The organism is Citrobacter sp. Cb028, assembly GCF_030336705.1.
GTDB lineage: Bacteria > Pseudomonadota > Gammaproteobacteria > Enterobacterales > Enterobacteriaceae > Citrobacter > Citrobacter braakii.
In genome coordinates this window covers 332,132-389,802 of sequence record NZ_JAOWCZ010000035.1, presented here as the reverse complement: position 1 = coordinate 389,802, position 57,671 = coordinate 332,132, and the positions used below count along the sequence as shown (strand labels likewise).

General features: G+C 53.7%; 51 protein-coding genes and 1 pseudogene (2 of these 52 running past the window's edge). 20 read left to right on the top strand and 32 right to left on the bottom strand.

Features of this window, described 5'->3' with window-relative positions:
- The 4 genes from ubiG to yfaE all read left to right on the top strand — a co-directional run.
- Positions 1 to 31, top strand: partial view of a bifunctional 2-polyprenyl-6-hydroxyphenol methylase/3-demethylubiquinol 3-O-methyltransferase UbiG gene (gene ubiG, locus OGV75_RS20705; protein WP_016157023.1) — the 3' end only. Its footprint begins 698 nt before the window's first position; 31 of the gene's 729 nt are visible here — the last part of the coding sequence; its start codon lies beyond the left edge, outside the window; its stop codon occupies positions 29 to 31.
- Positions 32 to 474: 443 nt separating this feature from the next.
- Positions 475 to 2,760, top strand: a complete 2,286-nt coding sequence (nrdA, locus tag OGV75_RS20700; protein ID WP_016153798.1) for a class 1a ribonucleoside-diphosphate reductase subunit alpha — start codon at positions 475 to 477, stop codon at positions 2,758 to 2,760.
- Positions 2,761 to 2,872: 112 nt separating this feature from the next.
- Positions 2,873 to 4,003, top strand: coding sequence for a class Ia ribonucleoside-diphosphate reductase subunit beta (gene nrdB / locus OGV75_RS20695; protein WP_016153799.1), 1,131 nt, complete (start codon positions 2,873 to 2,875; stop codon positions 4,001 to 4,003).
- On the top strand, positions 4,003 to 4,257 hold the full coding sequence (gene yfaE / locus OGV75_RS20690) for a ferredoxin-like diferric-tyrosyl radical cofactor maintenance protein YfaE (protein WP_016153800.1): 255 nt from the start codon (positions 4,003 to 4,005) through the stop codon (positions 4,255 to 4,257). Before nrdB ends, yfaE begins: the two co-directional genes overlap by 1 nt.
- Before the next feature lie 172 nt (positions 4,258 to 4,429).
- Here yfaE and glpQ read toward each other — a convergent pair whose 3' ends face one another.
- Together glpQ and glpT are read right to left on the bottom strand one after the other, a co-directional pair.
- A complete protein-coding gene (glpQ, locus tag OGV75_RS20685) occupies positions 4,430 to 5,497 on the bottom strand; it encodes a glycerophosphodiester phosphodiesterase (RefSeq protein ID WP_016157024.1) in 1,068 nt (355 codons plus the stop codon).
- Between the two features lie 3 nt (positions 5,498 to 5,500).
- The gene (glpT, locus tag OGV75_RS20680; protein ID WP_016153802.1) at positions 5,501 to 6,859 is read right to left on the bottom strand and encodes a glycerol-3-phosphate transporter; all 1,359 of its coding nucleotides are present in this window, start codon (positions 6,857 to 6,859) and stop codon (positions 5,501 to 5,503) included.
- Positions 6,860 to 7,129: 270 nt separating this feature from the next.
- On the opposite strand from glpT, the gene glpA reads away from it, so the two are divergent.
- From glpA to OGV75_RS20660, 4 genes and pseudogenes are all read left to right on the top strand, one after another.
- Positions 7,130 to 8,758 carry an anaerobic glycerol-3-phosphate dehydrogenase subunit A gene (glpA, locus tag OGV75_RS20675; protein WP_016157025.1) on the top strand — a complete coding sequence of 543 codons (1,629 nt, stop codon included), beginning with the start codon at positions 7,130 to 7,132 and terminating at the stop codon, positions 8,756 to 8,758.
- Positions 8,748 to 10,007: a glycerol-3-phosphate dehydrogenase subunit GlpB gene (gene glpB / locus OGV75_RS20670; RefSeq protein WP_286481123.1), complete on the top strand. Its 1,260-nt coding sequence runs from the start codon at positions 8,748 to 8,750 to the stop codon at positions 10,005 to 10,007. The genes glpA and glpB overlap by 11 nt, the downstream gene beginning before the upstream one ends.
- Positions 10,004 to 11,194 carry an anaerobic glycerol-3-phosphate dehydrogenase subunit GlpC gene (gene glpC / locus OGV75_RS20665; protein WP_016153805.1) on the top strand — a complete coding sequence of 397 codons (1,191 nt, stop codon included), beginning with the start codon at positions 10,004 to 10,006 and terminating at the stop codon, positions 11,192 to 11,194. The genes glpB and glpC overlap by 4 nt, the downstream gene beginning before the upstream one ends.
- 183 nt (positions 11,195 to 11,377) lie before the next feature.
- Positions 11,378 to 12,248, top strand: a pseudogene (locus tag OGV75_RS20660) (Rpn family recombination-promoting nuclease/putative transposase).
- Between the two features lie 43 nt (positions 12,249 to 12,291).
- Here the strand turns inward: OGV75_RS20660 and yfaU are convergent.
- From yfaU to OGV75_RS20630, 6 genes are all read right to left on the bottom strand, one after another.
- A complete protein-coding gene (yfaU, locus tag OGV75_RS20655; RefSeq protein WP_286481122.1) occupies positions 12,292 to 13,095 on the bottom strand; it encodes a 2-keto-3-deoxy-L-rhamnonate aldolase in 804 nt (267 codons plus the stop codon).
- Between the two features lie 25 nt (positions 13,096 to 13,120).
- Entirely contained in the window at positions 13,121 to 14,410 is a 1,290-nt protein-coding gene (locus OGV75_RS20650; RefSeq protein WP_019077274.1) for an MFS transporter, read from the bottom strand.
- Positions 14,411 to 14,466: 56 nt separating this feature from the next.
- Positions 14,467 to 15,672: an L-rhamnonate dehydratase gene (rhmD, locus tag OGV75_RS20645; protein WP_016153809.1), complete on the bottom strand. Its 1,206-nt coding sequence runs from the start codon at positions 15,670 to 15,672 to the stop codon at positions 14,467 to 14,469.
- A 13-nt stretch (positions 15,673 to 15,685) separates the two neighbouring features.
- Positions 15,686 to 16,468, bottom strand: a complete 783-nt coding sequence (locus tag OGV75_RS20640; RefSeq protein WP_016153810.1) for an IclR family transcriptional regulator — start codon at positions 16,466 to 16,468, stop codon at positions 15,686 to 15,688.
- A gap of 218 nt (positions 16,469 to 16,686) precedes the next feature.
- A complete protein-coding gene (locus OGV75_RS20635; RefSeq protein ID WP_094761629.1) occupies positions 16,687 to 17,889 on the bottom strand; it encodes a nicotinamide mononucleotide deamidase-related protein YfaY in 1,203 nt (400 codons plus the stop codon).
- Positions 17,890 to 17,968: 79 nt separating this feature from the next.
- Positions 17,969 to 18,511, bottom strand: coding sequence for a YfaZ family outer membrane protein (locus tag OGV75_RS20630; protein WP_286481121.1), 543 nt, complete (start codon positions 18,509 to 18,511; stop codon positions 17,969 to 17,971).
- A 318-nt stretch (positions 18,512 to 18,829) separates the two neighbouring features.
- Between OGV75_RS20630 and nudI the strand changes: the two genes are divergently transcribed.
- The 8 genes from nudI (at position 18,830) to arnF (ending at position 26,922) form a co-directional block, all read left to right on the top strand.
- Positions 18,830 to 19,255 (top strand): nucleoside triphosphatase NudI, encoded by a 426-nt coding sequence (gene nudI, locus OGV75_RS20625; RefSeq protein ID WP_200046878.1) that lies wholly within the window; start codon positions 18,830 to 18,832, stop codon positions 19,253 to 19,255.
- A gap of 290 nt (positions 19,256 to 19,545) precedes the next feature.
- Positions 19,546 to 20,685 (top strand): UDP-4-amino-4-deoxy-L-arabinose aminotransferase, encoded by a 1,140-nt coding sequence (arnB, locus tag OGV75_RS20620; protein WP_200011539.1) that lies wholly within the window; start codon positions 19,546 to 19,548, stop codon positions 20,683 to 20,685.
- Between the two features lie 2 nt (positions 20,686 to 20,687).
- Entirely contained in the window at positions 20,688 to 21,671 is a 984-nt protein-coding gene (arnC, locus tag OGV75_RS20615) for an undecaprenyl-phosphate 4-deoxy-4-formamido-L-arabinose transferase (RefSeq protein WP_286481120.1), read from the top strand.
- Positions 21,668 to 23,650 (top strand): bifunctional UDP-4-amino-4-deoxy-L-arabinose formyltransferase/UDP-glucuronic acid oxidase ArnA, encoded by a 1,983-nt coding sequence (gene arnA, locus OGV75_RS20610; protein ID WP_016157032.1) that lies wholly within the window; start codon positions 21,668 to 21,670, stop codon positions 23,648 to 23,650. The genes arnC and arnA overlap by 4 nt, the downstream gene beginning before the upstream one ends.
- Positions 23,647 to 24,549: a 4-deoxy-4-formamido-L-arabinose-phosphoundecaprenol deformylase gene (gene arnD, locus OGV75_RS20605; protein ID WP_286481119.1), complete on the top strand. Its 903-nt coding sequence runs from the start codon at positions 23,647 to 23,649 to the stop codon at positions 24,547 to 24,549. Before arnA ends, arnD begins: the two co-directional genes overlap by 4 nt.
- Positions 24,546 to 26,204, top strand: a complete 1,659-nt coding sequence (arnT, locus tag OGV75_RS20600; RefSeq protein ID WP_286481118.1) for a lipid IV(A) 4-amino-4-deoxy-L-arabinosyltransferase — start codon at positions 24,546 to 24,548, stop codon at positions 26,202 to 26,204. The genes arnD and arnT overlap by 4 nt, the downstream gene beginning before the upstream one ends.
- On the top strand, positions 26,201 to 26,536 hold the full coding sequence (gene arnE, locus OGV75_RS20595) for a 4-amino-4-deoxy-L-arabinose-phosphoundecaprenol flippase subunit ArnE (protein ID WP_016153819.1): 336 nt from the start codon (positions 26,201 to 26,203) through the stop codon (positions 26,534 to 26,536). The genes arnT and arnE overlap by 4 nt, the downstream gene beginning before the upstream one ends.
- Positions 26,536 to 26,922: a 4-amino-4-deoxy-L-arabinose-phosphoundecaprenol flippase subunit ArnF gene (gene arnF / locus OGV75_RS20590; RefSeq protein WP_109017487.1), complete on the top strand. Its 387-nt coding sequence runs from the start codon at positions 26,536 to 26,538 to the stop codon at positions 26,920 to 26,922. The genes arnE and arnF overlap by 1 nt, the downstream gene beginning before the upstream one ends.
- A gap of 2 nt (positions 26,923 to 26,924) precedes the next feature.
- Here arnF and pmrD read toward each other — a convergent pair whose 3' ends face one another.
- The 9 genes from pmrD to OGV75_RS20545 form a co-directional block, all read right to left on the bottom strand.
- Positions 26,925 to 27,188, bottom strand: coding sequence for a signal transduction protein PmrD (gene pmrD, locus OGV75_RS20585; protein ID WP_131346463.1), 264 nt, complete (start codon positions 27,186 to 27,188; stop codon positions 26,925 to 26,927).
- 95 nt (positions 27,189 to 27,283) lie between these two features.
- Complete coding sequence (gene menE / locus OGV75_RS20580; RefSeq protein ID WP_286481117.1) at positions 27,284 to 28,708, bottom strand: o-succinylbenzoate--CoA ligase; 1,425 nt, start codon at positions 28,706 to 28,708, stop codon at positions 27,284 to 27,286.
- Positions 28,705 to 29,667, bottom strand: a complete 963-nt coding sequence (menC, locus tag OGV75_RS20575) for an o-succinylbenzoate synthase (RefSeq protein ID WP_046275931.1) — start codon at positions 29,665 to 29,667, stop codon at positions 28,705 to 28,707. Before menC ends, menE begins: the two co-directional genes overlap by 4 nt.
- Positions 29,667 to 30,524 carry a 1,4-dihydroxy-2-naphthoyl-CoA synthase gene (gene menB / locus OGV75_RS20570; RefSeq protein WP_053389241.1) on the bottom strand — a complete coding sequence of 286 codons (858 nt, stop codon included), beginning with the start codon at positions 30,522 to 30,524 and terminating at the stop codon, positions 29,667 to 29,669. Before menB ends, menC begins: the two co-directional genes overlap by 1 nt.
- A gap of 14 nt (positions 30,525 to 30,538) precedes the next feature.
- On the bottom strand, positions 30,539 to 31,297 hold the full coding sequence (gene menH / locus OGV75_RS20565; protein ID WP_286481116.1) for a 2-succinyl-6-hydroxy-2,4-cyclohexadiene-1-carboxylate synthase: 759 nt from the start codon (positions 31,295 to 31,297) through the stop codon (positions 30,539 to 30,541).
- Positions 31,294 to 32,964 (bottom strand): 2-succinyl-5-enolpyruvyl-6-hydroxy-3-cyclohexene-1-carboxylic-acid synthase, encoded by a 1,671-nt coding sequence (menD, locus tag OGV75_RS20560; protein WP_019077287.1) that lies wholly within the window; start codon positions 32,962 to 32,964, stop codon positions 31,294 to 31,296. The genes menH and menD overlap by 4 nt, the downstream gene beginning before the upstream one ends.
- A gap of 84 nt (positions 32,965 to 33,048) precedes the next feature.
- Positions 33,049 to 34,347, bottom strand: coding sequence for an isochorismate synthase MenF (gene menF / locus OGV75_RS20555; RefSeq protein WP_046275930.1), 1,299 nt, complete (start codon positions 34,345 to 34,347; stop codon positions 33,049 to 33,051).
- 104 nt (positions 34,348 to 34,451) lie between these two features.
- Positions 34,452 to 34,757, bottom strand: a complete 306-nt coding sequence (elaB, locus tag OGV75_RS20550; protein WP_003027683.1) for a stress response protein ElaB — start codon at positions 34,755 to 34,757, stop codon at positions 34,452 to 34,454.
- A gap of 63 nt (positions 34,758 to 34,820) precedes the next feature.
- Positions 34,821 to 35,282 carry a GNAT family N-acetyltransferase gene (locus OGV75_RS20545; RefSeq protein WP_016153827.1) on the bottom strand — a complete coding sequence of 154 codons (462 nt, stop codon included), beginning with the start codon at positions 35,280 to 35,282 and terminating at the stop codon, positions 34,821 to 34,823.
- Positions 35,283 to 35,349: 67 nt separating this feature from the next.
- Between OGV75_RS20545 and rbn the strand changes: the two genes are divergently transcribed.
- Positions 35,350 to 36,267 carry a ribonuclease BN gene (rbn, locus tag OGV75_RS20540; protein ID WP_046275929.1) on the top strand — a complete coding sequence of 306 codons (918 nt, stop codon included), beginning with the start codon at positions 35,350 to 35,352 and terminating at the stop codon, positions 36,265 to 36,267.
- Between the two features lie 64 nt (positions 36,268 to 36,331).
- Complete coding sequence (locus tag OGV75_RS20535) at positions 36,332 to 37,336, top strand: chemotaxis protein (protein ID WP_016157041.1); 1,005 nt, start codon at positions 36,332 to 36,334, stop codon at positions 37,334 to 37,336.
- Positions 37,337 to 37,428: 92 nt separating this feature from the next.
- On the opposite strand, the gene nuoN is transcribed toward OGV75_RS20535, so the two are convergent.
- The 14 genes from nuoN to lrhA form a co-directional block, all read right to left on the bottom strand.
- On the bottom strand, positions 37,429 to 38,886 hold the full coding sequence (nuoN, locus tag OGV75_RS20530) for an NADH-quinone oxidoreductase subunit NuoN (protein WP_016153830.1): 1,458 nt from the start codon (positions 38,884 to 38,886) through the stop codon (positions 37,429 to 37,431).
- Between the two features lie 6 nt (positions 38,887 to 38,892).
- On the bottom strand, positions 38,893 to 40,422 hold the full coding sequence (gene nuoM, locus OGV75_RS20525) for an NADH-quinone oxidoreductase subunit M (RefSeq protein ID WP_016153831.1): 1,530 nt from the start codon (positions 40,420 to 40,422) through the stop codon (positions 38,893 to 38,895).
- Between the two features lie 76 nt (positions 40,423 to 40,498).
- A complete protein-coding gene (gene nuoL / locus OGV75_RS20520; RefSeq protein ID WP_047359225.1) occupies positions 40,499 to 42,340 on the bottom strand; it encodes an NADH-quinone oxidoreductase subunit L in 1,842 nt (613 codons plus the stop codon).
- Complete coding sequence (nuoK, locus tag OGV75_RS20515) at positions 42,337 to 42,639, bottom strand: NADH-quinone oxidoreductase subunit NuoK (protein ID WP_006683663.1); 303 nt, start codon at positions 42,637 to 42,639, stop codon at positions 42,337 to 42,339. Before nuoK ends, nuoL begins: the two co-directional genes overlap by 4 nt.
- The gene (nuoJ, locus tag OGV75_RS20510) at positions 42,636 to 43,190 is read right to left on the bottom strand and encodes an NADH-quinone oxidoreductase subunit J (protein ID WP_016153833.1); all 555 of its coding nucleotides are present in this window, start codon (positions 43,188 to 43,190) and stop codon (positions 42,636 to 42,638) included. The genes nuoK and nuoJ overlap by 4 nt, the downstream gene beginning before the upstream one ends.
- Positions 43,191 to 43,201: 11 nt before the next feature.
- Positions 43,202 to 43,744: an NADH-quinone oxidoreductase subunit NuoI gene (gene nuoI / locus OGV75_RS20505; RefSeq protein ID WP_005129470.1), complete on the bottom strand. Its 543-nt coding sequence runs from the start codon at positions 43,742 to 43,744 to the stop codon at positions 43,202 to 43,204.
- A gap of 14 nt (positions 43,745 to 43,758) precedes the next feature.
- Entirely contained in the window at positions 43,759 to 44,736 is a 978-nt protein-coding gene (gene nuoH / locus OGV75_RS20500) for an NADH-quinone oxidoreductase subunit NuoH (protein ID WP_016153834.1), read from the bottom strand.
- Positions 44,733 to 47,459 (bottom strand): NADH-quinone oxidoreductase subunit NuoG, encoded by a 2,727-nt coding sequence (nuoG, locus tag OGV75_RS20495; protein ID WP_032931989.1) that lies wholly within the window; start codon positions 47,457 to 47,459, stop codon positions 44,733 to 44,735. The genes nuoH and nuoG overlap by 4 nt, the downstream gene beginning before the upstream one ends.
- Positions 47,460 to 47,539: 80 nt before the next feature.
- The gene (nuoF, locus tag OGV75_RS20490; RefSeq protein WP_016153836.1) at positions 47,540 to 48,877 is read right to left on the bottom strand and encodes an NADH-quinone oxidoreductase subunit NuoF; all 1,338 of its coding nucleotides are present in this window, start codon (positions 48,875 to 48,877) and stop codon (positions 47,540 to 47,542) included.
- Positions 48,874 to 49,374 (bottom strand): NADH-quinone oxidoreductase subunit NuoE, encoded by a 501-nt coding sequence (gene nuoE / locus OGV75_RS20485; RefSeq protein ID WP_003028069.1) that lies wholly within the window; start codon positions 49,372 to 49,374, stop codon positions 48,874 to 48,876. Before nuoE ends, nuoF begins: the two co-directional genes overlap by 4 nt.
- A 2-nt stretch (positions 49,375 to 49,376) precedes the next feature.
- Positions 49,377 to 51,179, bottom strand: a complete 1,803-nt coding sequence (gene nuoC, locus OGV75_RS20480; protein ID WP_016153837.1) for an NADH-quinone oxidoreductase subunit C/D — start codon at positions 51,177 to 51,179, stop codon at positions 49,377 to 49,379.
- 85 nt (positions 51,180 to 51,264) lie between these two features.
- Complete coding sequence (gene nuoB, locus OGV75_RS20475) at positions 51,265 to 51,927, bottom strand: NADH-quinone oxidoreductase subunit NuoB (protein WP_003028075.1); 663 nt, start codon at positions 51,925 to 51,927, stop codon at positions 51,265 to 51,267.
- Positions 51,928 to 51,942: 15 nt separating this feature from the next.
- The gene (gene nuoA / locus OGV75_RS20470) at positions 51,943 to 52,386 is read right to left on the bottom strand and encodes an NADH-quinone oxidoreductase subunit NuoA (protein WP_003028077.1); all 444 of its coding nucleotides are present in this window, start codon (positions 52,384 to 52,386) and stop codon (positions 51,943 to 51,945) included.
- A 627-nt stretch (positions 52,387 to 53,013) separates the two neighbouring features.
- Positions 53,014 to 53,952 (bottom strand): transcriptional regulator LrhA, encoded by a 939-nt coding sequence (gene lrhA, locus OGV75_RS20465; protein WP_016153838.1) that lies wholly within the window; start codon positions 53,950 to 53,952, stop codon positions 53,014 to 53,016.
- 928 nt (positions 53,953 to 54,880) lie between these two features.
- Between lrhA and alaA the strand changes: the two genes are divergently transcribed.
- Together alaA and yfbR are read left to right on the top strand one after the other, a co-directional pair.
- Positions 54,881 to 56,098: an alanine transaminase AlaA gene (alaA, locus tag OGV75_RS20460; RefSeq protein ID WP_005129483.1), complete on the top strand. Its 1,218-nt coding sequence runs from the start codon at positions 54,881 to 54,883 to the stop codon at positions 56,096 to 56,098.
- Positions 56,099 to 56,193: 95 nt separating this feature from the next.
- The gene (gene yfbR, locus OGV75_RS20455) at positions 56,194 to 56,793 is read left to right on the top strand and encodes a 5'-deoxynucleotidase (RefSeq protein WP_003028083.1); all 600 of its coding nucleotides are present in this window, start codon (positions 56,194 to 56,196) and stop codon (positions 56,791 to 56,793) included.
- A 52-nt stretch (positions 56,794 to 56,845) separates the two neighbouring features.
- On the opposite strand, the gene OGV75_RS20450 is transcribed toward yfbR, so the two are convergent.
- On the bottom strand, positions 56,846 to 57,671 hold the end of the coding sequence (locus OGV75_RS20450; protein ID WP_286481115.1) for an SLC13 family permease. The gene runs 1,007 nt beyond the window's last position; the window shows 826 of its 1,833 coding nt (coding positions 1,008–1,833); its start codon lies beyond the right edge, outside the window; the stop codon is at positions 56,846 to 56,848.

Genomic DNA, 57,671 nt, shown 5'->3' with positions numbered 1-57,671 from the left:
TATGCTACACACTACCGCGCAAGCAGATTAACCTCCTCCACCCGGCCGGATAAGGCGTGCAACGCCGCAATCCGGCACCGTACCTGATAGTGCGCAGCTTTCGGGCCTGCGCATCGCCTACCAATCCTGAGTAGGATCGTCAGGGCAATTTTTGCGCCAGGTCATAAGAACTTACCTTGCCTTAGATGAAGAAATCAGCACTCGATCAAATTTTCTATTTTTTTTCTCAATTATTGACATCCTCGCCAGGCCTTATAAGACGCGCACTTAGCGATTATTACCCTTTTGCAACCTCAATTTAACCTCAAAATCAACTCTTGTACTGAAAAGAATCCCTACTAGAATACTCACCATATAGCGTCTACTTTATCAAACAACCCCTACATATAGTATTTATCCACAGACTTAGTCACAACATGACTTTGTGGATAATATGGGGGATATTTTTTCTTTCACGGACAGGTAAAAAACCACATGAATCAGAGTCTGCTGGTGACAAAGCGTGATGGTAGTACAGAGCGCATCAATCTCGACAAAATCCACCGAGTTCTGGATTGGGCGGCAGAAGGACTGAATAACGTATCGATTTCTCAGGTCGAGTTGCGCTCCCACATTCAGTTTTATGACGGTATCAAGACATCCGATATCCATGAAACAATCATCAAAGCTGCCGCCGACCTGATCTCCCGCGAGGCACCGGATTATCAGTACCTGGCTGCTCGCCTGGCGATTTTCCATCTGCGCAAAAAAGCCTACGGCGAGTTTGAACCGCCGAAACTGTTCGACCATGTCGTGAAAATGGTTGAAATGGGCAAATACGACAATCATCTGCTGGAAGACTACACGGAAGAAGAGTTCAAGCAGATGGACTCGTTCATCGTACACGACCGCGATATGACCTTCTCCTACGCTGCGGTGAAGCAGTTAGAAGGTAAATACCTGGTACAAAACCGTGTTACCGGTGAGATTTATGAAAGCGCGCAGTTCCTCTACATTCTGGTAGCGGCCTGCCTGTTCTCTAACTATCCGCGTGAAACGCGTCTGCAATACGTAAAACGTTTCTACGACGCCGTTTCTACGTTTAAAATTTCGCTGCCGACGCCGATTATGTCCGGCGTGCGCACCCCTACCCGTCAGTTCAGCTCCTGCGTACTGATCGAGTGCGGCGACAGCCTGGACTCCATCAACGCCACCTCCAGCGCGATTGTGAAATACGTTTCCCAGCGCGCCGGCATCGGTATCAACGCCGGTCGCATCCGTGCGCTGGGTAGCCCGATCCGCGGCGGTGAAGCGTTCCACACCGGTTGTATTCCGTTCTACAAGCACTTCCAGACCGCGGTAAAATCCTGCTCCCAGGGCGGCGTACGCGGCGGTGCTGCAACGCTGTTCTACCCAATGTGGCACCTGGAAGTTGAAAGCCTGCTGGTCCTGAAAAACAACCGTGGCGTCGAAGGCAACCGCGTGCGTCACATGGACTACGGCGTACAGATCAACAAACTGATGTACACCCGTCTGCTGAAGGGCGGCGACATCACGCTGTTCAGCCCGTCCGACGTTCCAGGCCTGTATGATGCGTTCTTCGCTGACCAGGACGAATTCGAACGTCTGTACACCAAATATGAAAACGACGACAGTATCCGCAAGCAACGCGTGAAAGCCGTTGAGCTGTTCTCACTGATGATGCAGGAACGTGCCTCTACCGGGCGTATCTATATTCAGAACGTTGACCACTGCAACACCCATAGCCCGTTTGATCCAATTGTCGCTCCGGTGCGCCAGTCTAACCTGTGCCTGGAAATCGCCCTGCCGACCAAACCGCTGACCGACGTTAACGACGAAAACGGCGAAATTGCGCTGTGTACGCTGTCCGCATTTAACCTCGGTGCTATCAACAGCCTGGACGAGCTGGAAGAGCTGGCCGAATTGGCGGTGCGCGCGCTGGATGCGCTGCTCGATTATCAGGATTATCCGATTCCTGCCGCCAAACGCGGCGCGATGGGTCGCCGTACGCTGGGTATTGGCGTGATCAACTACGCCTACTGGCTGGCGAAAAACGGTAAGCGTTATTCTGACGGCAGCGCGAACAACCTGACTCACAAAACCTTTGAAGCCATTCAGTATTACCTGATGAAAGCCTCTAACGAGCTGGCGAAAGAGCAAGGCGCGTGCCCGTGGTTTAACGAAACGACCTACTCCAAAGGTATTCTGCCGATCGATACCTATAAAAAAGATCTCGATGCTATTGTCAACGAGCCGCTGCATCTGGACTGGGAACAACTGCGCGAATCCATCAAAACGCACGGTCTGCGTAACTCCACGCTGTCAGCCCTGATGCCATCGGAGACCTCTTCGCAGATCTCTAACGCCACCAACGGTATTGAACCACCGCGCGGCTATGTGAGCATCAAAGCGTCGAAAGACGGTATTCTGCGCCAGGTCGTGCCGGACTACGAACACCTGCACGACGCGTACGAACTGCTGTGGGAAATGCCGAACAACGATGGCTATCTGCAACTGGTAGGTATCATGCAGAAATTTATCGATCAGTCGATTTCCGCCAACACCAACTATGATCCGTCGCGCTTCCCATCCGGAAAAGTACCGATGCAGCAGTTACTGAAAGACCTGCTCACCGCCTACAAATTTGGTGTCAAAACGCTGTATTATCAAAACACCCGTGACGGTGCGGAAGATTCTCAGGACGATCTGGTGCCGTCCATTCAGGACGATGGCTGCGAAAGCGGCGCATGTAAGATCTGATGAACGATGCCGGGTGGCACCAGGCTCACCCGGCCTACAGTAGCTTGGTTTGTAGGCCGGAAAGGGTGCTTGTAACGCCATCCGGCACTCATCCCACAAAGGATTCACATCAATGGCATACACCACTTTTTCACAGACGAAAAATAACCAACTTCTGGAACCGATGTTCTTCGGCCAGCCGGTGAACGTCGCCCGCTACGATCAGCAAAAATATGACATCTTCGAAAAACTGATCGAAAAGCAGCTCTCTTTCTTCTGGCGTCCGGAAGAAGTTGATGTTTCTCGCGATCGCATCGACTTCCAGGCGCTGCCGGAACATGAAAAGCATATCTTCATCAGCAACCTGAAGTATCAAACGCTGTTGGACTCCATTCAGGGACGTAGCCCGAACGTGGCGCTGCTGCCGTTAATCTCGATCCCTGAGCTGGAAACCTGGGTGGAAACATGGGCGTTTTCAGAAACGATCCACTCCCGTTCCTACACCCACATCATTCGTAACATCGTGAACGATCCGGCGGTGGTGTTTGATGACATCGTCACCAACGAGCAGATCCAGAAACGCGCGGAAGGCATTTCCAGCTATTACGACGAATTGATTGAGATGACCAGCTACTGGCATTTGCTGGGTGAAGGCACGCATACCGTTAACGGTAAAACGGTTGTCGTAAGCCTGCGTGAACTGAAGAAGAAGCTGTATCTGTGCCTGATGAGCGTGAACGCGCTGGAAGCGATCCGCTTCTACGTCAGCTTCGCCTGCTCCTTCGCCTTCGCCGAACGCGAACTGATGGAAGGCAACGCGAAAATTATTCGCCTGATCGCCCGCGATGAAGCCCTGCATTTGACCGGGACCCAGCATATGCTGAATCTGCTGCGCAGCGGCGTGGACGATCCGGAAATGGCGGAAATCGCCGAAGAGTGTAAACAAGAATGCTACGACCTGTTCGTACAGGCCGCGCTGCAGGAAAAAGAGTGGGCGGATTATCTGTTCCGTGACGGCTCAATGATTGGCCTGAACAAAGACATTCTGTGCCAGTACGTTGAGTACATCACCAACATCCGTATGCAGGCTGTCGGACTCGACTTGCCGTTCCAGACCCGCTCTAACCCAATCCCATGGATCAACACCTGGCTGGTGTCTGATAACGTGCAGGTTGCGCCGCAGGAAGTGGAAGTCAGCTCTTACCTGGTCGGCCAGATCGATTCGGAAGTCGATACCGACGACCTGAGTAACTTCCAGCTCTGATGGGCCGCGTTACTCTGCGCATCTCTGGCACACAACTGCTGTGCCAGGATGAACACCCTTCCCTGCTTGCCGCGCTCGAATCGCACAATGTTGAAGTTGAATACCAGTGCCGCGCAGGTTATTGCGGCTCCTGCCGTACCCGTCTGGTAGCGGGACAGGTCGACTGGATTGCCGAACCTCTGGCCTTCATTCAGCCAGGTGAAATTTTGCCCTGCTGCTGTCGGGCAAAAGGCGATATTGAAATAGAGCTGTAACGCGTGGCGGGATAAAAATTACGACTAAAAAAGAGCCGCCGATGGACGGCAGCTCTTTATTTCTCCTGGAGGCAGGTATGGCCACGTTGACGGCAGACGGCCTTATCTAGCCGTTAATAACATTTGATCCAACCAGGCCTGTGACCGGAGGTGCATCACAGACCTTGTGCCATTACTCTTTATTCAGGAATGTCACTGCTTTGTCGGGGAAGTCGGTGAACAGCCCGTCAACGCCCGCCTTGTTATACAGAATGTCATACAGCTGGTTTACGTCAGTGGTGTAATCCGGCAGCTGATCGGCACGAACGGTATAAGGATGCACCACCATCTTATTCTGATGCGCGTCCTGTACCATACCCGTTAACGAGATATTGCCTTTCTTCGACTTCTCATCAATCAGCATGTGATAGTCCGGCCCAATGCCGTCCGCATACTGCGCAACCTGCTTCATGGCACCCGGTTTAAACATCCAGTCGTAGTTGTAATTAACCCAACTACCGTCCGGCTTTTTCTCCTGAGTTTCATTCCAGTCAGTGTACGCAATCAACTGTACCAGATTGAGATCCATCCCCATCTTCGGTTCCAGTTCATTCTTAATGCGCTTTAACTCTGCGACATCAAAACACTGTAGATAAACCTTGTCGTTCTTGTCGGTGTACCCGTACTTTTTCAGCACTTCCAGCGTCTTAGCCGCAATGTCCTTCCCTTCCTGATGATGGAACCACGGCGCTTTCATTTCCGGGTAAATGCCAATGTTTTTACCGGTTGAATGATTTAATCCCTGAACGAACTCAATCTCTTCTTCGAAAGTGTGCACACGGAAATCAGATTTACCCATCGGGAAACGCCCTGGGTAGGTCTGGACCTTTTTGCCATTTTCGATATCAAAGCCTTCGGTAAATTTCAGCGATTTAATCTCATCCAGCGTAAAGTCGATAGCGTAGTAGCGCCCATCTTTACGCGCACGATCCGGGAAACGCTCGGCAACATCGGTGACGCGGTCAAGGTAGTGGTCATGCAGGACAACCAGATGGTCGTCCTTGGTCATCACCAAATCCTGTTCCAGGTAATCAGCCCCCTGAGCATAAGCCATCGCTTTTGCTGGCAGCGTATGCTCCGGTAGATAACCGCTGGCGCCACGGTGCGCAATCACGATTTTTTCTGCGGCAACCGCCGCGCTGCTCACCACAATACCTGTCAGCATTAGCGCCACGCTGAGACTTTTCAATGTGGTTTTCATCTATTAGCCCCCGTTACGCTTCAGTGCGATCTCTTCGTGATGGCGTTTTTCGCCAATCATGACGACCACCAGCAGAATAACCGCCAGCACGCTACCGCCAATCATCACCATAAAGCCGCCGTCCCAACCGAAGAAGTCAACGGTATAGCCAACAATGGCGCTCGCCGCTACGGAACCGCCGAGATAACCGAACAGACCGGTAAAGCCAGCCGCCGTACCCGCCGCTTTTTTCGGTGCCAGTTCCAGCGCATGCAGACCAATCAACATTACCGGACCGTAGATCAGGAAGCCGATGATGATCATACAAGCCATATCCACGTTCGGGTTGCCTGCCGGGTTCATCCAGTAGACGATAGTCGCGATAGTCACCAGCGTCATAAAGAACACGCCGGTCGCACCACGGTTGCCACGGAAGACTTTATCCGACATCCAGCCGCACAGCAGCGTGCCCGGAATACCCGCATATTCATACAGGAAGTAGGCCCAGGATGATTTATCCAGCGCGAAATGTTTCACTTCTTTCAGATAGGTCGGGGACCAGTCCAGGATGCCGTAGCGCAGCAGATAAACAAACACGTTGGCGATAGCGATGTACCACAACAGTTTGTTCGGCAGTACGTATTGCATGAAGATCTGCTTCGCAGTCAGCTCTTCTTCCGCTTTCTCGTTGTAATCGTCCGGATAGTCGTTCTTGTACTCTTCGATAGGCGGCAGGCCACAAGACTGCGGCGTATCACGCATCAGAGCAAAAGCAAACAGCGCGACGACGATCGCACCGAAAGCAGGCATGTACAGCGCCGCTTTCCAGTCATTGAACCAGGCCATACCCAGCAGGAACAACAGAGGAGGCAGACCACCGCCCACGTTGTGCGCACAGTTCCAGACGGAGACAATGCCCCCACGCTCTTTCTGCGACCACCAGTGCACCATGGTACGACCACACGGCGGCCACCCCATTCCCTGGAACCATCCGCAGAGGAACAGCAGCACAAACATAACCGCAATGCTCGAAGTCGCCCACGGCACAAAGCCCATGAACAACATGACTGCGGCGGCCAGAATCAGACCCGCTGGCAGGAAAACGCGCGGATTCGAGCGATCCGAAACGGACCCCATGATGAATTTCGAAAATCCGTAAGCAATGGAGATACCGGATAACGCAAAACCCAGATCGCCACGCGAGAAACCTTGCTCAACCAGATACGGCATCGCAAGGGCAAAGTTCTTACGTACCAGATAGTACGCGGCATAGCCAAAGAAAATCCCCAGAAAGATCTGCCAACGTAATCGACGATATGTCGGGTCGATCTCCGCTGCAGGCAAACGCGCCGTGTGTGACGCTGGTTTAAAAATGCTCAACATAGTGTAGCCTCCGTGGCCGTCTTTCATTCGAAGTAAACACTGCAGTTCGTCATTACTACCCTACCGCTCCCAGTGTGGCCGCGATGTTAAGGAAAGATACATAACAAAAATGTGAAACGCTGCACATATTGTTACAGATTTATGACAAATGTTCATAAAGGCGCACGAAATCACGTTTCATTTTCGAATAATGAGCGATTATGCGCGAAATCAAACAATCCATGTTTTTTATGTGGCTAAATGATAAAAAACGAACTGTGAGGAAAAACAATGAAAATTCGCGACTCGCAAACAAGTGACGTGATTATCATTGGTGGAGGAGCAACAGGTGCAGGGATCGCACGCGATTGTGCGCTGCGCGGGTTGCGCGTCATCTTAGTGGAACGCCACGATATCGCCACAGGGGCGACCGGACGTAACCACGGTCTGCTGCACAGCGGTGCACGCTACGCCGTCACCGACGCTGAATCTGCCCGGGAGTGCATCAGCGAAAACCAAATTCTCAAACGTATCGCCCGTCATTGCGTTGAGCCGACGGATGGTCTGTTTATTACCCTGCCGGAAGATGAACTCTCCTTCCAGGCAACCTTTATTCGCGCCTGTGAAGAGGCCGGTATTCGCGCAGAAGCCATTGACCCTAAGCAGGCGCGCATTATCGAACCTTCCGTCAACCCACAGCTGATTGGCGCGGTAAAAGTGCCGGACGGCACGGTTGATCCTTTCCGCTTAACCGCCGCCAACATGCTGGATGCGCGTGAGCATGGCGCAGTAATCTTAACGGCGCATGAAGTGACGGGACTGATTCGTGAAGGGGCAACGGTTTGCGGCGTGAACGTACGCAATCATCTGACGGGTGAGATGCAGTCTCTGCATGCACCGGTAGTCGTCAACGCCGCCGGGATCTGGGGCCAGCGCATTGCGGAATATGCCGATCTGAGCATCCGTATGTTCCCGGCCAAAGGTTCGCTGCTGATTATGGATCACCGCATTAACCAGCATGTCATCAACCGCTGTCGTAAGCCGTCTGACGCCGATATCCTGGTGCCCGGTGATACCATTTCGCTGATTGGCACCACCTCACAGCACATTGATTACGATGATATCGACAGCAACCGCGTCACCGCAGAAGAGGTCGATATATTGCTGCGTGAAGGCGAAAAACTGGCGCCGATTATGGCGAAAACGCGCATTTTACGCGCCTACTCCGGCGTGCGTCCTCTGGTAGCCAGCGACGACGATCCAAGTGGCCGTAACGTCAGTCGTGGGATTGTACTGTTCGATCACGCCCAGCGTGACGGACTGGACGGGTTTATCACCATTACTGGCGGCAAATTGATGACCTACCGCCTGATGGCAGAGTGGGCCACCGATGCCGTTTGCCGTAAGCTGGGCAATACCCAACCTTGCACAACGGCAGACACGGCGCTGCCTGGCTCACAAGAATCGACCGAGCATACGCTCAAACGCGTGATCTCGTTGCCCGCGCCACTGCGCGGCTCAGCGGTCTACCGTCACGGCGATCGCACCCCTGCGTGGCTTAGCGAAGGTCGTCAGCACCGCAGCCTGGTCTGTGAATGCGAAGCGGTCACTGCAGGTGAAGTGCAGTACGCCGTCGAGAATTTGACCGTCAACAGCCTGCTGGATTTGCGTCGCCGTACCCGTGTTGGAATGGGGACCTGCCAGGGCGAATTGTGTGCCTGCCGCGCCGCAGGTTTGCTGCAACGTTTTAATGTCACCACCGCCGCGCAATCTATCACCCAGCTTTCCGATTTCCTCAATGAACGCTGGAAAGGCGTGCAGCCTATCGCCTGGGGAGATGCGCTGCGCGAAAGCGAATTCACACGCTGGGTCTATCAGGGATTGTGCGGTCTGGAAAAGGAGCACCAGGATGAAATTTGATACCGTCATTATCGGCGGCGGCCTGGCCGGACTGCTGTGCGGCCTGCAACTGCAAAAAAGCGGTTTACGCTGCACGATTGTCACTCGCGGCCAAAGCGCCCTGCATTTCTCCTCCGGCTCACTGGATTTGCTCAGCAACTTACCCGATGGCCAACCGGTGACGGATATAGAAGCAGGCCTGAATGCGCTGCGCACTCAGGCACCCGCGCACCCGTACAGCACCATCGGAACGCACAACGTCCTGGAGCTGGCCCAGCAGGCGCAAAATCTGCTGGAAGAATGCGGAACGCATTTGCAAGGCAAGGTACATCAGTCACATCAACGCATCACCCCGCTGGGAACGCTGCGCTCAACCTGGTTAAGTTCCCCGGAAGTTCCGGTCTGGCCGCTGTCCGCGCAGCGTATCTGCGTTGTAGGTATTAGCGGTTTACTGGATTTTCAGGCACATCTCGCCGCGGCGTCGCTGCGTCAACGCAATCTCAGCGTCGAGACGGCAGAAATCGATCTGCCTGAGCTGGATGTCCTGCGTGATAACCCGACCGAGTTTCGCGCCGTCAATATTGCGCGCCTGCTGGATAACGAAGATAAATGGTCGCTGCTCTATGACGCTTTACTACCAGTAGCAAAAACCTGCGACATGATAATTATGCCGGCCTGCTTCGGTCTGGCGGATGAACAGCTCTGGCAATGGCTTAACGAGCGTCTCCCCTGCTCGCTGACGCTGTTACCGACCCTCCCGCCTTCGGTACTGGGTATGCGTTTGCATAACAAATTGCAGCGCCAGTTTGTGCGCCAGGGCGGCGTCTGGATGCCGGGTGATGAAGTGAAGAAAATCACCTGTCAGGACGGCGTAGTCAGCGAAATCTGGACCCGTAATCATGCCGATATTCCTTTGCGGCCACGTTTCGCCGTGCTCGCCAGCGGCAGCTTCTTCAGCAGCGGGCTGGTCGCCACGCGTGAGGCCATCTACGAACCTATCCTGGGGCTGGATGTACAACAAACCGCCACCCGCGCCGAGTGGTATGAGCGTGACGTCTTCGACACACAACCGTGGCAGCAGTTTGGCGTTACGACCGATGCCGGGCTGCGCCCATCGCTGGCGGGACAAACGATAGAGAACATGTATGCCATCGGTTCCGTTCTCGGCGGATTCGACCCTATCGCCCAGGGTTGCGGAGGCGGCGTGTGCGCTGTTAGCGCCTTACACGCCGCACATCATATTGCGAAACGTGCAGGAGGCCAGCAATGAGCGACACACGTTTTGAAAGTTGTATCAAATGCACGGTGTGCACCACGGCCTGCCCGGTAAGTCGCGTCAATCCGAACTACCCTGGTCCTAAACAGGCCGGACCGGACGGTGAGCGTCTGCGCCTGAAAGATGGCGCGTTATATGACGATGCGCTGAAATACTGCATCAACTGTAAGCGTTGCGAAGTAGCCTGTCCGTCAGATGTGAAGATTGGCGATATCATCCAACGCGCGCGCGCCAAATACGACACAACGCGTCCGTCGCTGCGTAACTTTGTCTTAAGCCATACCGATTTGATGGGTAGCGTGTCCACACCGTTCGCCCCGATAGTGAATACCGCCACCTCACTCAAGCCGGTGCGTCAGCTGCTGGATTACGCGCTAAAAATCGACCATCGCCGTACGCTGCCGAAGTACTCTTTCGGTACCTTCCGCCGCTGGTATCGCAGCGTTGCCGCACAGCAAGCGCAATATCAGGATCAGGTTGCCTTTTTCCACGGCTGTTTTGTGAATTATAACCATCCGCAGCTCGGCAAAGACCTGATCAAAGTGTTGAATGCGATGGGAACCGGGGTGCAACTGCTGAGCAAAGAGAAATGCTGCGGCGTACCGCTGATTGCCAACGGCTTTACCGATAAAGCGCGTAAGCAGGCGGTGAGCAACGTGGCCTCGCTCAGAGAAGCAATTGACGGCAAAGGCATTCCGGTGATCGCCACCTCATCAACCTGCACCTTTGCGCTGCGTGATGAATATCCGGAAGTGCTGGACGTCGACAACTCAGGTCTACGCGAACACATTGAACTGGCAACCCGCTGGCTGTGGCGCAAGCTGGATGAAGGCAAAACGCTGCCGCTGAAAACGCTGCCACTGAAAGTGGTCTACCACACGCCATGCCACATGGAGAAAATGGGCTGGACGCTCTACACGCTGGAACTGCTACGACAAATTCCAGGGCTGGAGCTAACGGTGCTGGACTCGCAATGTTGCGGGATTGCCGGGACATACGGCTTTAAAAAGGAAAACTACCCGACATCGCAATCCATTGGCGCACCGCTGTTCCGCCAGATTGAAGACAGCGGCGCTGATATCGTCGTCACCGACTGCGAAACCTGTAAATGGCAGATTGAGATGTCTACCAGTAAGCGCTGCGAACACCCCATCACCCTGCTTGCCAAAGCGTTAGGTTAATTCTGTTGCCCGGTGGCGTTGGCTACCGGGCATTTTTGCGAATGCCGTTGTACATAACTGAATACGTTGCAACCGGACGTATTTATCTCTGACTCCTCCACGCAAAAAATCAATTCCTCAAATGCAGCCCGCGTCATTCGTGGGTACCGTCACGCCATCTTCTTCCTCTGGTGACGGACTACCATGGTTAAATCAGCAACATCAACACCGCATGATGCGGTTTTTAAAAAGATAATTTCTTATCCTGAGATGGCTCGCGATTTTCTTGAAATTCACCTTCCCGTCGCATTACGCGAGATATGTGACCTGCAAACGCTGAAGCTGGAGCCTACCAGTTTTATCGAAAAGGATCTCCGTGCTTACTATTCCGACGTATTGTGGTCGTTAAAAACCCGCGAAGGTGAAGGCTACATCTACTGCGTTATCGAACATCAGAGTACAGCGGTACAACACATGGCATTTCGCCTGATGCGTTATGCCACTGCCGCCATGCAATATCACCTGGATGCCGGATACAGAACGCTACCTCTGGTTATCCCCATGCTTTTTTATCACGGGCAACAGAGCCCGTATCCGTGGTCGCTCAACTGGCTGGACGAATTTGATTACCCACAACTGGCGCGCAAGCTTTACTCAGAAGCATTTCCGCTAGTGGACATCACTGTGGTATCTGACGACGAGATTATGCAGCATCGGCGTATCGCTCTACTTGGTGGACAGGCTGGTCGCGCTTTTAGTTACTCGTACCGTTAATGACAGCCAGTTGCAAACGCTGTTTAATTATCTGCTACAGCGCGGTGAGGCTTCTCATGTCAGCGAATTTATCCGTGAAATTGCCGGGCGCTCACCCCATAACAAGGAGAAATTGATGACGATCGCAGAGAAACTACGCCAGGAAGGCCATCACAATGGATTGCAGGAAGGCTGGCTAAAAGGAACACGAGAAGAAGCATTACGTATTGCCCGCATGATGCTGGAGCGAGGCATCGATCATGAGACAGTCCTGACCCTTACCGGATTTTCTGCTGACGACGTGACAGAGCATCACCATTAGGAGCTATTTCAGGCCCGATGGCGCTACACCACCGGGCCCGATATTAATAACTGCTTTTCAACGTTTGCGTACTCTGGCCTGGCTTAAACATTGTCAGCCTGCGATCCAGCGCTTCGGTATAAAGCATGGTATCCACGCCTACCGCGACAAAATTTGCTCCCCATTGCAGACATTTCTGCGCCATTGCTGGGTCAACAGCGAGGAAACCGGCTGCTTTTCCGGCTGCGCGGATACGGCGAATGCTATGCTCAATGATCCGCTGCACCTCCGGGTGTCCGGCATTATCCGGATAGCCCAACGACGCAGAAAGATCCGCCGGGCCAATAAAGACACCGTCAATACCGTCAACGTCCAGAATGGCATCCAGATTATCCAGTGCCGCTTTGCTTTCGACCTGTACCAGCAGGCAGAGTGATTCATTAGCCTGGGCCATATAATTGTCGATACGTCCCCAGCGCGCCGCCCGTGCCACGCTGGCGCCGACACCACGCTCGCCGAGCGGTGGATAACGAGTCGCGGAAACCACCTGAAGCGCCTGCTCTGCGCTGTCGACCATCGGGACAAGCAGCGTCTGCGCGCCGATATCCAGCACTTGCTTGATCAACGCTTTACTGCCTTCCACCGGGCGAACCACAGGCTGGCTGGCATAAGGCGCAATCGCCTGCAACTGATGGTAAAGATCCTGCACCGTGTTCGGCGCGTGTTCTCCATCAATCAGCAGCCAGTCATAGCCCGACGTCGCGGCAATCTCCGCCATGTAAGAGGTGGTCGAACTGAGCCACAGGCCGACCTGGATTTCCCCTTTGCGTAATCCTTCTTTGAAGGGATTTGATAACAATGCGTTCATAACGATCCTTACAACGTAGATAAGATTAATGATGCGCAGCGCCTGCTTGTGAAACTGAACGGTTCACACTCAGCGTAAAGATGATTAGCGACCCAATAATCGCGACGCCCGCGAGGACCAGCAGGCCCGCCGCATCGCTGGCAAACACCGTTTCGGCTTTGACGCGCAGAATGGGAGCAATAAAGCCGCCGACGGCACCAAACAGGTTGACGAAGCCGATCCCCGCCGCCAGAGCAGTCCCGGAAAGAAGTTGCGTTGGCATCGTCCAGAACACCGGCTGTACCGCAATGAAACCGACCGCCGCGACGCAGAGCGCCACAATCGCCAGTACCGGTGAAACCAGCCCAGAAAGGCCAATGCCGATTCCTGCCGCCAGCAGCGTCAGCGCGGCAACATTACGCCGGTCGCCGGTGCGATCGGAGTAGCGAGGAATAAGCCAGGTACCAAACAGCGCCGCCACCCACGGTATTGCCGCCACGACCGAAGCCGTAAAGCCCACTTTTGTCCCTAACAACGCAGCAACCTGAGTTGGCAGGAAGAAGATCAGGCCATACACCGCCACCTGGATCGTCAGATAGATAATTGCCAGTTGCCAGACACGGCCATTACGCAGCGCATCCGACAGGCGTGAAGTGACCTTTTTCTCCTCTTCACTTGTCAGTTGGCTAATAAGTAACGACTTTTCCTCCGCGCTCAGGAAACGCGCCTGCTGCGGGGTATCATCCAGCCAGAAGAAGGTGAAAATGCCCGCGCCTACCGCCAGTAAACCTTCGATAACGAACATCCAGAACCACCCTGGATGCCCCATAAAGCCGTGCATCTCCAACAGCGCACCGGAAAGCGGCGATCCTAGGGTTAACGCCAGCGGCGCCCCCATGTAGAACAGCCCCATGATGCTGGCGCGGTTACGCTGGGGGAACCACTGGGACGTCAGGTAGATCATACCGGGGAAGAAGCCCGCCTCTGCCGCCCCCAGCAGAGTACGGATAATCAGAAATTTCGATTCAGTATCCGCCCATGCCATCGCCGCAGAGAGGAATCCCCACAGCAACGTGGTGGTACCAATCCAGGTTCTGGCACCAAATTTACGCATCAACAGGTTGGCAGGAACCCCCAGAAAGGCGTAAACCACAAAGAAAATCCCCGCGCCCAACGCATAAGCTTCGTTGCTCAGACCGGTATCAATCTGATAGGTCTCTTTGGCAAAACCGATGTTCGAGCGGTCAAGAAACGCCAGCACATACAGCGCCAGCATAAAGGGAATCAAACGGGCGCGGTTTTTCTTCACCACACCATCAAGTAACGTGGTACTCATAGCAAGATCCTCAAAGAAATGAGGGCGTTGCCGTGGCATTGGCAACGCACTGGTCATTAGTGGCTATAAGGGCGCTTCAGATTGCAGTCGCGGTTAAGCTCGACGCCAAATCCTGGTTTGTCGAGCACCGACTTATGAATGCGGCCATTGACGGGTACCGGTTCGTCCAGAAGGATCGGATCAAACTGTGGACGCATCGTTGAACAATCCGGGCTGGTCATCAAAAACTCGCTGAACGGGGTATTGGTGAACGTGATTACCGCGTGGTGCGAGTAAACCGAGGAACCATGTGGCACCACCAGTTGTCCGCGCGATTTAGCAATAGCGGCAATTTCCACCAGCGTGGTTAACCCACCGCACCAGCCCACATCAGGCTGCATGATATCGATGCCGGTTTCTGAGAGTGTGCGGAAGGACTGCAGCGTCCCGTGGTGTTCACCGCTGGTAACCATCATCCCCGCCGGGGCGTTACGTTTCAGCTCGCGATAACCTTCATACTGCTGTGGCGGCAGACACTCTTCGATCCACTTCAGATTGGACGGTGCGCAGGCATGGGCCAGTTTGGTGGCATAGTTCACGTCCTGACTCATCCAGCAATCGAGCATCAACCAGAAATCCGGACCGCATTTCTCACGCATGTCGGCTACCATTGCCGCATCTTTGCGGATCCCCGCATCCCCGTCGTGCGGCCCCCAGTGGGTCGGCATTTTGCCGCCAATAAAGCCCATTTCTTTCGCCAGATCAGGGCGCGCACCGGTCGCGTAGAATTGAATTTCGTCGCGTACCGCGCCACCCAATAGTTTGTAGACCGGTAAACCCACCACCTTGCCAAACAGATCCCACAGCGCCAGATCCACGCACGAGATAGTGTTCATCACCAGACCGCCGGAGCCGGAGTAGTACATCGTTGCGCCCAGCATCTGGTCGTGAATGAGTTTGATATCACTGACGCATTTCCCTTCAATAAAACGATTGAGATGCTTTTCCACAATAAAGCACCCCATCTCCCCTGCCGTGGAAACAGCAAAACCGGTCTGTCCGTTTTCAGCTTCCACTTCAACAATCAGTGTTCCTAATACGTTGATGCCAAAGGACTGGCGCGATTGCTCATATTCACGATATTTGCTCATTGGCGTGGCGATATGATCGTCAATCCAGTGGTTAGCGCCCTGATCGTGATAGTCGCCGCCGCCAGCGCCTTTATCCGCCGTAGCACCACCGGTAAACCAGGCACGAACGTGTTTAATTTTAGGTAGGGTCATGGTGTTCTCCTTTTTATGAAGCGAGTGAGTCGAAGGGACTTTTCCATCCCAACAGGCGTGAAATATCCCTGGCGCAGGCAATCGCTTTACCGGCCAGATAATCACGGTTCTCTTCGTTAATTTGCAGACGAGTGCCGACCACTGAAATCGCGGCGGTCAGTTCATTGTTAGCGTTAAAAACAGGCGCTGCGACGCAGCGAACATCGGGATAATCTTCGCCATTATCAAAGCTCCATCCACGCTGTCGAATACGCTCCAGCTCGTCATTCAACTGCTGTGGCCTGGTGATCGTGGTCGGCGTTGCCTGTTCCCATATCAGCTGTTCAATAATGGCTTTTCGTGCGGCTGCCGGTTGCCAGGCCAGCAGGCATTTGCCGATACCCGAGCGATAGAGCGAAAGACTTTTCCCTTCGTGGGAGCGCACGCTGATAGTGGATGACGATTCCACTTTCAGAATGTAATACGCGCTTTCGTGGTCGATGATCCCGAGATGGCAAAGTAACCCTGTCTCATCCATCAGCTGTGTCAGCCGTGGACGCGCCAGTTCACGTAAATCCATCTTGCTCAGCGCATGCCCGGACAACTCAACCAGCTTGGTCCACAGGCAGTAATTTTCCTGATGATCAATGCTAATAAAGCGCTGACGCTTCAGTTCGTTAAGTAACAGGTACGCGGTGCTTTTTGGAATACCCAGCGCCTCTATGATGGTGGCGGCGCTACATGGGCCGATACGCGCAATGAGATTGAGTATTTCGATCGCCCTGGTGAGCGCGGGAACTTTGCTTGATTCCAACATACTGGACTCCAGTCTGAGATACTGGAATCAGTGTGGTAGGTTAAGGGGGTTAAAATTGTGAAGCGCATCAAATCCTCTCGTTCTTCCAGCTGGCTGGAGAAAAAACGAGCATAATTGTGAACTAACGCACGGATTTTTTTACAGAGAGTACAACAGGTTGGACTGATAACGGGAAGGCCAGAATGCCTTCCCATAACAAGCGCGTGAGAGAGTGCAAGTCAGGAAGGCAGCGTCAGGGATTCAACCACTTCTATCCAACCGTGTTCGCTGGCAATATCCTGCCCGTTGAGCCAACGGCGCAGCATATTGAGCGCCATCATTGCGCACACTTCCTGACGCACCGACAAACTATAACGATTAGCGTTCAGCCGTACGCGTAAGGCATGCGTTCCATCAGGCGTTGCCAGCGCAAAGTTAATATGTTCGTTTTCGAAAGCCGATACCGCCAGCGCCAGCCCGGCATAATGGTTGCCGCGTCGTTCGGTTATCCAGTGTGCCGTTTGCGCCAGCGTTTCTTCCTGGGGCGGAACCACTTCGCTCGCCAATAGCGGAGCATTCGCGCGCGAAAGCTGCAGCGCCACCAGACCACCGGTGAATTGTTCGCTTAGCGTCAGGCTGTATTGCCGTTCCTGCAACGTACGGGCGATTTGCGCGGGTAAACCTTCCGTACCTTCGAAAATCATATTCTGCCCGGCAACCCGCTTAACTTCTGGCCACAGCGCCAGCATCGCTTCCCGTTGGGAATCCGGCCCGGTCAGCTTCAGTTCGATAATCGGCATTGACGAGCGGTAGCCCATTGTCACTCCCGGAGGCAATTGCAGCGGATCCAGGCTCTGCGCCAGCTCGCTTTCAGAACGACCAAAGGTGGTTAATCGCAGGCATAGCGGGGGTTGAGACAGCGAAAAACGCTCACGCAAACGCGGCAGGATCTCATGCTCAACCATGACTTTAAATTCTGATGGCACTCCCGGGGTAAAGAACATCAGGCAGCGGTTAAGCTTCAGGGCAAACCCACACGCGGTTCCTACCGGATTATTGATGAATTCCGCACTGGCAGGTAGCTCAGCCTGTTTGCGGTTACTCGGTGCCATCACGCGTCCACGATCGCGGAAATAACGCGTCATCTCGTCGAGCCATGCTTCATGCAGCACCAGCCCTTCACCTTTTGCCGTTGCCGCCGCCAGCGCGCTCAAGTCATCGCTGGTTGGTCCCAGACCGCCGTTAACGATCAGTACATCGGCATGTTCGCTACGCTCACGCAAAACGGCGACCAAATCATCAAGATTGTCGCCTACCGTGTTGCGACGGGTTAGTGGTAACCCCTGATTAAAGAAAAAATCGGCCAGCCAGGCGGCATTCGTGTCGACGATTTGTCCGTGCAACACTTCATCCCCGGTGGATAGCATCTCCACGTTTAACATCGTGTTCTCCTGCTTTTATGATGAAAACACTATAACGCATGGAGGGGGGAAGGCGCGACTGAACGCCGCGCCGGAAAAATCAGAAACTCGCGTTAACCCCAACGTACGGGCCGTCAGCAATCGCGTTATCGCGGTTACCGTCTTTGCCTGCCAGGTTCAGGTAGCGATAACCGGCTTCAATGCTCAGCGGACGCATAATGGTCAGACGCGCACCTGCATTCGCTTCTTCATAGCTGTCGATACCGCTGGAAAGAGAATCGGGAGAGTAATAATACTCGCCAAACAGGCGGAGGCTGTCGCCAATCGGCCACTGCAAACCGCCACCGACCGCCGCCGCGTAACCCTCGTCACCATAATTCGGGTTAGTATAAATGCCTTTCCCACCGACCGTTGCCAGCAGCGGACCGAGAGGAATATTCAGACCCAGTCCCAGACCGGCCGCATCGCCGTCGTCATCGTTATGCATCCAGTTACCGCTGACGGCCAAACCGGTGGTCTCAGTACCCATACCGAACCCCAGGTTGGTGTAGTCTTCGCCAGCCTGGCCGCTGATGCTAATCGCGCTCGCCGATGCGGAAACAAACAGCATTCCGGCAAAACCCAACATTAAACTTTTTTTCATTTTCTATCCTTTCCAGCAAGAATCAAAACATAGCCCCAAAACCGGTGAATTGTACTGTTAGATCACGAGGAATCAATGCACTAAAAAAGCGATGCAATAACATATTGTAAGCAAATACTACTCACAAGATTTAGATAAGGTTAAATTCTTGTAGCAATTACGCCACTGAGGGCAGCAGAACGCCATTTTCAACAAACATCCTGTTTTCCCTGGCAAAGCGGCGTTATTCGTCGATGAAGCGTTTTTTCTACCGTCAGCAAAAGGTAAGATGCGTGCACGATGGAATTTTCTATACCTCCCCCTACAAGGATTCGACTTATGCGCCAAAGAACAATTGTTTGCCCATTAATTCAAAACGATGGCTGTTATTTACTGTGCAAAATGGCTGACGACCGCGGTGTGTTCCCCGGTCAGTGGGCGCTTTCTGGCGGCGGCGTTGAACCGGGTGAACGTATTGAAGAAGCTTTGCGCCGTGAAGTAAGAGAAGAGCTGGGCGAACAACTGGTGTTATCAGATATTACGCCATGGACCTTCAGTGACGATGTTCGCACCAAAACGTACGCCGATGGCAGTCAGGAAGAGATTTATATGATTTATCTCATCTTCGATTGTGTGGCGGCTAATCGTGAAGTGAAGATTAACGAAGAATTCCAGGCATTCACCTGGGTTAAAGCGGAAGATCTCGGCTCCTACGATTTAAATATCGCCACGCGTAAAACGTTAACCTTGAAAGGGTTACTGTAAATCATCATTTTAATAACGGCATATAATTAGCATTCTTAATAGCGACATTGCGCTCATCAGTCTGCAGATAACAGCAATGTCGCCCAAACTACTCAAGAAACTACATGATCTTTTTTCATTAAGATAAATAAAAAATACGCTATTCCTCTCTCTTTCCCAAACCTTAAACTCTTAAGGATAAATTAACCTTCCGTCATTACCCTTTGAAGCCTGATGAAATAATTAACGACGCCCCTGTTTATCACTAAAAATAAAACGTCGGTGGCGTTAAATGGCTTGAAGGAATAATGATGTCTGACTTTTTGCCTTTCTCTCGCCCGGCAATGGGGGCTGAAGAACTTGCTGCTGTGAAGACGGTTCTGGACTCTGGATGGATAACCACCGGCCCGAAAAATCAACAGCTGGAAGAAGCCTTCTGCCAGCTCACGGGAAATCAACACGCCGTCGCCGTCTGCTCCGCTACGGCAGGAATGCACATCACGCTGATGGCGCTGGACATCGGTGCAGGCGATGAGATCATTACACCGTCAATGACGTGGGTTTCTACTCTCAACATGATTGTCCTGCTGGGTGCGGCGCCAGTCATGATCGACGTCGACCGCGATACGCTCATGGTCACACCGGAGCAAATTGAGGCCGCCATCACCCCGCGAACCAAAGCCATTATTCCGGTACATTACGCAGGCGCCCCCGCCGACCTGGACGCGATTTATGCCATTGGCGAACGCTATGGCATTCCGATTATAGAAGATGCGGCCCACGCCGTAGGGACGTTGTATAAAGGTCGTCATGTCGGCGCGCGCGGCACGGCAATATTCTCGTTTCACGCCATCAAAAATATTACCTGCGCCGAAGGCGGGTTGATCGTTACCGACGACAGCCAGCTTGCCCAACGGCTTCGCAGCCTGAAGTTTCACGGTCTGGGCGTTGATGCCTTTGATCGACAAACCTATGGCCGGGCGCCGCAGGCCGAAGTGCTTGCGCCAGGGTACAAGTACAACCTCACGGATATCAACGCCGCCATTGCGTTGGTACAGCTAAATAAACTGGAACACCTGAACTCACGCCGGGCACAAATTGCCCGCGAGTATCAACAGGCGCTGGCCGATACGCCATTTCAACCACTGAGTCTGCCCCAGTGGGCGCACGTTCACGCCTGGCACCTGTTCATCATTCGCGTTGACGAAGCCCGCTGCGGTCTGAGCAGAGATGCCTTAATGGAAGCGTTAAAGGCCAAAAATATCGGCACCGGTCTGCATTTTCGTGCGGCCCATACGCAAAAATATTACCGCGAACGCTTCACTACCCTTTCGCTCCCCAATACAGAATGGAATAGCGCGCGCATTTGCTCACTGCCGTTATTCCCCGATATGACCGCCGATGACACCCAGCGGGTAATTACGGCACTTCGCGAGATTGCAGGACAATAACCATGTTTGAAGCAGCACCGATCAAAAAAGTCTCGGTGGTCATTCCCGTTTTTAATGAACAGGAAAGCTTGCCAGAGTTAATCAGACGTACCAGCGCTGCCTGCGAAAAATTGGGCAAAGACTATGAAATTCTGCTAATTGATGACGGCAGCAACGACCATTCCGCACAGCTGATGATGGATGCTTCCCAGGCACCGAACAGCCATATTGTTTCTATTTTATTGAATCGCAATTACGGGCAACACTCGGCGATTATGGCCGGTTTCAGTCATGTCACCGGCGACGTGATCATCACACTGGATGCCGATTTGCAAAACCCGCCGGAGGAGATCCCACGGCTGGTCGCCACCGCAGATGAAGGCTTCGATGTGATCGGCACGGTACGTCAGAACCGTCAGGACAGCGTATTTCGTAAGACCGCATCGCGAATGATTAACCATCTGATTCAGCGCACCACCGGTAAAGCGATGGGCGACTACGGTTGCATGTTACGCGCTTATCGCCGCCACATCGTCGATGCCATGCTGCATTGCCAGGAGCGCAGTACCTTTATCCCGATTCTGGCCAACATTTTTGCCCGGCGCGCTACGGAAATCCCGGTACACCATGCAGAGCGAGAATTTGGTGACTCCAAATACAGCTTTATGCGTCTGATCAACCTGATGTATGACCTGATGACCTGTCTGACCACAACGCCACTTCGTATGTTGAGCCTGTTGGGCAGCGTAATCGCCGCCACTGGCTTTACCTTGTCTATCCTGCTTGTGGTTCTGCGTCTGACGCTCGGTCCACAGTGGGCCGCGGAAGGGGTATTCATGCTGTTTGCCGTCCTGTTTACCTTTATCGGCGCACAGTTTATTGGCATGGGTTTACTCGGCGAATATATCGGTCGCATCTATAACGATGTCCGCGCCCGCCCCCGCTATTTTGTTCAACACGTTATCCGCCCACAAACCACGCAGCCAACCGAGGAAAACCGCGCATGAAAGCCATCGTATTTGCCTATCACGATATGGGATGTCAGGGTGTCCAGGCTTTGTTGGATGCCGGTTATGAAATCGCTGCCATTTTTACGCACACTGATAATCCGGGCGAAAAAGCATTTTTTGGATCGGTTTCCCGCCTTGCCGCCAGCGCCGGAATTCCGGTTTACGCCCCGGACGAGGTCAATCATCCCTTGTGGATTGAACGCATTAGCCAACTGGCGCCGGATGTTATCTTCTCGTTCTACTATCGTCATTTACTGAGTGATGAGATCCTCAGTCTTGCGCCTGCGGGGGCTTTTAATCTGCACGGTTCGTTGCTGCCGAAATACCGTGGTCGCGCGCCGCTGAACTGGGTATTGGTCAATGGCGAAACCGAAACCGGCGTCACGCTTCACCGCATGGTCAAACGCGCGGATGCTGGCGCCATTATTGCCCAGCAGCGAGTCGCTATTTCGCCAGATGACGTGGCGTTAACGCTGCACCATAAATTGTGTCAGGCTGCGCGTCACCTGCTGGAACAGGCACTGCCCGCGATTAAAACCGGGGATTATGCAGAACGCCCCCAACAGGAAGCAGATGCTACCTGTTTTGGTCGCCGTACACCGGAAGATAGCTTCCTCGACTGGAACACACCTGCCGCGGAGTTGCATAACCAGGTCCGCGCCGTCAGCGATCCGTGGCCGGGCGCATATAGCTATGTCGGCACACAAAAGTTCACCGTCTGGTCATCGCGCGTTTGCGTAAATAACTCAGCGGCCCAACCGGGTACCGTCATCTCCGTTTCTCCTTTGCTGATCGCCTGTGGCGATGGCGCCCTGGAAATTATTACCGGACAAGCTGGCGATGGTATTGCAATGCAAGGCTCGCAACTGGCTCAGGTTTTGGGCCTGGTACCAGGTTCTCGCCTGAACAGCCAGTCGGTTGCCACCAGCAAATGCCGCACCCGTGTGCTGATCCTCGGCGTTAATGGCTTCATTGGTAACCATCTGACCGAACGCCTGCTGCAAGAAGATCATTACGAAGTGTATGGGCTCGATATTGGCAGTGACGCCATTGGACGTTTTCTGCAGCATCCGCGATTCCACTTCGTCGAAGGCGACATCAGCATTCACTCCGAATGGATTGAATACCATGTTAAAAAATGCGACGTCGTGCTGCCGCTGGTGGCGATCGCAACGCCAATCGAATATACCCGCAACCCGTTGCGCGTATTTGAGCTCGATTTTGAAGAGAACCTGAAAATCATTCGCTACTGCGTGAAATACCGTAAGCGCATCATTTTCCCGTCAACGTCCGAAGTCTACGGCATGTGTACCGACAAAGTCTTCGATGAGGACAGCTCGAATCTGATCGTCGGTCCGGTGAATAAACCACGCTGGATCTACTCCGTTTCCAAGCAGTTGTTGGACCGCGTAATCTGGGCGTACGGCGAAAAAGAGGGATTGCGCTTCACCCTGTTCCGCCCGTTTAACTGGATGGGGCCGCGTCTGGACAGCCTTAACGCCGCGCGTATCGGCAGCTCACGCGCCATTACCCAACTGATCCTCAATCTGGTGGAGGGTTCACCGATTAAGCTGATTGAAGGCGGCAAGCAAAAACGCTGCTTTACCGACATTCGGGATGGTATCGAAGCCCTGTACCGCATCATTGAAAACGAAGGCGGACGCTGCGACGGTGAGATTATCAACATCGGTAATCCGCAGAACGAAGCGAGTATTCAGGAACTGGCAGAAATGCTGCTTACCTGCTTTGAAAAACATCCATTGCGTAACCACTTCCCGCCGTTTGCCGGTTTCCGTGACGTCGAAAGCAGCAGCTACTATGGTAAAGGTTATCAAGACGTTGAACATCGTAAGCCCAACATCCGCAATGCGAAACGCTGCCTGAACTGGGAGCCCACCATTGAGATGCAGGAAACGGTAGAAGAGACGCTGGACTTCTTCTTACGCAGTGTGAATATCACGGAACACACATCATGACCCAAGTCGGCTTGCGCATAGATGTCGATACTTTCAGGGGGACGCGCGAAGGCGTACCCCGCCTGCTGGAGACATTGAACCGACATAACGTGCGGGCAAGTTTTTTCTTTAGCGTTGGACCGGACAACATGGGACGCCACCTCTGGCGTCTTGTGAAACCACAATTTCTGTGGAAGATGCTGCGCTCAAACGCCGCATCACTTTACGGATGGGATATATTGCTGGCGGGAACCGCCTGGCCGGGAAAAGAGATCGGCCAGGCCAACGCGGCGATCATTGCGCAAACCGCCCTGCTTCATGAAACCGGTCTGCATGCCTGGGATCACCATGCCTGGCAGGCGCGAAGCGGAAACTGGAATGATAAACAGCTGATTGATGATATTTCACGAGGCATCACGGCCCTTGAAACTCTTATCGGACAACCCGTCACTTGTTCTGCCGTTGCCGGATGGCGTGCCGACGATCGCGTCGTCCACGCCAAAGAAACGTTCCATCTGCGTTATAACAGCGACTGTCGGGGAACGTCGTTATTCCGTCCGGTGCTGACATCCGGGAAAACAGGTACGCCACAAATTCCCGTCACGCTACCCACCTGGGATGAAGTGGTTGGTCAGGAAGTCCAGGCGGTGGACTTCAACGCTTACATTCTCTCCCACATCCAGATGAGCAGAGGAACACCGGTGTATACCATTCATGCGGAAGTTGAAGGCATCGCCTTTCAACAGAATTTTGACGAGCTGCTTACTCACGCCGCAGACATGGGGATAACATTTTGCCCGCTCGGCGACCTGTTACCGGACGATGTTAGTTCGCTGCCAACAGGGCAGATCGTGCGTGGCAAAATACCCGGCAGAGAGGGATGGGTCGGCCGCCAACAACCAGTGAGTGTGACAAGATGAAACTTACTGTCCGCTACACCCTGGCATTTATCGCTTTTATTGCGCTGTATTTTATTCTCCCTATCAACAGTCGCCTGCTGTGGCAACCTGATGAAACGCGCTATGCCGAAATCAGTCGGGAAATGCTGACCTCTGGCGACGGGATAGTTCCGCACTTTTTAGGGCTGCGGTATTTTGAAAAACCGATTGCCGGATACTGGTTAAACAGCATCGGGCAATGGCTGTTTGGCGCCAATAATTTCGGCGTCAGAGCAGGAGCCATCTTTGCCACTTTGCTGACGGCGCTATTGGTAGCCTGGCTTGCCATGCGGTTGTGGCGGGATAAGCGCACCGCCGTACTCTCTTCGGTTATCTTTTTAACGTTTTTTTCGGTTTACAGCATCGGCACCTACGCGGTACTTGATCCCATCATTGCGCTCTGGCTAATGGCGGGCATGTGCTGCTTTTGGGAGGGGATGCAAGCCACCAGCAGAACGCGCAAAATTACCGCCTTTCTGCTGTTAGGGTTAACCTGCGGCATGGGCGTGATGACCAAGGGTTTCCTGGCACTCGCCATTCCTGTGCACAGCGTACTGCCGTGGGTTTTCGTACAAAAGCGCTGGAAAGATCTCATTATCTACGGTCTGCTGGCAGTAGTCGGTTGCATCGTGACTGTGCTGCCTTGGGGAATAGCGATTGCCCGGCGTGAGCCGGATTTCTGGCATTACTTCTTCTGGGTTGAACATATTCAACGCTTCGCGCAGGAGGATGCCCAACATAAGGCCCCCGTCTGGTACTACATTCCGGTATTGGTGGCTGGCGCATTACCGTGGCTCGGGCTGCTCCCCGGCGCGCTGCGTACGGGCTGGCGTGAACGGGATGTTCCGCGCAGCGCACTGTACCTGCTAAGCTGGATTATCATGCCAATCCTGTTTTTCAGCATCGCGAAAGGAAAACTGCCGACCTATATTCTTTCCTGCTTCGCGCCGCTGGCAATATTGACGGCGCGTTTCGGCCTGCAGGCCGCGCAAAAAGGTGCAACCGCGCTGCGCGTGAATGGCTGGATCAACGTTCTGTTCGGTGTAACCGGCATTGTCGCCACGTTTATTGTTTCTACACTGGGTCCATTAAAGACGCCGGTCTGGTCGCATATCGAAACGTATAAGGTGTTTTGTGCGTGGGGCATTTTTATCATCTGGACACTCTTTGGCTGGTATACGCTAAATAACCGCGAGAAGAACTGGACGTTCGCTGCGCTGTGTCCATTAGGCCTGGCACTGTTGTTTGGCTTCTCCATTCCTGACCGGGTGATGGAATCTAAACAGCCACAATTTTTTGTCGAGATGACCAAAGAGTCGCTGGAGTCGAGCCGTTATATTCTTACCGACAGCGTTGGCGTCGCCGCGGGGCTGGCCTGGAGCCTGAAGCGTGACGACATCATAATGTACGGACAAACGGGCGAGTTAAAATATGGCCTTAACTACCCGGATGCCCAGGGGCGTTTTGTCGGTCGGGGGAACTTTGCCGAGTGGTTAGCGCAACATCGTCAGCAAGGAAACATTACGCTCGTGCTCACAATTGATAAGGATGAAGATATTAATCGACTTGCTATCCCTCCCGCTGACTATATCGATAATCAGGGGCGTCTGGTCCTGATTCAGTATCGGCCGAAATGATCTGGATAGCCTTAGTTCTCGCCAGCCTGCTCAGCGTCTGCGGTCAGTTATGCCAGAAGCAGGCGTCGCGACCCGTTCCCGTTCGAGCGCGAAAACGCCACATTACGCTATGGATTGGGCTTGCTCTGGCAAGCCTCGGTCTGGCCATGCTGCTATGGCTGGCGGTGCTGCAGAACATTCCGGTCGGCATCGCCTACCCCATGCTGAGTCTTAATTTTGTATGGGTGACTCTGGCTGCCTGGAAAATCTGGCGCGAACCCGTCACCCCGCGCCACTGGCTGGGAGTGGGGTTAATCATCACCGGCATCTTTATTCTTGGGAGTGCGGTGTAATGGGCATCTTTTGGGGATTATGCAGCGTTATTATCACTTCAGCCGCCCAGTTGAGTCTCGGCTTTGCGATGGATAATCTGCCGCCAATGCTGCAGCCGCAGCAATTCATTTCCGCCATATTCTCTCTTAGCGTCGGCGCATTTGCTCTGTATGCCGGACTGGCAGGGTATTTACTGTCGGTGATTTGCTGGCATAAAGCGCTGCACCAGCTCGCACTGAGCAAAGCGTATGCCCTGCTCAGCCTGAGCTATGTACTGGTGTGGGTTGCATCAATGATCCTGCCCGGCTGGCAGGGAATATTTTCAGCGAAAGCGCTCGCCGGAGTGCTGTGCATCATGGCAGGGCTACTGACGATTTTTTTACCTTCACACCAGCGCCAACCCTGAGATTATTTATCTTCAGACAGTCGTAACAGACGTTCCCATTCGTCGCACGTGTACTGTCTGGCATCAATTATTTTGATTAACCGTGAGGTATCGCGATTAATGCAATACAGTGCATCTTTCAGCGGTGAAAGGAGGTCTCCGGGCTTAACCCACTCGGAAGATTGCGCCTCAGCCAGCATCTTTAGCGAACCGCCGCCATCACAAAGTACGATATAGAGCCTGCCTGCTTTTTTGTGACAGCAAGACTTCTTCACATGCCATTCCATAGCGCACCTTTTGTTAAAAGATTTCACAACAGGTTACACTTAAGCAGATAAACAAAATGACAATAGCGACGCAATGGCGAAAGTGAGAAATGTAATTACTGTTTGCTTAATTTTAACAATGAAGCACTTACCCAATCTGACAGCGCACGACGAGAGATTTTAATCCCTCCGGATTTTAGTTCGGGTGGCAATGTCAGCCAGCATACCGGTTGCTGAAAGCGGGCCAGCTTATCTTTCACCCACTCAGCCAGATTGGTGTCACCCGCATTGGTGTCATACTCAACGACCGCCACCGGGCGATGACCAAACTCTTTGTCGTCTATCGGCACAATGAAAGCTTGCAGAACATGCGGATGCGCAGCAATCACGCGTTCCACCTCTTCCGGCTGTATGCCTTCCCCGCCGCTAAAGAACAGATTGTCCATCCGACCGACAATAGTTAACTTGCCGTCCTTCAACACCCCGCGATCGCGGGTGGCAAACCAGCCTTCCGCATTTACTAAAGGAATCAGCTGCCCGTTACGCCAGTAACCTTGCGCCATGCTGGCGGCACGCAGCCAGACTTCACCACCAACGATTCTGACTTCTCTGCCTGCCAGGGGTGACCCCACATCCGCCAGGCCATCCGCTTCTTTCGCACAGACCGTAGAAGCAAACTCCGTTAAACCGTAACCGCACCAGCAGCGAATCCTTTGCTCGCGCGCCTGTTCCGTCAATTCAACAGGAATTGCCGCGCCACCCAGGAGCACTGCTTTGAGCGTTACCGCCGTTTTGTTGACCAGCAGGCGCCACAGCTGCGTGGGCACCAGCGAAGCATGAGTGCATCCAGCCAGCATTTGCTCCAATGGTTGCTTGTCGCGCACGGTCATTCGTGCCCCGGCAAACAACCAACGCCACAAAATACCCTGGCCGGAAACATGAAACAGCGGCAGCGAGAGCAGCCAGTCATCTTCAGCGTCAAACGGCATTAGTGACAACACGCCCTGCGCGCTTGCCAGATGAGCCTGACAGGTATGCACCGCCGCCTTTGGCAATCCGGTAGAACCTGAGGTTAACGTCATCGTACTCAAACGCTGGGGTAACCACGCGGCGGCATGCTTGCCTGGCACTGCCTGCATCTGCAACGGATGGAGTCCCGTGAGAACATTAGCTGCCTCAAGATCCAGCGCAAAACGCAGCGTTAAGTCCGGGACCAGCGCGTCAAGCAGCGATTGAGGCAGCTGTGGGTTCACAGGTAAAACCCGCGCCCCACATTGCAGCAATGCCAGCCAGGCCAGCAAAGCACGTGGATGATTCCAGGCGCGAAGCAGGACGCCATCGCCCTCTTCCACGCCCTGAGCGGCAAAACCGCTGGCCAGATGGTCAACGCGCGTGCAGAGCTCGCTCCAGCTTAATACTTCATCGTTGAGGCGTAGAGCAGGCACCTCTGCACGAACCTGTCGCCAGTGACGCCACGGCCAGTCATCGGGTTGTACCAGGCCCGATATGCTTACGCTATCGGGCATTTCCCGCTGGGTCATAGCAGGCGTTCCAGCGCATCAACATCGATACACGGCAATGCGCTACCCGGCCAGGTGCGTACCTGCTGGCACTGCATCAGGCTCAGGGTATCCAGCCCCGGAATGGTCTGCGGCGTCAGCCAGGCGGCAATTCGCGCCAGTTGGGTTAAGCCCAGGCTCGACTCGATCGACGAACTAATAACAGCGGTGAGACCAAGTGCATGCGCCGCTGCCACCTGTTCGCGCACTTTATCGAGACTGCCCGTCAGCGTAGGTTTGATAACCACTGCCTTGACGCCCTCTTCGGCTTCGAAGAGGAAATCCGCTTCACGCAGGCTTTCATCCCAGGCAATGGCAATGCCGGTTTCACGCGCAAAAGCACGAGAGTCATCGCGGGTTTTGCATGGCTCTTCGAGAAAAGCGATGCGCCCGCGGTACTCTGGATTAACGTACTTCGCGAACTGCTGGGCTTTCAACGGCGTCCAGGCTCGGTTGGCGTCAAGTCGTAAATGCAGCTCCGGGATAGCCTCAAGCAGCAGGTTGGCGACCATACCGTCGCGAACCGCTTCATACAGTCCGACCTTGATCTTCGCTACTTTTTCACCCGGCATGTCCGCCAGTTGCAGTACCAGATCATCAGGATCGCCCGTACACAGCGGCGCTGCACGGTAGTCTGCGTCCTCTGGCAATACGCCAGCCAGTTCGGCCAGCGCACAGCTTGCGCCAAAGGCGACCGAAGGCAGCTGCGGTAAGGAAGAATCCCCCTGTAGCCAGCCGTTGACCCAGGCCAGCAGCTCGGTTTGCGCCTCTTCCCAGCTCTCCTGACTGAAGCCCGGCAGCGGGGAGATCTCTCCCCACCCTTCGCGCTCGCCGTCACAAAGGCGAACGTACAGCCCGTCACGCGTTTTTAACCGCCTGTCGCGCAGAATCACCCCCGCGTCCATGGGGATCTGCCAGCGGTATACCTGCGCGCTACGCATTACGGATTCCGTTTAAATTTGCTGAAATCCGGCTGACGTTTCTGGTTAAAGGCGTTACGGCCTTCCTGACCTTCTTCCGTCATGTAGAACAGCATGGTGGCGTTACCCGCCAGCTCTTGCAGACCAGCCTGACCATCGCAGTCGGCGTTCAGTGCAGCTTTCAGGCAGCGCAACGCCATCGGGCTGTTTTGCAGCATTTCACGACACCAGCGTACGGTCTCTTTTTCCAGATCGACCAGCGGAACCACGGTGTTTACCAGGCCCATATCCAGCGCTTGCTTCGCATCGTACTGACGGCACAGGAACCAGATTTCACGCGCTTTTTTCTGACCGACAATACGCGCCATGTAAGAGGCACCCCAACCGCCATCGAAGGAACCGACTTTCGGACCGGTCTGGCCGAAGATGGCGTTTTCAGCCGCAATGGTCAGGTCACACATCATGTGCAGCACATGGCCGCCGCCGATAGAAAAGCCTGCAACCATCGCCACTACCGGCTTCGGACAGGTACGAATCTGGCGCTGGAAGTCCAGTACGTTCAGGTGATGCACACCGGAATCATCCTGGTATCCGCCGTAGTCACCGCGCACTTTCTGATCGCCACCTGCGCAGAACGCTTTGTCGCCAGCACCGGTCAGAATAATCACGCCAATGTTGTCATCATAGCGAGCATCCGCCAGCGCCTGGATCATCTCTTTCACGGTGACCGGACGGAAGGCATTGCGTACCTGCGGACGATTAATGGTGATTTTTGCGATACCGTCGGTGGATTTCTCGTAGAGAATGTCGGTGTAGCCTTCAGAGCAATCGTGCCATTCTACCGGTGCGTAAAGCATTGTTTCATCAGGATAGATCATAAAATGTCCTATAGTCAGCGATGCAGAATCTGAGCCAGACAGTCCACCACGCCAGCGGGATTGTCCCGATGCGCGTTGTGTCCGGCATTACGAATCACATGGCTTGGTACGGATATTTCCGCCGCCAGGGCGCGGAATTTATCGTCACGTTCACCACATAAATAATAAAACGGAAATGTGCGCGTAGTGAGTTGCGCGCGTAAATCAGGTTGTACGGCTAGCGAGGTGGCCTCCAGCATCGCTGCCAGCGTATGCCCGTTATTCTGGCTACGCAGTGCGACCAGCGCTTCTCTTTGCGCCGCATTCAGCGAGGAAAAAACCGGCTGTTGATACCAGTCAATAAACACCTCGCACAACGGCTCAGCGCGAAAACGCGCAGCCCAGCGACCATCAGAGAGGCGACGCTGAACGCGCGCCTCCTCACTTTGCAAGCCTGGATGTCCACCTTCAACCACCAGACCGCACAGTCCTGGCATCTCCTGACAAGCCGCCATCATCGCGACTCTGCCGCCAAGAGAGTAACCTACCAACCAGTATTTAAGTATGTTGTAACTAATCAGCGTGTTACGCAGCAAAGCGCTTACGTCGTCGAATCCGCTCACGCTGATGTCAGCGGAGCCACCGTGTCCCGGCAGGTCGATATACAGCCGCGAATAATTCTTAAACGCTTCGCCAACCGTCTGCCATTCCCGACAATCACCGGAAAAACCGTGCAGGAAAACCAGCCAGGGAAATCCCGTCTGGCCCACTTTCGCCTGCGCGTGCAGGATCATAGATGGCTTACCTGCGCCAGCAGTTGCTGCAGGGTTTGCGCCCCATCAGTTTCGTTTACCACCAGCTCAATCACCGTTGCCGCCGGAGTACGCCAGGCGTTAGTCAGCGCGCGCTCCAGTTGCTCCCAGTTTTCCGGGCGCTGGTATTTAAGGTTAAACATGGCGGCAGCATGCTCAAAATGCACGTTCTGCGGCATCAGGTAGAACCGTTCGCGTTCGCTTGCTGGCGTCGGCAACAGGGAAAAAATTTGCCCGCCGTTATTATTGACCACTATCAGGACAAACGGCGCGGAAACCTGGCGCAATAACGCCAGCGCATTGAGGTCATACAGCGCAGATAAATCGCCGACGATAGCCAGCGTCGATTTCGCGCTGGCGCGCTGTACGCCTGCTGCCGTTGACAGCAGGCCGTCAATGCCGCTCGCGCCACGGTTGCTATAGACCGGGTAACCCGCCGGAAGCTGCGACAGCGCATCAATCAGGCGCACCACCAGACTGTTGCCCACGAACAGTTGCCCCTGCTCCGGTAAGTATTCGCGGATACGGTGGGCTAATTGCGCTTCACCAAACGCGTCGCGACGGGCTTCTACCGCCTGCCAGGCCAGTTGCGCCAGGCGTGGGATCTCCACGCACCAGGGCTGACGTTTCTCCGCCGGATGCAACTCCAGCCAGTCGCCAACCGTCGCTACCAGTCTGCGCCCACGATGGTGAGCCGGATCGAGGCGGCCTTCGATATTATCGACAATCCAGTATTCCTGCGGATCACAGCTGGCCTGCCATTGCAGGAGCCGTTTTCCGGTCAGGCTACTGCCAAGCTGCACCACAATCTGCGCCTGCTGTAATTCAGTGACCGCTTTCGCATTTCCCAGCCACAGGTCGGCGCACGGCAAAGGTTGTCCAGTTTGCGACAGAACATCGCCAATCAGCGGCCAGCCTAGCATCTGCGCCCACTGCGCAACCTTTTTGCCCTCTTCCGCGCTCATGCGGCCTGCAACAACAACGCCGCGTTTTTGTCGCCAGAAAAACCAGTCACGCTGTTTGTCGCTTTCCAGTCGACGCGACTCACGCAGCCAGGGTTTATCATCCTGCCACCAGTCGCCAAGGCGCTGCTGCCAGTCAATCCCCGTTTCGTCCATGTCGCCATACAGCGGTTCCGCAAATGGGCAATTGATATGAACCGCCCCGCTATGCAGCGCAGCTAAGGCGTTATCAATGGTGGATACCAGCCAACTAGCCGGAATGTTCTGGGTCGGGCGCGGTAAAGAGAGCGTTTGCGATGGATGCGAGGCAAACATTCCGGCCTGACGAATCGCCTGGTTAGCGCCGCAGTCGATAAGCTCAGGAGGTCTGTCAGCCGTGAGTAGAATCAGCTTTTCACCGGTCAGGCCCGCTTCAATCAACGCGGGATACAAATTTGCCACCGCCGTACCGGACGTCACAATCACAGCGACAGGCTGCCGGCTGACTTTTGCCAGACCTAAGGCCAGATGCCCAAGGCCACGCTCATCAAAATGAGTATGGTGAATAAAAGCGGGGTTTTCCGCAGCCGCCAGAGTCAACGGTGTAGAACGAGAGCCAGGGGCAATGCAGACATGCCTGACGCCGTGGCGAGTGAGTGCTTCCAGAATGACCGCCGCCCAGCGTCGGTTAAATGCGCTTACTGACATGAGATTGTCCGGTATCAATATTGCGACACAGTATAAAGAATCGAATAAATGGATTTTTGATATGAGTCGGTAATATACAACTCATTACCCTTCCATCTGTAATAAAGTGCGCAGTCCTGCCGCTTTATTGTCTATTTCTTGCCATTCCTGTTCAGGATCTGAACCACGCACGATCCCTGCCCCGGCATACAGGCGTATCACATTTTCACTAATTTTCGCCGACCGTAATGACACGCAAAACTCGCTTTGGCGCAGAGAAAGGTAACCCGCAGAACCGGCATACCACTCGCGTTCAAACGGTTCATTTTGTTGGATAAATTCACGCGCCAGCTCACGCGGAATACCTGCGACTGCCGCCGTGGGCTGGAGTTGCATCAGACAAAGCGTATCATCAGCCTGATTCAGTTCCGTCCAGATACAGCGGCGCAGGTGCTGCACTTTGCGCAGTCTGAGCACCTGCGGCGGCAGCACATCAAGAGTTTGCGTACAGCCTTGCAGACGCTGGCAAATATCTTCGACCACCAGCATATTCTCGCGCTGGTTTTTATCATCTTTCATTAGCCATTCCCCCAACTGCCAGGCCCGATGATCCTCAGGGTGGTTGGCAACGGTTCCCGCCAGCGCCTCGGTGCGCAGCGCCGTGTCACGCCGCCGATACAGACGTTCAGGGGAAGAACCAAGAAACGCACACTTTGCGGAGAACGCCATAAAGAAATGGTAGCAGTTCAGGTTTAGACGACGACTGGAAGCCATCACGGCCGCGGCGTTAACCGACTGGGAAAACTGTAAATCGGTCGCCCGCGCCAGCACGACCTTATCGAGTTGTTCCCCATTGATTGTTTGCGTGGCAAGTTTTATCAGGTCTGTCCAGCCAGTTTTATCCGGCCAGTTCTGTTCTCCCGTCAAATGCAGACGCAATGCGGGCAGCGGCTTTACGTTGGCGAGCGATGAGATAAACGCCACCGCCTGCGCGGCGTCTTCACGCAGCGACACGTCGCTAAAGAGATGTAAGCGTAAGCTTGCCACTCCGGCGCAACGTCGCCACTCCAACCGTGGCAATAACAAATGGCCGCGCTGAGGCTCAAAGGCATTCAGGCCCCAGATACGCAGGTCAGGATTATCATTCTGCTGATGTAAAAAATGCTGGGCTAATTCGAGCGAGGAAAATGTAGCAACAGCGCCCAGTACGGCGGCTTCTTCATCGCCATTACGCTGTTGCCAGTAAAACTGGGGCCAGACAGGTTGACTGGCCAGCCATCCTAAAGCGTCAAACGCATCATTCAGTGGGAAAGGGATATCGTAAATACGAATTCCAGGTGCTGCTGGTATCTCTTGCGACAAATGACGCATCAGACTTTCCAGCGCAGTAGTGATTGAATGCACGCGGACCTCTCCCTGTTAAAAACCTCACATTATACGGGGTACTGAGCAGAAAAAGCAGTACCCCCAGTTAGGGAGTACGTACAAATGCGCTGACGGAATGGAATTTATCGCCGTGCTAACAATAATCCCATCACTAAACCAACCGTGGCACCAACGCCGATTCCGCGCCAGGGTTTTTCATGCACATAATCATCCGCCCGGCAAACGGCTTTCTTTGCGCGGTAATAGTAGCTGTCAGAGGCGTGGCTGACGCGATTTCTCACCTCTTCTAACGCCCGCTCTGCCCGCGCTTTTAACTCAAGGTATTTTTGATCGGCTGGATCGCCGGAAGAACGCAGCACCTCCTCCAGCGTTTCACTCAATAATTCCAGATCGTCATCGATGCGTGATTCATAAGAATGAAAAGACATTTTATTCTCCCTTTCTATTGACGTACCCGCTAACTATAGACAATCAGGCGTGTTTGCGCCTGTTTACGCCTGATGTGCTTCCCGCGCCATTCCGACGTGTGGAATACCGTCTTCGTCATAGATATCCGTGACCGGCACAAAGCCAAAGCGCGCATAGAATGATTGCAAATGTGCCTGCGCCCCCAGATACAGCGCCTTGTGCGGCCAATGCTGCGTACAGGAGGCCAGCGTCTGAGTCATTAGCTGTTGCCCCAATTTTTCACCCCGCAGCGCTTCGCTTACGATCACCCGCCCAATGACGACCGGCTCAAGCTCATCATCGCTTTTCAGAATCCTCGCATACGCCACCAGTTCATCGTTATGCCAACCCAGAATGTGCCGATTTTCACCACTCAGGTCATCACCATCCACATCCTGATACGGACACCGTTGCTCAACAACAAATACCGCACAGCGAAGCTCAAGAATGGCGTACAGCTGCTGTGTATTGAGCTTTGCATGGTGGAGATCTTGCCAGTGAATCATAGTCTGCCCCTTTGTTGTGATAACCTGAACACCCTGCCTTATTGATGGCGAAAAGTGTAACGCGAAGATGGAATTACTATTTTTAGGCACGTCTGCGGGAGTCCCCACGCGCTCACGCAATGTAACGGCAATTTTACTTAATCTGCAACACCCGACTCAGGCGGGGCTGTGGCTTTTCGATTGTGGTGAAGGAACGCAGCATCAGATGCTGACCACGCCATTTAACCCAGGAAAACTCGAACGTATTTTTATCAGCCATCTACACGGCGATCACCTGTTTGGTTTACCGGGGCTGCTGTGCAGTCGCTCAATGGCCGGGAACGTCCAGCCACTGACGCTTTACGGACCAAAGGGATTGAGAGAGTTTACCGAAACGGCTTTGCGTTTGAGCGGCTCCTGGACCGATTATCCGCTGGATATTGTCGAAATCACCGCGGGTGAAATTGTTGATGACGGCCTGCGTAAAGTAACGGCATACCCGCTGGTGCATCCGCTGGAGTGCTACGGTTTTCGTGTTGAAGAGCACGACAAACCGGGGGCACTTGACGCCAGCGCCTTGAAGACGGCTGGTGTTAAAGCGGGCCCGTGGTTCCAGGATTTGAAAGCCGGGAAAACCATCGTGCTGGAGGATGGTCGAGCGATTAACGGTGCCGATTTTCTCGGCCCTGCCACCAGAGGAAAATCTGTGGCTATTTTCGGCGACACAGGACCTTGCGCGTCCGCCATTGAACTGGCACGCGGTGTGGATGTGATGGTACATGAAACCACACTGGACTCCTCAATGGAGGAAAAAGCCAACAGCCGCGGTCACAGCTCGACCCGACAAGCCGCCCAGCTGGCGCTTGAGGCCGGAGTGAGACGCCTGATCATGACCCACGTTAGCTCACGCTACGATGAAAAAGGCTGTCAGCGGTTACTCGAAGAGTGCAAAGCGATATTTCCAGACACTGAACTGGCTCACGATTTCGCCATTTTCACCGTTTAATGCTCCATTTTTCCGCCTCAGTGCCGATAACAGTGGAAAGGCTGGCTTTCACACTGAGGACAGGATGAACAATTTCCAGAAAGATATTGATGACAGGACAAACCTAACCCTGTCTAACCGTTTTGAACTGCTGCTGTTTCGCCTTGGCAAATCCGTCGAGGAGCAGAAATCAGAACTGTTTGGCATCAACGTATTCAAACTGCGTGAAATCGTACCGATGCCGACCTTTACGCGTCCCGCAGGTATGAAAGCCCCGTTGCTGGGTATGGTTAACATTCGCGATCAGGTGATCCCGGTGATTGATCTGCCTGCCGTCGCGGGCTGTAAGCCAGAGACCGGACTCAACATCCTGTTGATCACGGAATATGCCCGCAGCGTTCAGGCGTTTGCGGTGGAGTCGGTAGAAAACATTATGCGTCTGGACTGGCAACAGGTGCATACCGCCGAGAAAGCCGTCAATGGTCGCTACATTACCAGTATCGCCTGTCTGGACGACAACAAAGAGACTAACAATCTGGCGCTGGTGCTCGATGTCGAACAGATCCTGTACGATATTGTACCGTCGAACCACGACCTGCGCGCAACAGAGCTGAAAACCAATAAGTTCAACATTACGCCGGGTGCGGTGGCGATTGTGGCTGATGATTCCAAAGTGGCTCGCGCGATGCTGGAAAAAGGGCTTAACGCCATGGAGATTCCACACTTGATGCATGTGACGGGCCAGGATGCGTGGGAAAAGATACAACAGCTATCTGAAGAAGCAGAAGCGGAAGGTAAACCAATCAGCGAGAAGATTGCGCTGGTGCTCACCGATCTGGAAATGCCGGAGATGGACGGTTTTACGCTTACCCGTAAGATAAAAACCGACGAACGCCTGAAGAAGATCCCGGTCGTTATCCACTCCTCACTTTCCGGTAGCGCCAATGAAGATCACGTACGCCGAGTGAAAGCAGATGGTTACGTGGCCAAATTCGAAGTCAATGAGCTGTCTTCAGTCATTCAGGAAGTGATGGATCGCACAGCGAAAGGCATCAGCGGCCCGCTGGTGAGCCGTCAACTTTCGGCCTGACACCCCAGCAACTTGAAGTATGACGAGTATAGACAGGTAAAAAAAAGAGTCTGGACATTGTCCAGACTCTTTTTCGATCACAGCATGACGAATTACATCAGCGGAGCCGCTAACTGCACGATGCTGATCAACGGTTGCGGGTAGATACCCAGCACCAGTACCAGCAGGGCAGAAATCAGCACCACGATACCGCCCGCGCTGTACTGCCAGTTGGACGGCGCATCGCGATTCAGCTGCTGCGGTGCGCTCAGGTACAGGCTCACGGCAACGCGCAGGTAGTAGTACAAACCAATCGCGGAACCCACCACCACGGCGGCAACCAGCCACCACAGATTAGCCTGCACACCCACCGCCAGTACGTAGAACTTACCGATAAAGCCCAGCGTCATCGGAATACCCGCCAGAGACAGCATCATCACCGTCATCACCGCCGCGAGGATTGGACGATGCCAGAACAGACCACGGTAGGAGAACAGAGAGTCTGCATCCGGACCGCGGTACGGGCTGGACATCAGGCTGACCACACCGAAAGCACCGAGGCTGCTGAACAGATAACCGGCCAGGTAAACGCCAACCGCTTCCATCGACATCTCGCCGCTCTGCAGGGCAATCAGCGCCACCAGCAGGTAACCGAGGTGAGAGATAGAAGAGTAACCAAGCAGACGTTTGATGTTGGTCTGGCTCAGCGCCATCAGGTTACCGAAGATAATGGAAGCAAAGGCAATCACACCCAGCACGATCCGTACCGCTTCGCTATCACCTACCGGTGCGTACAAGAACAGACGCATCACCACGCCGAAGATAGCGATTTTGCTCGCCGTCGCCAGGAAGGTGGAAACCGGAGCCGGAGCGCCCTGGTATACGTCTGGCGTCCACAGGTGGAATGGAACCAGTGAGAGTTTAAAGCCGAGGCCAACAATCATCAGACCGAAGCCCGCCAGCAGCAGCGGTTCTTGCAGCATACCGTCGCCGAGGCTCTTACCGAGCGCGACAAACGACAGGTTGCCAGACTGCGCGTACACCAGCGCCATACCAAACAGCAGGAAGGAAGACGCTGCGGCAGACAGAATGGTGTATTTGATACTGGCTTCCAGCGAACGCTTCTGACGGAACGCATAGCCAACCAGACCAAACAGCGGCAGAGAGATAAGCTCAATACCAAGGAACAGCGCCGCCAGATGGTTAGCGTTAGCCAGCAGAATACCGCCGAGCGCGGCAATCAGCACCAGCAGATAGAACTCTTCCCGGTTGTCGTCGTAGCCTTCCAGCCACGGGTAAGCGAAGGTACAGGTGGCAAGACTCGCCAGCAGCACCAGCCCGGTGTAGAGCATGGCGAAACCGTCAACCCGCATCAGCGGGGTGACGTCCATAGCGCCCGCCTGGCCAACAAACCAGAGCGAAACCAGTGCGGCGTTAAGCCCAATGACCGACAGCGTGGCATTGAGGAAGTGATTGCGTCGCCACGCAATGGAGAGCATCACAACCACCACCGTCAAGCCGACGATCAGCAGCGGTAGCAGCGCAATCAGGTGTTGTGGAGTTATTGTCATGGCGATTTACGGCCTTGTAGTAGTAACGGAATTAACAAACCACTGCTGGATGTTGCTCATCGCAGAATGCGAGGTATCCAGAATCGGCTGCGGATAGAAGCCAAGCAGTACCAGAAGCACGACCAGCAACAGGATGATAAACAGCTCACGCAGCGACATCCCTGGCAGTTCAACACTGGCAATCTGGCTCTTCGCCTTACCAAAGTAAGCGCGATGCAGCATCGCCAGCGAGTAAACAGAAGCAAACACCAGACCAAATGTCGAGATCACGGTAATAACCGGAACCACCTGGTAGCTGCCGAACAGAATCATAAATTCGCCAACGAAGTTACCTGTACCCGGCATACCCAGCGTACACACTGCAAAGAACATTGACAGCGCAGGCAACCATTTCATTTTGCCCCACAGGCCGCCCATCATACGCATATCACGCGTGTGCAGACGTTCGTACAGCTGACCACACAGGATGAACAGACCGGCTGCGGACAGGCCGTGCGCGATCATCTGAATCACCGCACCCTGGTATGCCAGCTGGCTGCCGGTGTAGATAGCAATCAGAACGAAGCCCATGTGGGATACGGAGGTGTAAGCAATCAGACGTTTGATGTCGTACTGATTAAAGGCCATCCACGCGCCGTAGAAGATGCCGATGACGCCAAGCCACATTGCGATAGGTGCAAACTCCGCTGACGCATTCGGGAACAGCGGCAGGGAGAAGCGCAGCAGACCGTAGGCTGCGGTTTTCAGCAAGATACCTGCCAGGTCAACGGAACCTGCGGTCGGTGCCTGGGAGTGAGCATCCGGCAACCAGCCGTGCAGCGGAACCACCGGCATTTTCACCGCGAAAGCGATGAAGAAGCCCAACATCAGCAGGTATTCCACGCCGTGGGACATCGGAGTATTCAGTAATTCTTCATAGTTGAAAGTCCACACGCCGGTCGCTTTGTAGTGCACAAACACCAGCGCCAGGATGGCAATCAACATCACCAGACCACTCGCCTGGGTATAAATGAAGAACTTGGTTGCTGCCGTGATACGCGTTTTACCGTCAGAGGCTTTATGCCCCCATAGCGCGATCAGGAAGTACATCGGCACCAGCATCATTTCCCAGAAGAAGAAGAACAGGAACATGTCGATGGCAAGGAACACGCCGATTACGCCGCCTAAGATCCACATCAGGTTCAGGTGGAAAAAGCCCTGGTATTTTTCGATTTCATTCCAGGAGCAAAGTACCGCCAGAACACCGAGCAGGCCGGTCAGCACCACCATCAGCAGCGACAGACCGTCGATAGCAAGATGAATCGAGATGCCAAAGCGTGGGATCCACGGCAGGACAAACTCAGACTGCCACTGCGGAATGCCAGTGGATTGCGTCAGTGAATAGCCGCCCTGCAACCAAAGTTGCAGGCCAAGCGCCAGCGTCAGTCCCATGGTAATCAGCGCGATCCAACGCGGCACCTTCACGCCAAAGCGTTCGGTCTGCCAGCACAGGAAGCCACCGATAAAGGGAATCAATATTAGCCAGGGTAGTAACATGGCGATTTTTATTCCTTTTTAAGGCCCCTAATAGAGGCCTGATTTTCAACGAATTTGGATAAAATTCACTTTACGATCAACGCAGTACCATCAACAGAGCCAGCACAACGACGGCGCCGATGCTCATTGATGCTACATACCAACGCAGATAGCCGTTCTCGCTTAACAACAGGCCTTTACCTGCAAAGCGGGAAAGGATCGCCGGAATGTTCATCATTGCGTTCAGCGGATCGCGTTTCAGCAGCCATGCAACGCCCAGGAACGGCTTGACGAACACTTTGTCGTACAGCCAGTCGAAGCCCCAGGCGTTATACCACCAGGTACCCAGCAGACGGCCTGGCGCACTGTTGGCAATCGACGTCACCAGAGTACGTTTACCCAGCCACAGCCATGCAGCGATCAGAATGCCTGCAATCGCGACGATACCGGAGGTAATTTCCAGGGTCATCACGCGACCATGCTCAAGCTCGGTCGTCGCAGGCAGTACACCCTGCAGCGGTGGCACAATCAGTGCGCCAACGAAGGTGGACAGGATCATCAGCACAATCAGCGGCAGATGATGTGTAATCCCCTTCCCTGCGTGAGCGTGAATTTGCTCTTTACCGTGGAACACGATGAAAATCATACGGAAGGTGTACAGAGAGGTCATGAACGCACCGACCAGACCTGCAACCATCAGATTAATATGACCGTTCGCCATCGCACCGGCCAGAATCTCATCCTTACTGAAGAAGCCTGCGGTAATCAGCGGCAGAGCCGACAGCGCCGCGCCACCGATCAGGAAGCAGATATACACCAGCGGAATGGACTTACGCAGGCCGCCCATCTTGAAGATGTTCTGTTCGTGGTGACAGGCCAGGATAACCGAGCCGGATGCCAGGAACAGCAGCGCTTTAAAGAACGCGTGCGTCATCAGGTGGAAAATCGCCGCGTCCCACGCCTGAACCCCGAGAGCCAGGAACATATAACCAATCTGGCTCATGGTGGAGTATGCGAGAACGCGTTTAATGTCGGTCTGTACCAGCGCGGCAAAACCAGCCAGTACCAGAGTGATAGCCCCGATAATCCCCACCAGATGCAGGATTTCCGGCGTCATCAGGAACAGGCCGTGGGTACGTGCAATCAGATAGACACCGGCGGTAACCATCGTCGCGGCGTGGATCAACGCGGAGACAGGCGTCGGACCTGCCATCGCGTCAGCAAGCCATGTCTGCAACGGCAGCTGCGCGGATTTACCCACCGCACCGCCCAGCAGCATCAGGGTTGCCCACATCAGCATGTTGTTACCATCTGCAAAGTGAGCAGGTGCCAGTTCCACCATTTCGCGGAAGTTCAGCGTGCCCAGCTCGTTGTAAAGGATAAACAATGCGAAGGCGAGGAACACGTCACCCACACGGGTCACGACGAAGGCTTTCATTGCCGCAGCGCCATTCTTCGGATCGGTGTAATAGAAACCGATCAGCAGATAGGAGCACAGGCCCACGCCTTCCCAGCCGAGGTACATCAGCAGCAGGTTATCCGCCAGTACCAGAACCACCATGCTGGCGATAAACAGGTTGGTGTAGGCGAAGAAACGGGAGTATCCCTCTTCACCGCGCATATACCAGGAGGCGAACATGTGGATCAGGAAACCCACACCGGTCACCACACTGAGCATGGTCAGCGACAGGCCGTCCAGCACCAGATTAAAACCGATATTGAAGTCACCGACAGACATCCACGTCCACAGCGGCTGGCTGTAGGCCTGTTGACCATTAGCAAAGAAGTCAACGCCAACAAACGCGGTCACCAGCGCCGCCAGGCCAATCGACCCGACGCCCACGGTCGCGGACAGATTTTCTGACCAACGACCGCGAGAGAACGCCAGTAATACAAAGCCAATAAATGGCAGAATAATGGTTAAGGCAAGCATGTTCATCCACGCATCTCACTTACTGAATCGATGTTCAGGTTCTGGCGACGGCGATGAAGTTGCAGCAACAGCGCAAGTCCAATGCTCGCTTCCGCAGCCGCAAGGCTGATGGCGAGAATATACATCACCTGACCATCGGTCTGGCCCCAGTAGCTTCCGGCGACCACGAAGGCCAGCGCGGAGGCGTTAATCATGATTTCCAGCCCGATCAGCATAAACAGCAGATTGCGGCGGATAACCAGACCGGTTAAGCCCAGTACGAATAAGACAGCCGCGAGGATCAGTCCATGTTGTAAAGGGATCATGCGTGCTCCTCCGTTTTTCTTTTCGCGCGGTCATCGGTGCGATTGCTCAGCACTTCACCAGAACGCTCTTCGCGCCCTACGTGGAAGGCTACAACCAGACCTGCCAGCAGCAGCATCGAAGCCAGCTCGACCGCCAGTACATACGGTCCGAACAGGGAAATACCGACAGCTTTAGCGCTAATTGGCGTCCCGTCGATGCCCTGATCGTTAACACCCAGAATGGCATAAACAATAACCGCCAGCATGATGGCCGACAGAATCGCCGGTCCAATCCACACCTGCGGTTTCAGCCACTGGCGTTCCTGTTCAATTTCAGAACCACCGAGGTTGAGCATCATGACCACGAACACGAACAACACCATGATGGCGCCCGCGTAGACGATTATTTCCAGCGCCCCCGCGAAGTAAGCACCTAACGAGAAGAACACCCCGGAAATCGCCAGCAGCGAAATAATCAGGTACAGCAGTGCGTGTACCGGATTGGTGTGGGTGATCACCCGCAAGGTTGCGAGAATGGCTATCAGGCCACAGATATAAAAAGCGAACTCCATTGCCCCTCTCCTTACGGTAACAGGCTCTTGACGTCGATAGGCTTGGCTTCGTTCTCTGCTTCGCCCTTATCTTTGCCGTCGATTGCCATACCTGCCATCCGGTAGAAGTTATATTCCGGGTATTTACCCGGACCGGAGATCAGCAGATCCTCTTTCTCGTAAACCAGGTCCTGGCGCTTGTACTCACCCAGCTCGAAATCTGGAGTCAGCTGAATAGCCGTTGTCGGACAGGCTTCTTCGCACAGGCCGCAGAAAATGCAGCGTGAGAAGTTAATGCGGAAAAACTCCGGATACCAGCGGCCGTCTTTGGTCTCTGCTTTTTGCAAAGAGATACAGCCTACCGGACACGCTACCGCACACAGGTTACAGGCAACGCAGCGCTCTTCGCCGTCCGGGTCACGGGTCAGAACGATACGACCACGAAAACGGGGCGGTAGATAGACCGGCTCTTCCGGGTACATCTGCGTTTCGCGTTTCGCGAACGCATGCAGGCCGATCATCCAGATACTGCGTACCTGGGTGCCGAAACCTACTAACAATTCTTTTAAGGTCATGGTCTTTGTGTCCCTTATTGCGCCTGCCAGAGAATGACAGCCGCCGTTACCAGCAAGTTGACGAGCGTCAGCGGCAGACAGACTTTCCAGCCGAAGGACATTACCTGGTCATAACGAGGACGCGGTAACGACGCACGAATCAAAATGAACATCATCATGAAGAACGCGGTTTTCAGCGCGAACCAGACGAATGGCGGTAAGAACGGACCATGCCAGCCACCGAAGAACAGGGTAACCATCAGTGCAGAAATGGTGACGATGCCGATGTACTCACCCACGAAGAACAGACCGAATTTCATACCGGAGTATTCAATGTGGTAACCGTCGGCCAGTTCCTGCTCGGCTTCTGGCTGGTCAAACGGGTGACGGTGACACACCGCCACGCCCGCGATGGCAAAGGTGACAAAACCAAAGAACTGCGGAATAACGTTCCAGATATCAGCCTGGTTGTTGACGATGTCGGTCATGTTAAATGAACCGGCCTGCGCCACCACGCCCATCAGGGAAAGTCCGAGGAATACTTCGTAGCTCAGCGTCTGCGCAGACGCACGCATCGCACCGAGCAGCGAGTATTTGTTGTTACTGGACCAGCCTGCGAACAGCACCGCGTATACCGCGAGGCCAGCCATCATCAGGAAGAACAGGATCCCGATGTTCAGGTCAGCAACCACCCAGTTCGGACTCACCGGCACGATGGCGAAAGCCAGCAGCAGCGAGGTGAAGGCGATCATCGGTGCCAGGGTAAAGATGACGCGATCCGAGAATTTCGGGATCCAGTCTTCTTTAAAGAACATCTTGATCATGTCCGCAACCAGCTGGAGCGAACCGCCCCAGCCAACACGGTTCGGTCCGTAACGGTTCTGGAACAGACCGAGCAGACGACGTTCGCCAAAGCTCATGAATGCCCCGCAGGTGACCACCACCAGCAGAATCACGACCGCTTTGAGAACGCTCAGCAGGATCTCAATCAGATCGGGTGTAATCCAACTCATTGTTGTGCCTCCTGCAGATCCTCAAGACGTGCACCAGCCAGAACCGGCGCGATGCCAGGCATACCCATTGGCAAACCAACCTGCCCTGCCGTTAATCCTTCAGCGATTTCAACCGGCAGCGTAACCGTGTTGCCATCGTAGCTGAAAGAAACGCGCGTACCGGCATTAACACCCAACTTCGCGGCATCAGCCGGGTTGAGTTTGATGTACGGTTGCGGCATACGGGTCTGGAAGACAGGCGCACGCTGGGACATTTCGTCACTACCAAACAGATGATAGTAAGGCGCGACACGCCACTGACCATCCTGAGCCTGGAAGCTCGCCGGAACGGTTGTGAAGTAATCCAGACCATCTGCAGAAGCTTCGATCAGACGCACGCCCGGATCGCCATGACGCAGTTTACCGCCCACTTCATCCTGGAACTTGTTCCACGCCTGTGGGGAGTTCCAGCCCGGAGCCCAGGCAAACGGAATTTGTGAACGCGGCGCAGACGGCTGGTTGTTCCCTTCCATGGAGAAAGCGAACATGGTGTCTTTGTCCTGCGGCTGACGCGGTTCGTGGACGCTGATGTTGGCGCGCATTGCGGTACGACCACTGTAGCGGTGCGGTTCACGTGCCAGTTTCTGTCCACGGATACGGAAGCTTGCATCCGGCGCGGCATCTTTAATACCCGCCAACTGCGGTAACTTCTCAACGACCGCGTCGATAACATGGTCGAGCTGCGTCCAGTCCACTTCACGACTCTGCACGGTACTGTGCAGCGAGTGCAGCCAGCGCCAGCTTTCCAGCATTACGGTGTTGCTGTCGTAGTAGGATGGGTCATAGACCTGGAAGAAACGCTGGGCGCGCCCTTCGTTGTTAATTACCGTACCATCGCTTTCAGCGAAGCTAGCGGCGGAAAGCACCAGATGGGCGTTTTCCATAATAGCCGTGCGCTGATGGTCAACGACCAGTACCAGCGGCGCTTTCGCCAGCGCGGCGTTCACACGCGTTGCTGAAGCATGGCGATGCAGGTCATTTTCCAACACCACAACGGCGTCAGCACGACCTGTTTCCAGTTCGGTCAGCGCGTCGTCGAGGGAACCACCGCCAATCATACCCAGCCCCATACTGTTGACAGAGCGAGCAATCATGGTGATCCCGACGTCTGCGCCACGGCCTTTCAGCGCCTTCGCCACGTTGGCAGCAGCCTGAATCACGTCGGCGCTACCGGCGTTGGTACCGGAAATAATCAGTGGTTTCTTCGCCCCGGCCAGAGCCTGAACGATGACGTCAATTTTGTTCTGCAGGTCACGGTCGATACCGTCAACCGCCGGTGCGTTGTTATCCAGCGCATGGGCGATCGCGAAACCTAAACGCGCCTGATCTTCAACCGGCGCACGGTAGGTCCATGCCGCGATATCATCCAGACGGGTGTTATCGACGTTGGTAACGAACAGCGGGTGCTTGGCGCGCTGGCCGATGTTGAGGATTGCCGCAATCTGCCAGTCGGCCACTTTCTGCGCCGCCGCCATTTCACGCGCTTTACCTTTCACCGCCTGACGCACTGCCAGCGCAACGCGCGCGCCGGTTTGGGTGACATCTTCGCCCAGGACCAGAACCGCATCGTATGACTCGATTTCGCGCAGTGCCGGGGTATGAATACCGCCGTCACGCAGCACGCTCAGAGCCAGTTGCAGACGTTCCTGCTCGCCCTGGGCAATACCGGTATAGAAGTTATCCGCACCGACCAGTTCACGCAGCGCGAAGTTACTTTCAACGCTGGCACGCGGGGAGCCGATACCAATCACTTTCTTCGACTGACGCAGAATATCTGCCGCGCCCTGCATCGCCTGTTCGGCATTCAGCGTGATCAGGTCATCGCCACGACGCTGTACCGGCTGGCGTGGACGGTCTTTCAGGTTCACGTAACCATAGCCAAAACGACCACGGTCGCAGAGGAAGTAGTGGTTAACGGTACCGTTGTAGCGGTTTTCGATACGACGCAGTTCACCGTAGCGCTCGCCCGGGCTGATGTTACAACCAATAGAACACTGCTGGCAGATGCTCGGCGCAAACTGCATGTCCCATTTACGGTTATAACGCTCGGAGTGCGTTTTATCGGTGAAGACGCCGGTCGGGCAAATTTCCACCAGGTTACCGGAGAATTCGCTTTCGAGCGTACCGTCTTCCGGACGACCAAAGTAGACGTTGTCATGTGCGCCATAGACGCCCAGATCCGCGCCATCGGCGTAATCTTTGTAGTAACGTACGCAGCGATAGCAGGCGATGCAGCGGTTCATTTCGTGAGAGATGAACGGCCCCAGGTCCTGGTTGCGGTGAGTACGCTTCGTGAAGCGGTAGCGACGGAAGCTATGACCGGTCATGACGGTCATATCCTGAAGGTGGCAGTTACCGCCCTCTTCACAGACCGGACAGTCGTGCGGGTGGTTAGTCATCAACCACTCCACTACGCTTTCGCGAAACTGCTTCGCTTCTTCGTCATCAATTGAAATAAAGGTGCCTTCGGTGGCCGGTGTCATACAAGACATCACCAGGCGACCACGCGTGTCTTCCGCGTTTTGATATTGCTTCACCGCACACTGGCGGCAAGCACCGACGCTTCCCAGCGCCGGGTGCCAGCAAAAGTACGGAATATCAAGGCCGAGAGACAGACAAGCTTCCAGCAGGTTGTCCGCTCCGTTGACCTCATATTCTTTGCCGTCTACATGAATCGTAGCCATAGTCAGCATGCTTCCAGTTGGCTCGGTCTAAAACCGAGCGTTAATCGAATTTCTGATCGCGATTCAGGGTTACCCTGCTATTACCAGCGCTCTTTCAGCAGGTTCGGCTGAATACCACCAATCTGATGGGTATTGCTGAAGGACTGCTTGATGCCAGCTTCGAATTCTTCGCGGAAATATTTAATGGCGCTCTGCAGCGGCTCCACCGCACCCGGTGCGTGTGCACAGAAGGTTTTACCCGGGCCGAGGAAACGACACAGTTGCTCAAGCGTCTCGATATCCCCAGGCTGGCCTTCGCCACGCTCCAGCGCGCGCAGAATTTTCACACTCCACGGCAGACCGTCACGGCACGGCGTACACCAGCCGCAGGACTCGCGGGCAAAGAACTCTTCGAGGTTACGCACCAGAGGAACCATGCCAATCTCGTGATCGACGGCCATTGCCAGCGCGGTGCCCAAACGGCTACCGGCTTTACCAATGCTTTCGAATTCCATCGGCAGATCGAGGTGCGCTTCAGTCAGGAAGTCAGTACCCGCGCCGCCCGGCTGCCAGGCTTTGAATTTCAGGCCATCACGCATGCCGCCCGCGTAATCTTCGAGGATCTCGCGCGCGGTAGTACCGAAAGGCAGTTCCCACAGGCCAGGGTTCTTCACGCGACCGGAGAAGCCCATCAGCTTGGTGCCCGCGTCTTTGCTCTGCGAAATGTTCTGGTACCACTCCACGCCGTTCGCGAGGATAGCTGGTACGTTACACAGGGTTTCGACGTTGTTAACGCAGGTCGGCTTACCCCAAGCGCCAGAGCTTGCCGGGAACGGCGGCTTGGAACGTGGGTTAGCACGACGACCTTCAAGGGAGTTAATCAGCGCCGTCTCTTCACCGCAGATATAGCGCCCTGCCCCGGTGTGGACAAACAGTTCGAAGTCGAAACCGGTGCCCATGATGTTTTTGCCAAGCAAGCCGGCTTCGGTTGCTTCGGCAATCGCGCGACGCAGATGCACAGCCGCTTCGATATATTCACCACGCAGGAAGATGTAACCACGGTACGCTTTCAGCGCAAACGCGGAGATCAGCATGCCTTCTACCAGCAGGTGCGGCAGCTGTTCCATCAGCAGACGGTCTTTATAGGTACCCGGCTCCATTTCATCGGCGTTACACAGCAGGTAACGGATGTTCATGGATTCGTCTTTCGGCATCAGGCTCCACTTCAGACCGGTGGAAAAGCCCGCACCGCCGCGCCCTTTCAGGCCAGCGTCTTTTACCTGATTAACGATTTCGTCCGGTGACAGCCCGGTCAGGGCCTTACGTGCACCTTCGTAGCCGTTCTTGCTACGGTATTCGTCCAGCCAGACCGGCTGTTTGTCATCACGCAGACGCCAGGTCAGCGGATGCGTTTCGGGAGTACGGATAATGTCTTTCATTTATACCGCTCCAGCAGTTCGGGAATGCCTTCCGGGGTCAGGTGAGCATGAGTATCCTCATCGATCATCATGTTCGGCCCTTTATCGCAGTTCCCCAGGCAACAGGTCGGGAGCAGCGTAAAACGACCGTCAAAGGTCGTCTGCCCCGGCTTGATGTTGAGTTTTTTCTCAAGCGCAGCCTGGATCCCCTGATAGCCGTTGATATGGCACACCACGCTGTCGCAATAGCGGATCACGTGGCGACCTACCGGCTGGCGGAAGATCTGGCTATAGAACGTGGCAACACCTTCTACGTCGCTTGCCGGGATCCCCAGCACATCAGCGATCGCATAGATCGCCCCATCCGGCACCCAGCCACGCTGTTTCTGAACGATTTTCAGCGCTTCAATGGACGCCGCACGCGGGTCTTCGTAGTGGTGCTTCTCGTGCTCAATCGCTTCACGCTCAGCCGCACTCAGCTCAAAAGCCTCGGTTTGTGGTTGTTGATTCTCGTGCATAATTAGCGGTCCACATCTGACATAACAAAATCGATACTACCCAGGTGGACGATAAGGTCGGACACCAGGCTGCCACGTACCGCTACCGGGATCTGCTGCAGGTGCGCATAGCTCGGGGTACGGATACGGGTACGGTAACTCATGGTGCTGCCATCGCTGGTCAGGTAGTAACTGTTAATACCCTTGGTCGCTTCCACCATCTGGAAGGACTCGTTTGCCGGCATAACCGGTCCCCACGAAACTTGCAGGAAGTGGGTGATCAGGGTTTCGATATGTTGCAACGTGCGCTCTTTCGGCGGCGGCGTAGTCAGCGGGTGATCCGCTTTGAACGGGCCTTCCGGCATGTTGTTGAGGCACTGCTCAAGGATGCGCAGACTCTGGCGCAGCTCTTCAACTTTCAGCATCACGCGGGTATAGCAGTCGGACACGCCGCCGCCAACCGGGACTTCAAAGTCAAAGTTTTCGTAGCCAGAGTATGGACGCGCTTTACGCACGTCAAAATCAATACCGGTCGCACGCAGCGCAGCACCGGTACAACCCCAGTCCAGCGCTTCTTTCTTACCATAAGCGGCAACGCCCTGCGAACGGCCTTTCAGGATGGTGTTACGCAGTGCGGCTTTCTCGTAGGAATCCAGACGTTTTGGCATCCAGTCGAGGAAGTCACGCAGCAGTTTGTCCCAACCGCGCGGCAGATCGTGTGCCACACCGCCGATACGGAACCAGGCCGGGTGCATACGGAAACCGGTGATCGCTTCCACTACGTCATAGATTTTCTGACGGTCGGTAAAGGCGAAGAAGACCGGCGTCATCGCGCCGACGTCCTGGATGAACGTGGAGATGTACAGCAGATGGCTGTTGATACGGAACAGTTCAGACAACATAACGCGAATCACGTTGACGCGATCCGGCGTGGTGATGCCAGCCAGTTTCTCAACGGCCAGTACGTAAGGCATTTCGTTAACGCAGCCGCCGAGGTACTCGATACGGTCGGTGTACGGAATGTAGCTATGCCAGGACTGACGTTCACCCATCTTTTCAGCGCCACGGTGGTGGTAGCCGATGTCAGGCACGCAGTCGACGATTTCTTCGCCATCAAGCTGCAGCACAATACGGAACGCACCGTGAGAAGACGGGTGGTTAGGACCGAGGTTGAGGAACATGAAGTCCTCGTTTTCGGAACTACGCTTCATGCCCCATTCTTCTGGTTTGAAGGTCAGTGATTCCATTTCCAGATCCTGTTTGGCTTTAGTCAGCTCAAACGGATCGAATTCGGTCGCACGCGCCGGGTAGTCTTTACGCAGCGGATGACCTTCCCAGGTATGCGGCATCAGCAGACGCGTCAGGTGCGGGTGACCTTCAATGTCGATGCCAAACATTTCCCAGGTTTCACGCTCATACCAGTTGGCGTTCGGGAACAGTTTGGTGAACGTCGGTACGCGCAGGTCGTTTTCAGACAATGCCACCTTGAGCATGATATCGCGATTGCGTTCAATGGAGATCAGGTGATAGAAAACGGAAAAATCCGCGGCAGGTAACCCTTCGCGGTGCGTACGCAGACGTTCGTCCATGCCGTGTAAGTCAAACAGCATGACGTATGGTTTCGGCAGTCTCTTTAAGAAATCGCCAACTTCCAGTAATTGTTCACGCTTGACCCAAACAACAGGTACCCCGGTGCGAGTCGCCTGAACGGTAAAGGCATCCGGCCCAAAACGGTTGCGCAGTTCGCCAATGACCGGGTCATCAAGGTGATCCCGTGTTTGCCATACAGCGTCTTGCGCGGTTAAGTCGGTCATATTGTTCACCATTGCAAATGGTCCGTGGTGGTCGGCAGTGCTTCGCGCTATTTATGTAGTGATAAGCGAAGGAAGTGCTGCTGCCGACAGGCGCAAATTAAATCTCGTCTGGTGTACGAAGATTCGTTACAGCAATACGTTCGCCGCGTTTACGCTCGCGTTCTGACTGCATATTGGCGCGATAAACGCCCTGATCGCCAACCACCCAGGAGAGCGGACGGCGTTCTTTGCCAATGGAATCTTGCAGCAGCATCAGAGCCTGCATATACGCTTCCGGACGCGGCGGGCATCCCGGGATGTACACATCGACCGGAATAAATTTATCAACGCCCTGCACCACAGAATAGATGTCGTACATACCGCCGGAGTTGGCGCATGCGCCCATGGAAATAACCCATTTCGGTTCCAGCATCTGATCGTAGAGGCGCTGAATAACCGGCGCCATTTTGGTAAAGCAGGTTCCGGCTACGACCATCAAGTCAGCCTGACGCGGCGATGCACGCAGTACTTCCGCACCAAAACGGGCCACATCGTGCACGGCGGTAAACGAGGTCACCATCTCAACGTAGCAGCAGGAAAGGCCAAAGTTATATGGCCAAATTGAGTTTTTACGGCCCCAGTTAACCATGTCATGCAGCTTGCCCATGAACACGTTTTTGTTAACTTCTTGCTCCAGGGGGTCGGTTACGATCTCCTGTTTTTGCAGGGGGTAACGGTCGTTCTCACCGTTAGGATCTATGCGGGTGAGCGTATAATCCATCTTAATGCCTCGCGGTTAGCGTTGACGATTAGCGATACTGTTCGTTTCCGGGTTCATACGCTCGCGGCGTGAACGCGCGGGCGTCCAGTCCAGCGCGCCAATACGCACCAGATAAACCAGACCTGCCAGTAACACAAAAATAAAAATTGCAGCTTCCACAAAGCCAATCCAGCCGCTTTCACGGATAGAAGTTGACCATGCGAACAGATACAGCGCTTCAACGTCGAAGATAACGAAGAACATGGCTACCAGATAAAACTTGGCAGACAGGCGCAAGCGGGCGGTGCCGACCGAGTCGATACCTGATTCAAACGGCACGTTTTTAGATCTCGCGCGCGCGCGACCACCTAAAAACCAGCCGCCGACGAGCATCAGGCAGCACAGGCCAATGGCAACAATAAGAAAGATAGCGAATGCCCAGTGATGAGCGATGATTTCAGTGGATGTTGACATACTCATTGCTTACTCATCAAAAGTAGCGCCAAATTCTCTGCTCTTTTCGGCAGATGAACGCCACATCGATTCATGGGGAGGAATAAAAAAAACCTTACAATCACTGTGAAAAACCATTTTATACAGCTAATTGATGGGGTTTTTTACTCCTTTCTATAACCTTTTGTCAACTTTAACAAAAGTTTCCTCACATTATTTTACACCGCTCCAACTTCATTAACATAAAGTGCTATTTAGACCAATTTCGATCGCATCATCGGTCATTTTTAATGTTGTTGAATCGTGTCCGTAGTGAAGTAAAAAAGATAATACTCACCTATTTTGACAGGAATTCACCCAGATGCCTCCCCCTAAATGGGAGTATTTTCTTGATCTGTGACACGCTTTTGTTAATTCACCATAAAAAACAGCAACAATTTCTCTAGTTTTTTAACATGGAAACAATTAGTAACGCTGCTGCTTATTTTTCAGCCAAGTGTCAGGCCGTTTTTTTACCTTCTGATTTTGTTAAGTTTTAGTATAGCAAATGACATAAAGCGGCAATATTTACATAAAAAAAGAGCCGCTGGATGTTTTTTCATCACCAGAGGCTCTTTTTTACACTAACATTTTAAAACGATTTTTTGTGACGGATTACTCAAAGTCGCCTTCAACAATCAGCGAGTCATCTCCCCCTTCCGGGGTAAACTGATTGTATTGCCAAGGATTTTGATACGTTTGCATCGACTTAAAGATAACTTCTGCCAACTCATTTTGCGTGGACGGATCGCAGCACAACAAATACTCAGTATCAGGCAATGGCGGTAATCCGTCGGCGGCGCCCAGTACGCGTAAATCCGGACTCATCATTTCAACAGGCCGCGCAGTGACGCCGAGCCCTGCTTTTACCGCCGCGCGAACCGCAGGTAATGTTGAAGCAACATAAGCCAGACGCCACGGGATCTGAGCAGCATTTAATGTCGCCAGCACGATATCGCGAAACGGGCTCGGATCGTCCAGCAGAACCAACGGTACTGGCTCACCTTTTTGCAAAATATATTCGGCAGCACAGTACCAATGCGTTGGCGAGGTACGCAGATTCAGACATTCAAAATCGCCAGGACGGTTGGTAGTCACAACCAAGTCCACTTCTTGCGACTTCAGCATATCCACCATGTAGGCGTTACGCTTGACCCTCACATCCAGCGCAAGCTTCGGATAAACCGAACTTATCCGGTTGAGCAGGAAAGGCAGTATGGTATCGGCAGATTCATCAGAAGCACCGATAGTTAACACTCCCTGAAGATTATTAAACATTAATGATGAGCATGCCTCATCATTAAAGCGCAGTATTTTTCTGGCGTAACCCAACAGTTGTATACCATGTTCGGTCAGTAGTTTGTTGCGTCCATGGCGCGCGAACAACTCTTTCCCCACGAGTTGCTCAAGACGCTGCATTTGCTGACTCACCGCAGACTGAGTTCGACATACCGCAGCTGCCGCAGCCGCAAAGGTATTCAGGTCGGCAACAGCAACGAAGGTTCTCAGCAGATCGAGGTCGAGGTTAATTATCGGACGATTTGCATTTATCATAGTTTTTCACTTACTCGCGGGTCATACCGGGTTAATGCTGTGCATTTGGAATCAAACAACTCCATTTGTAATGTGCCTCCCTCGCAGTTTCGCTTAGTGTAACCAAGTGAAAATAAGGATGTATTTGGTTTAACAAACGAAACAATTCTCTTTCCTGGCTATTTTAATTCCCGTGATATTCATCGGAATATAGCAACGAGAAAGAGCCGAATTTTTAGCTGCTGGATGATTCTGACTTAGGGAAAACATGTAAATTTTGTAAATTTAAAAAAAAGTTAACGAACAATAATTTACACATTAAAAACTAACTTTTCAGTGTGTTAGGAACAACCAACAAACATTTGAATTATCTTAAAATTCAGACTACTTACCATTTCATGAGACTTATCTTAACCTAAAACCACTATATTTATAAGTGTTATCGTGAATAATTCCAGGCTACCAGGTGTTATGTCAGAGCATCGGTTTTCCTATTATTGGCCCATCCAATTTAATGTCGTTTAAATATTAAATAATAATTAATTAAGAATTCTTCAATTCATTAATTATGCTTAACAATGAATTCACACCGTATCACGTACGGATCAGGCCGATAACAGGTCCCGCAGTTAGAACCTCAGTATTTTCGAATTACCTCATCCAGCTTAGACACCCGTGACATTTCGCTTTACAGGCTTAACTTTTTTTGACCAAACAATTCACCACAACCAAACCAATAAAACAAAACATACTACCAACAAAACACATCTAGATAGATTATTATCTCATAATATTTACATTATTTAGTTGTTAACAGTTAATTATCACTTCATAGCTTTTCAAAATCTTCTACTAAAGACCCTTCAAAACTCACCGCCGTGGGAGTACATTGTGCTGGGCTGACTTCCATGGCAGGGAGTGGCATTCACAGCTAAAAAGGTCAACGTTCATGTCCCCCATTGAAAAATCCAGCAAATTAGAAAACGTCTGTTATGACATTCGCGGCCCGGTTCTGAAGGAAGCAAAGCGCCTGGAAGAAGAAGGCAATAAGGTTCTGAAACTGAACATCGGCAACCCGGCGCCATTCGGGTTTGAAGCGCCAGATGAAATACTGGTGGATGTGATCCGAAATTTGCCAACAGCGCAAGGATATTGCGACTCCAAAGGCCTTTATTCCGCCCGTAAAGCGATTATGCAGCATTACCAGGCCCGTGGTATGCGCGACGTAACCGTGGAAGATATTTATATCGGCAACGGCGTTTCTGAATTAATTGTGCAGGCTATGCAGGCATTGCTGAACAGTGGGGACGAAATGCTGGTTCCCGCTCCTGATTATCCGCTGTGGACGGCGGCGGTATCGCTCTCCGGCGGTAATGCCGTGCACTACCTGTGTGACGAATCATCAGACTGGTTCCCGGACCTGGATGATATCCGCGCCAAAATCACGCCGCGTACGCGTGGGATCGTCATCATCAACCCAAACAACCCAACCGGCGCTGTATACTCTAAAGAGCTGCTGATGGAGATTGTTGAGATTGCTCGCCAGAACAACCTCATCATCTTTGCGGATGAGATTTACGACAAAATTCTCTACGACGACGCTGAGCACCACTCCATCGCTGCAATGGCGCCGGACCTGCTGACCATCACCTTCAATGGCCTGTCAAAAACCTATCGCGTTGCCGGTTTCCGTCAGGGCTGGATGGTGCTGAACGGGCCGAAGAAACATGCTAAAGGGTATATTGAAGGTCTTGAGATGCTGGCCTCTATGCGCCTGTGTGCCAACGTTCCGGCGCAACATGCCATTCAGACCGCACTGGGCGGATACCAGAGCATAAGCGAATTTATCATGCCTGGTGGGCGTCTGTATGAACAACGCAACCGCGCCTGGGAACTGCTCAATGACATTCCTGGTGTCTCCTGCGTAAAACCGCGCGGCGCGCTGTATATGTTCCCGAAAATTGATGCTAAACGCTTCAACATTCATGACGACCAGAAGATGGTGCTCGACTTCCTGCTGCAGGAAAAAGTACTGCTGGTTCAGGGAACAGCGTTCAACTGGCCGTGGCCGGATCATTTCCGCATCGTCACGCTGCCGCGTATTGACGATATTGAAATGTCGCTGAGTAAATTTGAGCGTTTCCTGTCAGGGTATCACCAGCTGTAATTAAACAAAGGCTGTCGGATGAATGACGAGTATTTGCATCTGACAGCCTTCTCTGCGCAAAATGACTCTTAGGTTGCCATCATATAAGGGTCGTTATGAAGCAGAGCCATTTTTTTGCCCACCTCTCCCGTCTGAAGCTCATTAATCGCTGGCCGCTGATGCGCAACGTGCGCACCGAAAACGTGTCTGAACACAGTCTGCAAGTTGCCATGGTTGCCCATGCGCTGGCCGCGATCAAAAACCGCAAATTTGGTGGTCAGGTTAATGCTGAGCGTATTGCTCTGTTGGCGATGTATCACGATGCGTCAGAAGTGCTGACCGGTGATCTCCCTACCCCGGTGAAATATTTCAACTCGCAGATTGCGCAGGAATATAAAGCGATAGAGAAAATTGCCCAGCAAAAACTGGTCGATATGGTACCTGATGAACTGCGCGATATTTTTGCGCCGCTCATTGATGAACATGCCTTAAGTGAAGAAGAGAGATCGATTGTTAAACAGGCCGATGCCCTGTGCGCGTATCTGAAGTGTCTGGAGGAACTCTCTGCCGGTAATAACGAATTTCTGCTTGCCAAGACGCGTCTGGAAAAAACGCTGGAGTCGCGACGCAGCGAAGAGATGGACTACTTTATGGACGTGTTTGTCCCGAGTTTTCACCTCTCATTAGATGAAATCAGCCAGGATTCTCCGCTATAAACGCATGACCCGGTGGCGGCGAAGATATCTCCGTCGCCATCCGCCAACAAAATCAAAACGGAAACAGCATCGGGATCATCACCACGCACACCGCCATCACAATGATGGTAAACGGTACGCCAATCTTCACGAAATCGCTAAAGCTGTAGTTGCCAGGTCCGAGCACCAGAGTGTTTACCGGGGAAGAGACAGGTGTCATAAAGGCTGCGGATGCTGCCATCGCAATCCCCATCGCAAAAGGATACGGTGAAACGCCCATCGACTTTGCAGCCGCCAGCGCGATTGGCGCCATCAGCACCGCCGTCGCGGTGTTGGAGATAAATAGCCCGATAGTCGCACACAGCACGAACAGGCAGCCCAACATCACATACGGGCCATACCCGCCACCGACATCCATCAGCCCTTTCACCACCAAGTCGACACCGCCGGTTTTTTGTAAAGCCAGCGCGAAGGGCATCATCCCGACAATCAAAATAATGCTTGGCCAGTGAATCGCTTTATAGGCACTTTCGGCATCAATACAGCGAAATTTCCCCATCAGTAGACAGGCGATGATCGCAGCCACCGTATTGGGAATTTCATCAGTGAGCATCAGAGCGACCATCAGCACCAGACAGAAAATCGCATGCGGTGCCTGGCTGTGCGCCGGAGAAGCTTCACTGACTTCCTCGGGCATATTCAGCACGACAAAATCACGCCCTTTTTGTCCCAACAGTGTGATGAGCTTCCAGTTGCCCACCACTAATATGATATCGCCCATCAGCAATGGCTCATCCACCACCGCTCCAGCCAGAGCCGCACCATCGCGCTTCAGCCCAACGACATTCAGCCCGTAGCGGGTACGAAAAGCGATTTCCCGTACCGTTTTGCCGATCAAT

What these genes read in the sequence shown, in the direction of transcription:
- elaB (WP_003027683.1), bottom strand. Translation starts at nt 34,757, where the DNA reads ATGTCTTTTCATTCTTATGAATCACGCATCGATGACGATCTGGAATTA.
- nuoJ (WP_016153833.1), bottom strand. Translation starts at nt 43,190, where the DNA reads ATGGAGTTCGCTTTTTATATCTGTGGCCTGATAGCCATTCTCGCAACC.
- arnF (WP_109017487.1), top strand. Translation starts at nt 26,536, where the DNA reads ATGGGCATCTTTTGGGGATTATGCAGCGTTATTATCACTTCAGCCGCC.
- OGV75_RS20545 (WP_016153827.1), bottom strand. Translation starts at nt 35,282, where the DNA reads ATGATTCACTGGCAAGATCTCCACCATGCAAAGCTCAATACACAGCAG.
- arnA (WP_016157032.1), top strand. Translation starts at nt 21,668, where the DNA reads ATGAAAGCCATCGTATTTGCCTATCACGATATGGGATGTCAGGGTGTC.
- arnC (WP_286481120.1), top strand. Translation starts at nt 20,688, where the DNA reads ATGTTTGAAGCAGCACCGATCAAAAAAGTCTCGGTGGTCATTCCCGTT.
- OGV75_RS20630 (WP_286481121.1), bottom strand. Translation starts at nt 18,511, where the DNA reads ATGAAAAAAAGTTTAATGTTGGGTTTTGCCGGAATGCTGTTTGTTTCC.
- menH (WP_286481116.1), bottom strand. Translation starts at nt 31,297, where the DNA reads ATGATCCTGCACGCGCAGGCGAAAGTGGGCCAGACGGGATTTCCCTGG.
- glpQ (WP_016157024.1), bottom strand. Translation starts at nt 5,497, where the DNA reads ATGAAAACCACATTGAAAAGTCTCAGCGTGGCGCTAATGCTGACAGGT.
- nuoG (WP_032931989.1), bottom strand. Translation starts at nt 47,459, where the DNA reads ATGGCTACGATTCATGTAGACGGCAAAGAATATGAGGTCAACGGAGCG.
- nuoH (WP_016153834.1), bottom strand. Translation starts at nt 44,736, where the DNA reads ATGAGTTGGATTACACCCGATCTGATTGAGATCCTGCTGAGCGTTCTC.
- nrdA (WP_016153798.1), top strand. Translation starts at nt 475, where the DNA reads ATGAATCAGAGTCTGCTGGTGACAAAGCGTGATGGTAGTACAGAGCGC.
- rbn (WP_046275929.1), top strand. Translation starts at nt 35,350, where the DNA reads ATGGAATTACTATTTTTAGGCACGTCTGCGGGAGTCCCCACGCGCTCA.
- yfaU (WP_286481122.1), bottom strand. Translation starts at nt 13,095, where the DNA reads ATGAACGCATTGTTATCAAATCCCTTCAAAGAAGGATTACGCAAAGGG.
- nudI (WP_200046878.1), top strand. Translation starts at nt 18,830, where the DNA reads ATGCGCCAAAGAACAATTGTTTGCCCATTAATTCAAAACGATGGCTGT.
- OGV75_RS20535 (WP_016157041.1), top strand. Translation starts at nt 36,332, where the DNA reads ATGAACAATTTCCAGAAAGATATTGATGACAGGACAAACCTAACCCTG.
- menE (WP_286481117.1), bottom strand. Translation starts at nt 28,708, where the DNA reads ATGACCCAGCGGGAAATGCCCGATAGCGTAAGCATATCGGGCCTGGTA.
- glpC (WP_016153805.1), top strand. Translation starts at nt 10,004, where the DNA reads ATGAGCGACACACGTTTTGAAAGTTGTATCAAATGCACGGTGTGCACC.
- menD (WP_019077287.1), bottom strand. Translation starts at nt 32,964, where the DNA reads ATGTCAGTAAGCGCATTTAACCGACGCTGGGCGGCGGTCATTCTGGAA.
- yfbR (WP_003028083.1), top strand. Translation starts at nt 56,194, where the DNA reads ATGAAGCAGAGCCATTTTTTTGCCCACCTCTCCCGTCTGAAGCTCATT.
- nuoK (WP_006683663.1), bottom strand. Translation starts at nt 42,639, where the DNA reads ATGATCCCTTTACAACATGGACTGATCCTCGCGGCTGTCTTATTCGTA.
- pmrD (WP_131346463.1), bottom strand. Translation starts at nt 27,188, where the DNA reads ATGGAATGGCATGTGAAGAAGTCTTGCTGTCACAAAAAAGCAGGCAGG.
- yfaE (WP_016153800.1), top strand. Translation starts at nt 4,003, where the DNA reads ATGGGCCGCGTTACTCTGCGCATCTCTGGCACACAACTGCTGTGCCAG.
- nuoA (WP_003028077.1), bottom strand. Translation starts at nt 52,386, where the DNA reads ATGAGTATGTCAACATCCACTGAAATCATCGCTCATCACTGGGCATTC.
- glpB (WP_286481123.1), top strand. Translation starts at nt 8,748, where the DNA reads ATGAAATTTGATACCGTCATTATCGGCGGCGGCCTGGCCGGACTGCTG.
- nuoB (WP_003028075.1), bottom strand. Translation starts at nt 51,927, where the DNA reads ATGGATTATACGCTCACCCGCATAGATCCTAACGGTGAGAACGACCGT.
- OGV75_RS20635 (WP_094761629.1), bottom strand. Translation starts at nt 17,889, where the DNA reads ATGTTAAACGTGGAGATGCTATCCACCGGGGATGAAGTGTTGCACGGA.
- arnT (WP_286481118.1), top strand. Translation starts at nt 24,546, where the DNA reads ATGAAACTTACTGTCCGCTACACCCTGGCATTTATCGCTTTTATTGCG.
- nuoE (WP_003028069.1), bottom strand. Translation starts at nt 49,374, where the DNA reads ATGCACGAGAATCAACAACCACAAACCGAGGCTTTTGAGCTGAGTGCG.
- nuoC (WP_016153837.1), bottom strand. Translation starts at nt 51,179, where the DNA reads ATGGTGAACAATATGACCGACTTAACCGCGCAAGACGCTGTATGGCAA.
- menB (WP_053389241.1), bottom strand. Translation starts at nt 30,524, where the DNA reads ATGATCTATCCTGATGAAACAATGCTTTACGCACCGGTAGAATGGCAC.
- arnE (WP_016153819.1), top strand. Translation starts at nt 26,201, where the DNA reads ATGATCTGGATAGCCTTAGTTCTCGCCAGCCTGCTCAGCGTCTGCGGT.
- nuoI (WP_005129470.1), bottom strand. Translation starts at nt 43,744, where the DNA reads ATGACCTTAAAAGAATTGTTAGTAGGTTTCGGCACCCAGGTACGCAGT.
- OGV75_RS20640 (WP_016153810.1), bottom strand. Translation starts at nt 16,468, where the DNA reads ATGTTGGAATCAAGCAAAGTTCCCGCGCTCACCAGGGCGATCGAAATA.
- nuoN (WP_016153830.1), bottom strand. Translation starts at nt 38,886, where the DNA reads ATGACAATAACTCCACAACACCTGATTGCGCTGCTACCGCTGCTGATC.
- menC (WP_046275931.1), bottom strand. Translation starts at nt 29,667, where the DNA reads ATGCGTAGCGCGCAGGTATACCGCTGGCAGATCCCCATGGACGCGGGG.
- arnB (WP_200011539.1), top strand. Translation starts at nt 19,546, where the DNA reads ATGTCTGACTTTTTGCCTTTCTCTCGCCCGGCAATGGGGGCTGAAGAA.
- arnD (WP_286481119.1), top strand. Translation starts at nt 23,647, where the DNA reads ATGACCCAAGTCGGCTTGCGCATAGATGTCGATACTTTCAGGGGGACG.
- glpA (WP_016157025.1), top strand. Translation starts at nt 7,130, where the DNA reads ATGAAAATTCGCGACTCGCAAACAAGTGACGTGATTATCATTGGTGGA.
- glpT (WP_016153802.1), bottom strand. Translation starts at nt 6,859, where the DNA reads ATGTTGAGCATTTTTAAACCAGCGTCACACACGGCGCGTTTGCCTGCA.
- rhmD (WP_016153809.1), bottom strand. Translation starts at nt 15,672, where the DNA reads ATGACCCTACCTAAAATTAAACACGTTCGTGCCTGGTTTACCGGTGGT.
- lrhA (WP_016153838.1), bottom strand. Translation starts at nt 53,952, where the DNA reads ATGATAAATGCAAATCGTCCGATAATTAACCTCGACCTCGATCTGCTG.
- nuoM (WP_016153831.1), bottom strand. Translation starts at nt 40,422, where the DNA reads ATGTTACTACCCTGGCTAATATTGATTCCCTTTATCGGTGGCTTCCTG.
- alaA (WP_005129483.1), top strand. Translation starts at nt 54,881, where the DNA reads ATGTCCCCCATTGAAAAATCCAGCAAATTAGAAAACGTCTGTTATGAC.
- nrdB (WP_016153799.1), top strand. Translation starts at nt 2,873, where the DNA reads ATGGCATACACCACTTTTTCACAGACGAAAAATAACCAACTTCTGGAA.
- nuoL (WP_047359225.1), bottom strand. Translation starts at nt 42,340, where the DNA reads ATGAACATGCTTGCCTTAACCATTATTCTGCCATTTATTGGCTTTGTA.
- OGV75_RS20650 (WP_019077274.1), bottom strand. Translation starts at nt 14,410, where the DNA reads ATGAGTACCACGTTACTTGATGGTGTGGTGAAGAAAAACCGCGCCCGT.
- nuoF (WP_016153836.1), bottom strand. Translation starts at nt 48,877, where the DNA reads ATGAAAGACATTATCCGTACTCCCGAAACGCATCCGCTGACCTGGCGT.